60 protein-coding genes and 1 pseudogene (1 of these 61 running past the window's edge) are annotated in these 56,075 nt (G+C 52.2%); 42 read left to right on the top strand and 19 right to left on the bottom strand.

What is annotated here, in order from left to right:
* On the top strand, positions 1-42 hold the end of the coding sequence (locus tag ACJHX4_RS17035) for a DUF4153 domain-containing protein (RefSeq protein WP_000370859.1). The gene continues 1,683 nt to the left of window position 1, outside the view; the window shows 42 of its 1,725 coding nt (coding positions 1,684-1,725); its start codon lies beyond the left edge, outside the window; the stop codon is at positions 40-42.
* 97 nt (positions 43-139) lie between these two features.
* Here ACJHX4_RS17035 and ACJHX4_RS17030 read toward each other — a convergent pair.
* Positions 140-337: pseudogene (locus tag ACJHX4_RS17030) on the bottom strand (transposase); the annotation flags it as partial.
* Between the two features lie 7 nt (positions 338-344).
* On the opposite strand from ACJHX4_RS17030, the gene ACJHX4_RS17025 reads away from it, so the two are divergent.
* Positions 345-1,553 (top strand): RNA-guided endonuclease InsQ/TnpB family protein, encoded by a 1,209-nt coding sequence (locus ACJHX4_RS17025; protein WP_000826444.1) that lies wholly within the window; start codon positions 345-347, stop codon positions 1,551-1,553.
* A 122-nt stretch (positions 1,554-1,675) separates the two neighbouring features.
* Here ACJHX4_RS17025 and hslO read toward each other — a convergent pair whose 3' ends face one another.
* The 4 genes from hslO to igaA form a co-directional block, all read right to left on the bottom strand.
* Positions 1,676-2,554, bottom strand: a complete 879-nt coding sequence (gene hslO, locus ACJHX4_RS17020) for an Hsp33 family molecular chaperone HslO (protein WP_001135574.1) — start codon at positions 2,552-2,554, stop codon at positions 1,676-1,678.
* Positions 2,555-2,578: 24 nt separating this feature from the next.
* Complete coding sequence (gene hslR / locus ACJHX4_RS17015) at positions 2,579-2,980, bottom strand: ribosome-associated heat shock protein Hsp15 (RefSeq protein ID WP_000660487.1); 402 nt, start codon at positions 2,978-2,980, stop codon at positions 2,579-2,581.
* A 10-nt stretch (positions 2,981-2,990) separates the two neighbouring features.
* Entirely contained in the window at positions 2,991-3,659 is a 669-nt protein-coding gene (gene yrfG, locus ACJHX4_RS17010) for a GMP/IMP nucleotidase (protein ID WP_001295168.1), read from the bottom strand.
* Between the two features lie 64 nt (positions 3,660-3,723).
* Positions 3,724-5,859: an intracellular growth attenuator protein IgaA gene (gene igaA / locus ACJHX4_RS17005; protein WP_000104567.1), complete on the bottom strand. Its 2,136-nt coding sequence runs from the start codon at positions 5,857-5,859 to the stop codon at positions 3,724-3,726.
* A gap of 319 nt (positions 5,860-6,178) precedes the next feature.
* Here igaA and nudE point away from each other — a divergent pair, with 319 nt between their 5' ends.
* Positions 6,179-6,739: an ADP compounds hydrolase NudE gene (nudE, locus tag ACJHX4_RS17000; RefSeq protein ID WP_000045736.1), complete on the top strand. Its 561-nt coding sequence runs from the start codon at positions 6,179-6,181 to the stop codon at positions 6,737-6,739.
* Positions 6,740-6,904: 165 nt separating this feature from the next.
* Here the strand turns inward: nudE and mrcA are convergent, their stop codons facing one another.
* Positions 6,905-9,457 (bottom strand): peptidoglycan glycosyltransferase/peptidoglycan DD-transpeptidase MrcA, encoded by a 2,553-nt coding sequence (gene mrcA / locus ACJHX4_RS16995; RefSeq protein WP_001296475.1) that lies wholly within the window; start codon positions 9,455-9,457, stop codon positions 6,905-6,907.
* A gap of 119 nt (positions 9,458-9,576) precedes the next feature.
* On the opposite strand from mrcA, the gene hofM reads away from it, so the two are divergent.
* From hofM to ACJHX4_RS16895, 20 genes are all read left to right on the top strand, one after another.
* Entirely contained in the window at positions 9,577-10,356 is a 780-nt protein-coding gene (gene hofM, locus ACJHX4_RS16990) for a DNA utilization protein HofM (RefSeq protein WP_001296474.1), read from the top strand.
* On the top strand, positions 10,356-10,895 hold the full coding sequence (gene hofN, locus ACJHX4_RS16985; RefSeq protein ID WP_001069338.1) for a DNA utilization protein HofN: 540 nt from the start codon (positions 10,356-10,358) through the stop codon (positions 10,893-10,895). Before hofM ends, hofN begins: the two co-directional genes overlap by 1 nt.
* On the top strand, positions 10,879-11,319 hold the full coding sequence (hofO, locus tag ACJHX4_RS16980; RefSeq protein WP_001055748.1) for a DNA utilization protein HofO: 441 nt from the start codon (positions 10,879-10,881) through the stop codon (positions 11,317-11,319). The genes hofN and hofO overlap by 17 nt, the downstream gene beginning before the upstream one ends.
* Positions 11,309-11,713 carry a DNA utilization protein HofP gene (gene hofP, locus ACJHX4_RS16975; RefSeq protein ID WP_001264137.1) on the top strand — a complete coding sequence of 135 codons (405 nt, stop codon included), beginning with the start codon at positions 11,309-11,311 and terminating at the stop codon, positions 11,711-11,713. Before hofO ends, hofP begins: the two co-directional genes overlap by 11 nt.
* Positions 11,625-12,863 (top strand): DNA uptake porin HofQ, encoded by a 1,239-nt coding sequence (gene hofQ, locus ACJHX4_RS16970; protein ID WP_000816005.1) that lies wholly within the window; start codon positions 11,625-11,627, stop codon positions 12,861-12,863. Before hofP ends, hofQ begins: the two co-directional genes overlap by 89 nt.
* A gap of 400 nt (positions 12,864-13,263) precedes the next feature.
* Positions 13,264-13,785, top strand: coding sequence for a shikimate kinase AroK (gene aroK / locus ACJHX4_RS16965; protein ID WP_000818618.1), 522 nt, complete (start codon positions 13,264-13,266; stop codon positions 13,783-13,785).
* A 56-nt stretch (positions 13,786-13,841) separates the two neighbouring features.
* Positions 13,842-14,930, top strand: a complete 1,089-nt coding sequence (aroB, locus tag ACJHX4_RS16960; protein ID WP_000439857.1) for a 3-dehydroquinate synthase — start codon at positions 13,842-13,844, stop codon at positions 14,928-14,930.
* 91 nt (positions 14,931-15,021) lie between these two features.
* Entirely contained in the window at positions 15,022-16,308 is a 1,287-nt protein-coding gene (damX, locus tag ACJHX4_RS16955; RefSeq protein ID WP_000343172.1) for a cell division protein DamX, read from the top strand.
* A 106-nt stretch (positions 16,309-16,414) separates the two neighbouring features.
* Complete coding sequence (gene dam, locus ACJHX4_RS16950) at positions 16,415-17,251, top strand: adenine-specific DNA-methyltransferase (RefSeq protein ID WP_000742141.1); 837 nt, start codon at positions 16,415-16,417, stop codon at positions 17,249-17,251.
* Between the two features lie 17 nt (positions 17,252-17,268).
* Entirely contained in the window at positions 17,269-17,946 is a 678-nt protein-coding gene (gene rpe / locus ACJHX4_RS16945) for a ribulose-phosphate 3-epimerase (protein WP_000816280.1), read from the top strand.
* Complete coding sequence (gph, locus tag ACJHX4_RS16940) at positions 17,939-18,697, top strand: phosphoglycolate phosphatase (protein WP_001031711.1); 759 nt, start codon at positions 17,939-17,941, stop codon at positions 18,695-18,697. Before rpe ends, gph begins: the two co-directional genes overlap by 8 nt.
* Positions 18,690-19,694 carry a tryptophan--tRNA ligase gene (trpS, locus tag ACJHX4_RS16935; protein WP_000165543.1) on the top strand — a complete coding sequence of 335 codons (1,005 nt, stop codon included), beginning with the start codon at positions 18,690-18,692 and terminating at the stop codon, positions 19,692-19,694. The genes gph and trpS overlap by 8 nt, the downstream gene beginning before the upstream one ends.
* Positions 19,695-19,855: 161 nt before the next feature.
* Complete coding sequence (gene yhfZ, locus ACJHX4_RS16930) at positions 19,856-20,761, top strand: GntR family transcriptional regulator YhfZ (protein WP_001254831.1); 906 nt, start codon at positions 19,856-19,858, stop codon at positions 20,759-20,761.
* 16 nt (positions 20,762-20,777) lie between these two features.
* Complete coding sequence (locus tag ACJHX4_RS16925; RefSeq protein WP_001296472.1) at positions 20,778-21,140, top strand: hypothetical protein; 363 nt, start codon at positions 20,778-20,780, stop codon at positions 21,138-21,140.
* Between the two features lie 83 nt (positions 21,141-21,223).
* Positions 21,224-22,387 (top strand): YhfX family PLP-dependent enzyme, encoded by a 1,164-nt coding sequence (locus ACJHX4_RS16920; protein ID WP_000497357.1) that lies wholly within the window; start codon positions 21,224-21,226, stop codon positions 22,385-22,387.
* Positions 22,388-23,614 carry a phosphopentomutase gene (locus ACJHX4_RS16915; protein ID WP_000090646.1) on the top strand — a complete coding sequence of 409 codons (1,227 nt, stop codon included), beginning with the start codon at positions 22,388-22,390 and terminating at the stop codon, positions 23,612-23,614.
* On the top strand, positions 23,611-24,489 hold the full coding sequence (locus ACJHX4_RS16910) for a phosphotriesterase-related protein (protein WP_000006991.1): 879 nt from the start codon (positions 23,611-23,613) through the stop codon (positions 24,487-24,489). Before ACJHX4_RS16915 ends, ACJHX4_RS16910 begins: the two co-directional genes overlap by 4 nt.
* A gap of 10 nt (positions 24,490-24,499) precedes the next feature.
* The gene (locus ACJHX4_RS16905) at positions 24,500-24,853 is read left to right on the top strand and encodes a DUF2620 domain-containing protein (protein ID WP_000719728.1); all 354 of its coding nucleotides are present in this window, start codon (positions 24,500-24,502) and stop codon (positions 24,851-24,853) included.
* An 11-nt stretch (positions 24,854-24,864) separates the two neighbouring features.
* Positions 24,865-26,169 carry a YhfT family protein gene (locus ACJHX4_RS16900; protein WP_001532023.1) on the top strand — a complete coding sequence of 435 codons (1,305 nt, stop codon included), beginning with the start codon at positions 24,865-24,867 and terminating at the stop codon, positions 26,167-26,169.
* 11 nt (positions 26,170-26,180) lie between these two features.
* Positions 26,181-27,266 carry an aminotransferase class I/II-fold pyridoxal phosphate-dependent enzyme gene (locus ACJHX4_RS16895; protein WP_000847198.1) on the top strand — a complete coding sequence of 362 codons (1,086 nt, stop codon included), beginning with the start codon at positions 26,181-26,183 and terminating at the stop codon, positions 27,264-27,266.
* Positions 27,267-27,373: 107 nt separating this feature from the next.
* Here ACJHX4_RS16895 and ACJHX4_RS16890 read toward each other — a convergent pair whose 3' ends face one another.
* The 6 genes from ACJHX4_RS16890 to tsgA form a co-directional block, all read right to left on the bottom strand.
* Positions 27,374-27,541: a YhfL family protein gene (locus ACJHX4_RS16890; protein ID WP_001031834.1), complete on the bottom strand. Its 168-nt coding sequence runs from the start codon at positions 27,539-27,541 to the stop codon at positions 27,374-27,376.
* Between the two features lie 251 nt (positions 27,542-27,792).
* On the bottom strand, positions 27,793-29,166 hold the full coding sequence (gene cysG, locus ACJHX4_RS16885) for a siroheme synthase CysG (protein WP_000349860.1): 1,374 nt from the start codon (positions 29,164-29,166) through the stop codon (positions 27,793-27,795).
* Between the two features lie 18 nt (positions 29,167-29,184).
* The gene (gene nirC / locus ACJHX4_RS16880; RefSeq protein WP_000493588.1) at positions 29,185-29,991 is read right to left on the bottom strand and encodes a nitrite transporter NirC; all 807 of its coding nucleotides are present in this window, start codon (positions 29,989-29,991) and stop codon (positions 29,185-29,187) included.
* 126 nt (positions 29,992-30,117) lie between these two features.
* Complete coding sequence (gene nirD, locus ACJHX4_RS16875) at positions 30,118-30,444, bottom strand: nitrite reductase small subunit NirD (RefSeq protein ID WP_000084762.1); 327 nt, start codon at positions 30,442-30,444, stop codon at positions 30,118-30,120.
* Positions 30,441-32,984, bottom strand: a complete 2,544-nt coding sequence (gene nirB / locus ACJHX4_RS16870; protein ID WP_000049213.1) for an NADPH-nitrite reductase large subunit — start codon at positions 32,982-32,984, stop codon at positions 30,441-30,443. The genes nirD and nirB overlap by 4 nt, the downstream gene beginning before the upstream one ends.
* A gap of 261 nt (positions 32,985-33,245) precedes the next feature.
* Positions 33,246-34,427, bottom strand: coding sequence for an MFS transporter TsgA (gene tsgA / locus ACJHX4_RS16865; protein ID WP_000185247.1), 1,182 nt, complete (start codon positions 34,425-34,427; stop codon positions 33,246-33,248).
* Between the two features lie 270 nt (positions 34,428-34,697).
* Between tsgA and ppiA the strand changes: the two genes are divergently transcribed.
* From ppiA to argD, 5 genes are all read left to right on the top strand, one after another.
* Positions 34,698-35,270, top strand: coding sequence for a peptidylprolyl isomerase A (gene ppiA / locus ACJHX4_RS16860; protein WP_000477225.1), 573 nt, complete (start codon positions 34,698-34,700; stop codon positions 35,268-35,270).
* Positions 35,271-35,374: 104 nt separating this feature from the next.
* Positions 35,375-35,542 carry a YhfG family protein gene (locus tag ACJHX4_RS16855; RefSeq protein WP_000736858.1) on the top strand — a complete coding sequence of 56 codons (168 nt, stop codon included), beginning with the start codon at positions 35,375-35,377 and terminating at the stop codon, positions 35,540-35,542.
* A complete protein-coding gene (locus ACJHX4_RS16850) occupies positions 35,532-36,134 on the top strand; it encodes a putative adenosine monophosphate-protein transferase Fic (protein ID WP_001280613.1) in 603 nt (200 codons plus the stop codon). The genes ACJHX4_RS16855 and ACJHX4_RS16850 overlap by 11 nt, the downstream gene beginning before the upstream one ends.
* Positions 36,135-36,165: 31 nt before the next feature.
* Complete coding sequence (gene pabA / locus ACJHX4_RS16845; RefSeq protein WP_000601853.1) at positions 36,166-36,729, top strand: aminodeoxychorismate synthase component 2; 564 nt, start codon at positions 36,166-36,168, stop codon at positions 36,727-36,729.
* 85 nt (positions 36,730-36,814) lie between these two features.
* Positions 36,815-38,035, top strand: a complete 1,221-nt coding sequence (gene argD, locus ACJHX4_RS16840) for a bifunctional acetylornithine/succinyldiaminopimelate transaminase (protein WP_000963794.1) — start codon at positions 36,815-36,817, stop codon at positions 38,033-38,035.
* A gap of 66 nt (positions 38,036-38,101) precedes the next feature.
* On the opposite strand, the gene ACJHX4_RS16835 is transcribed toward argD, so the two are convergent.
* Both ACJHX4_RS16835 and crp read right to left on the bottom strand, forming a co-directional pair.
* Positions 38,102-40,192 carry a YccS/YhfK family putative transporter gene (locus tag ACJHX4_RS16835; RefSeq protein WP_001296470.1) on the bottom strand — a complete coding sequence of 697 codons (2,091 nt, stop codon included), beginning with the start codon at positions 40,190-40,192 and terminating at the stop codon, positions 38,102-38,104.
* A gap of 50 nt (positions 40,193-40,242) precedes the next feature.
* Positions 40,243-40,875: a cAMP-activated global transcriptional regulator CRP gene (crp, locus tag ACJHX4_RS16830; protein ID WP_000242755.1), complete on the bottom strand. Its 633-nt coding sequence runs from the start codon at positions 40,873-40,875 to the stop codon at positions 40,243-40,245.
* A 301-nt stretch (positions 40,876-41,176) separates the two neighbouring features.
* Here crp and ACJHX4_RS16825 point away from each other — a divergent pair, with 301 nt between their 5' ends.
* Entirely contained in the window at positions 41,177-41,581 is a 405-nt protein-coding gene (locus tag ACJHX4_RS16825) for an OsmC family protein (RefSeq protein ID WP_001148908.1), read from the top strand.
* 54 nt (positions 41,582-41,635) lie between these two features.
* Here the strand turns inward: ACJHX4_RS16825 and ACJHX4_RS16820 are convergent, their stop codons facing one another.
* Genes ACJHX4_RS16820 through ACJHX4_RS16805 form a run of 4 tightly spaced genes read right to left on the bottom strand, consistent with a single transcriptional unit; the run spans position 41,636 to position 45,706 of the window.
* Positions 41,636-42,505 (bottom strand): phosphoribulokinase, encoded by an 870-nt coding sequence (locus ACJHX4_RS16820; RefSeq protein ID WP_001274684.1) that lies wholly within the window; start codon positions 42,503-42,505, stop codon positions 41,636-41,638.
* Between the two features lie 53 nt (positions 42,506-42,558).
* On the bottom strand, positions 42,559-42,777 hold the full coding sequence (locus ACJHX4_RS16815; RefSeq protein WP_000907085.1) for a YheU family protein: 219 nt from the start codon (positions 42,775-42,777) through the stop codon (positions 42,559-42,561).
* Positions 42,771-43,793, bottom strand: coding sequence for a hydrolase (locus ACJHX4_RS16810; RefSeq protein WP_000057364.1), 1,023 nt, complete (start codon positions 43,791-43,793; stop codon positions 42,771-42,773). Before ACJHX4_RS16810 ends, ACJHX4_RS16815 begins: the two co-directional genes overlap by 7 nt.
* On the bottom strand, positions 43,793-45,706 hold the full coding sequence (locus tag ACJHX4_RS16805) for an ABC transporter ATP-binding protein (RefSeq protein ID WP_000634830.1): 1,914 nt from the start codon (positions 45,704-45,706) through the stop codon (positions 43,793-43,795). Before ACJHX4_RS16805 ends, ACJHX4_RS16810 begins: the two co-directional genes overlap by 1 nt.
* Positions 45,707-45,836: 130 nt before the next feature.
* Here ACJHX4_RS16805 and kefG point away from each other — a divergent pair, with 130 nt between their 5' ends.
* The 4 genes from kefG (at position 45,837) to slyD (ending at position 49,088) form a co-directional block, all read left to right on the top strand.
* Positions 45,837-46,388, top strand: coding sequence for a glutathione-regulated potassium-efflux system ancillary protein KefG (gene kefG / locus ACJHX4_RS16800; protein ID WP_001297514.1), 552 nt, complete (start codon positions 45,837-45,839; stop codon positions 46,386-46,388).
* Complete coding sequence (gene kefB / locus ACJHX4_RS16795; protein WP_000399112.1) at positions 46,388-48,193, top strand: glutathione-regulated potassium-efflux system protein KefB; 1,806 nt, start codon at positions 46,388-46,390, stop codon at positions 48,191-48,193. The genes kefG and kefB overlap by 1 nt, the downstream gene beginning before the upstream one ends.
* Positions 48,194-48,202: 9 nt before the next feature.
* On the top strand, positions 48,203-48,403 hold the full coding sequence (locus ACJHX4_RS16790; RefSeq protein WP_001007730.1) for a YheV family putative zinc ribbon protein: 201 nt from the start codon (positions 48,203-48,205) through the stop codon (positions 48,401-48,403).
* 94 nt (positions 48,404-48,497) lie between these two features.
* Positions 48,498-49,088: a peptidylprolyl isomerase gene (slyD, locus tag ACJHX4_RS16785; protein ID WP_000861334.1), complete on the top strand. Its 591-nt coding sequence runs from the start codon at positions 48,498-48,500 to the stop codon at positions 49,086-49,088.
* A gap of 48 nt (positions 49,089-49,136) precedes the next feature.
* Here the strand turns inward: slyD and ACJHX4_RS16780 are convergent, their stop codons facing one another.
* Positions 49,137-49,355 (bottom strand): protein SlyX, encoded by a 219-nt coding sequence (locus tag ACJHX4_RS16780; protein ID WP_001153615.1) that lies wholly within the window; start codon positions 49,353-49,355, stop codon positions 49,137-49,139.
* 220 nt (positions 49,356-49,575) lie between these two features.
* On the opposite strand from ACJHX4_RS16780, the gene fkpA reads away from it, so the two are divergent.
* The 9 genes from fkpA to ACJHX4_RS16735 all read left to right on the top strand — a co-directional run.
* Complete coding sequence (gene fkpA, locus ACJHX4_RS16775; RefSeq protein WP_000838261.1) at positions 49,576-50,388, top strand: FKBP-type peptidyl-prolyl cis-trans isomerase; 813 nt, start codon at positions 49,576-49,578, stop codon at positions 50,386-50,388.
* Between the two features lie 166 nt (positions 50,389-50,554).
* Positions 50,555-51,277, top strand: a complete 723-nt coding sequence (locus ACJHX4_RS16770) for a transcriptional regulator (RefSeq protein ID WP_000091466.1) — start codon at positions 50,555-50,557, stop codon at positions 51,275-51,277.
* The gene (gene tusD / locus ACJHX4_RS16765; RefSeq protein WP_001209693.1) at positions 51,277-51,663 is read left to right on the top strand and encodes a sulfurtransferase complex subunit TusD; all 387 of its coding nucleotides are present in this window, start codon (positions 51,277-51,279) and stop codon (positions 51,661-51,663) included. Before ACJHX4_RS16770 ends, tusD begins: the two co-directional genes overlap by 1 nt.
* Positions 51,663-52,022 (top strand): sulfurtransferase complex subunit TusC, encoded by a 360-nt coding sequence (gene tusC / locus ACJHX4_RS16760; RefSeq protein WP_000820731.1) that lies wholly within the window; start codon positions 51,663-51,665, stop codon positions 52,020-52,022. Before tusD ends, tusC begins: the two co-directional genes overlap by 1 nt.
* Before the next feature lie 6 nt (positions 52,023-52,028).
* Positions 52,029-52,316, top strand: coding sequence for a sulfurtransferase complex subunit TusB (tusB, locus tag ACJHX4_RS16755; protein WP_000903381.1), 288 nt, complete (start codon positions 52,029-52,031; stop codon positions 52,314-52,316).
* 125 nt (positions 52,317-52,441) lie between these two features.
* Positions 52,442-52,816, top strand: a complete 375-nt coding sequence (rpsL, locus tag ACJHX4_RS16750) for a 30S ribosomal protein S12 (protein ID WP_000246815.1) — start codon at positions 52,442-52,444, stop codon at positions 52,814-52,816.
* Between the two features lie 96 nt (positions 52,817-52,912).
* Positions 52,913-53,383, top strand: coding sequence for a 30S ribosomal protein S7 (gene rpsG, locus ACJHX4_RS16745; protein ID WP_001138043.1), 471 nt, complete (start codon positions 52,913-52,915; stop codon positions 53,381-53,383).
* A gap of 96 nt (positions 53,384-53,479) precedes the next feature.
* Entirely contained in the window at positions 53,480-55,594 is a 2,115-nt protein-coding gene (fusA, locus tag ACJHX4_RS16740; protein WP_000124700.1) for an elongation factor G, read from the top strand.
* Between the two features lie 70 nt (positions 55,595-55,664).
* Positions 55,665-56,075: GTP-binding protein (locus ACJHX4_RS16735; RefSeq protein WP_000031718.1), on the top strand; the 411-nt coding region annotated here is incomplete at its 3' end.

The following is a 56,075-nucleotide window of genomic DNA, read 5'->3' as shown; positions in this document are numbered from 1 at the left end:
ACGGTAGATGGTGAAACGCTGGAAATAAACTTAAGTAAGTGACAACGCTTTTAACGGATACGACGCTGTATCTGACCAAAATAACTTGCGATTTATCCGGTGCGCGGTAAAACCCCGTCCTTCAGGGCGGGGATATAAGTTCGCCATCCATTTCAACCCGTTCAGCTTCAAAATCAGCACATACATTTGAAAAGTAAGTGCGTAGTTTTTCTGTCGCGTCATGGTCAAAAATCTGGCGTTGGTATTTGGCGACAAAGACCAGGTGAACATGCATCAGGAAAACACAATGCCTTCCACGCCGGATATCGGTTTCTTTTTTCATAGACCAAAATATAATTTGACCTGTGAAACGACTACAGGCATTTAAATTCCAGTTAAGACCCGGTGGTCAACAGGAGCGTGAAATGAGGCGCTTCGCAGGCGCATGTCGTTTCGTTTTCAATCGTGCTCTGGCGCTTCAGAATGAGAATCATGAGGCCGGTAATAAATACATCCCTTACGGGAAAATGGCTTCCTGGCTGGTTGAGTGGAAAAATGCCACTGAAACGCAATGGCTTAAAGATTCTCCCTCACAGCCATTGCAACAGTCACTGAAAGACCTTGAGCGGGCTTACAAAAACTTCTTCCAGAAGCGGGCTGCTTTTCCCCGATTCAAAAAGCGGGGACAGAATGATGCATTCCGCTACCCGCAGGGCGTTAAGCTCGATCAGGAAAACAGCCGTATTTTTCTGCCGAAACTTGGTTGGATGCGCTACCGGAATAGCCGTCAGGTCACGGGAGTTGTGAAAAATGTCACTGTCAGCCAGTCCTGCGGTAAGTGGTACATCAGTATTCAGACAGAAAGTGAAGTATCAACTCCGGTTCACCCTTCAGCATCAATGGTCGGGCTGGATGCTGGCGTGGCTAAACTCGCCACGCTGTCAGATGGCACAGTCTTTGAGCCTGTAAACAGTTTTCAGAAAAACCAGAAGACGCTGGCGAGACTTCAGCGACAGTTAAGCCGCAAGGTCAAATTCAGCAACAACTGGCAGAAGCAGAAACGCAAAATACAGCGGCTGCATTCCTGTATCGCAAATATCCGCAGGGACTACCTTCACAAAGTCACAACGACCGTCAGCAAAAACCACGCAATGATAGTCATTGAGGATTTGAAGGTCAGCAACATGTCAAAGTCAGCAGCGGGTACGGTCAGCCAGCCGGGGCGCAATGTCCGGGCAAAATCAGGTTTAAACCGTTCGATACTGGATCAGGGCTGGTATGAAATGCGCCGCCAGCTTGAGCACAAGCAGCTCTGGAGTGGCGGTCAGGTGCTTGCTGTTCCGCCAGCGTACACAAGCCAGCGTTGCGCGTGCTGTGGTCATACAGCGAAAGAAAACCGCCTGTCACAAAGTAAATTCAGATGCCAGGTATGTGGATATACAGCGAACGCCGATGTAAATGGCGCTCGTAACATTTTAGCGGCGGGGCACGCCGTTCTTGCCTGTGGAGAGATGGTGCAGTCAGGCCGCCCGTTGAAGCAGGAACCCACCGAAATGATTCAGGCGACAGCCTGAACGTAGCAGGGATCCACGTCCTTCAGGGCGTGGAGGATGTCAATTCATAGGCCTGGTAAGCGCAGCGCATCAGGCCATTACGTCGTAAAATCCGGCAGAGTCCTCTCTGCCGGACATACTCATTAATGAACTTGCGGATCTGCCGGAGACGCGTTGTTGCGGATCTCGGCAATATCCATCGCATTGAACAGATAGTGGTTACCGCAGTAATCACAATGCATGTCAATTTCGCCATCTTCCGCCAGGATGCTATCGACTTCTTCATCAGGCAGCGTTTTCAGCGCATCGGCGCAACGTTCACGCGAGCAGGTGCATTTGAACTCCACATCCTGCGGATCGTAAACCGTCACCTCTTCTTCGTGATACAAACGCCACAACACTTCGTTTGCCGGTAAAGTCAGCAGTTCTTCGGTTTTGATGGTTTCGGTTAGCGTCGCCAGGTGGTCAAAGTCGTCCTGCTGGGCATTTTGCGCAGGCATTACCTGCAACAACATACCGCCTGCAGCCGGTTTGCCGTCTACGTCGCCGGTGCGAATAAACAGGCGCGTCGGCAGCTGTTCAGAACGCATAAAGTAATCTTCCAGGCAGGCCGCCAGGGTATCACCTTCCAGACCAACCACGCCCTGATAGCGTTCGCCTTCGCTCGGGGTGATGGTGATCACCACGTAACCATTGCCGACCAGCGTTTTCAGGTCGGCATTTTCTGGAATTTCGCCCTGCACGCGCGCCACACCGCGCATCTGCTGGTTGTTGTTACCGTTAATAACCGCCAGATTCATCGGACCGTCGCCTTGCAGCTGTACGGTGATATCACCATCAAACTTCAACGTAGCGGTTAACAGGCTGGTCGCAACCAGCAGTTCTGCCAGCACGTTTTTAACGGGCTGCGGATAATCGTGATTCTCAAGGATCTGTTGCAGGGTTTCCGAAACGGTTACCAGTTCGCCGCGAACGGCAAAGTTTTCAAACAGATAGCGATGTAATTGGTCATGTTGCGGCATAATCATCTCTCTTGCAGGTGACAGTTATTCACTGTCGCCGTGTTTAAATCGTAACAGGTCGCGGCGCTCTTTTTTGTCCGGGCGTCGGTCCGGATGCGGCATGGTTAAGGCATTAAGTTTACGTGCCAGCGCCATTTTTTCGCGTTTCTCTACACTTTCCGCAGTCTCTTCATACAGCAAGACTGCCTCGCTGGCGGGGCGACGCTGTTCAGTAATCGCCTTTACAATCACCGTGCGTTCGTCATTTCCCTGGCGCAGAGTGAGCGTGGCATTCAGCTCGACGATTTTGCTCGGCTTGCTGCGCTGCCCGTTGTAATGCACCTTACCACCTTCGATCATTTCGCGGGCCAGCGCGCGGGTTTTATAAAAACGGGCGGCCCATAGCCATTTATCCAGTCGAACCTCAACAGCAGGTTTTTCTTTCATGGCGTCTCCTTCACATTAGCGAGGGGATCAGGCGGCGGTAGTCATTCAGTGACGGATGGCGCTGATACTGTTTCTCGGCAATCCCGGAGTCAGGATTAGTCACACCGAGGCAGTAACGAATACCAAATTGCGCGGCAGCATCGAGAATCGCTTCGCTGTCATCAATAAACAGCGTTCTTTCAGCTTTAAGACCCGTAGCTTCGGCCACCGCATGCCATAACCGCTGATCCTCTTTCGGATAACCAAATGTGTGGGTGGAAAGTAATAAATCAAGGTGTGCGTCCAGACCGGTATGCTCAAGTTTTACCGCCAGGTTGTGCGGATGCGCATTGGTGAGCAAAATTCGCTGTTTACCGCTGGCTTTCAGTGCCTCAAGAAACGGAATGGTATCTTCACGCAGTACGGCACGCGGTCCCATCTCGGTGGTCATCGCACAGATATCCAGACCCAGTTGCTCACTCCAGTAATCAAGACAGTACCAGTTTAGCGTATGCTGTACGTCGTGATATTGCTGGCGCATATATTCCATCGCTTCCTGTGGCGTAACTCCGTTTTTCGCGCCCCATGTTTCAGGCACCAGCTTTTGCCAGAAATAGTTATCGAAGGCGAGGTCGAGCAACGTGCCGTCCATATCCAGCAGAACGGTATCTACGTCCTGCCAGGCAATGTTGATATGCATGAGGGAAATCTCCAGAGTGAAGCAATTTGCGCGACAGGGTAGCATAACCTGCCGCGCAAACGTGTTATTCGATAAGGCTTTCGGAAGGGGTGATCAGTTGCGGGTTCAGGCAGCTTTCATAATAGGCCTGAATCTTCATCATGCGAGTACGATGACGCTGGTAACGACGCCAGGCCTGTACGCCATTATAAATGGCGCTACCCAGCATCGTCAGTAGCAGCAGCGTGGTGCTGAGATAGCGCCACAGACCGGAACGATCCGGGATCGGATGAAGGCCAATATGCTGCGTACCATTGGCGTCAGTGAAGATTTTTGTGACGATACCTTCGGCGTTAAACGGCGTATGCATCAGCATTTGTGCCAGTTTCTGGAAAGCGTTCCACTGTTCTTGCGGCGGATAGTCGTAAAGTGATGCCGAAGGCCAGGGCTGATCAACAAAATCGCTGCCTTCGTCGCTGACAATCAGGAACCCGCCGGGGGCCGGACTGTTTAGTGATTGTGCCGCTCGCGCCGTTTCATGCGTGATAAACGGCGCGGTAGAGGTGGCCACCAGGTTATCCAGCGATTCCGCACTCACCGGGCGTAATAACACATTCACGCCATCGAGTTTCCCGGCGTTGGCGCGTTTTACCAGCGCGTCCCAGTCTTTACTGTTGCCGAGATTGACCAGCGCATTTTTCAGTCGCACACAGTCATCTTTGGCAGAACACAGATCCGCTGTCTTCAGTACTATGTCGCCAAAATCATCAAGCAATACCATGCCGGATTTTTGAATTGCTGAACGTAATGAGGCGCTGACGCGAGATTCATCTTCCGGTTTAGGGTGCAGCTGGCGATTAACTGCTTCGGTCAATGCCGTCGCTTTGTTGACCAATTCAGATTCTGGTAATGGCAATGAGCGGGCGTCGTTCCAGATGATCTGCGAGCAGTCAAACGGTAAAAAAGGTGAGTTGGTTTTCGCGCTCCAGGTACCGGAAGTGCGAATATTACACATTCCCGTACCGCTAATACGCAATGTATCGCCAACCCGCACGCCAGCGTCAGCCAGTTGTTTCACGCTGGTGGCTTCAATGGTCTGCGCGCCTTTCATCCACGAGAGGGTGAATTTCAGCGGCATATCCAGCGGGATCCAGAATAACAGCATAAACAGCACCAGTAGCGAGCCCGCAGCGATAATCGTACTGCGCAGCCAGTGCTGTAACGGAAAGTTTTTTACTTCATCATGGAGCGAAAGATATCGCCCCTGACGCACTACGTGGCGGTCGAGATAGATATCGATATCGGTTTGTTGGCCGAGATCCTGAGCAATGTAGGGCTGCCAGTGTGCGGGATAGACCAGGTCGATAATACCGAGTGAAATATTGTTGATCTGTTCCTGATCGTTTTCGCCAAACAATCCCCAACGACGGGGTGTACCGCGCAGACAATGAATTTCCCGCAGGGAGGATTTTGCCGGGGGCGCGAATAGCCCCCACAGACCTGCGCCCAGCAGCAGTAACGCGCCGCCTGCCAGCCACGGAACAAAGACATCCGGGGTAATCAGGCAGAAAAAGAGCATCAGGAAGGAGGCGACAATCAGCAACGCTTCGCGCAGCCCGCGCGGACGACTCAGCGCATATTCTTCATGCGTTTCTTTGCGAATATTGAGCAGCTCTATTTGCTCGCTCTCTTCCCCGCGAATCGACGCCTGCGTTGACGGAACAGGTTGCAAGGCATAGCCGCGAATTTCCTGCATGTACTCCTGCAGCGTATGACCGTTGAGTGAAATAACCAGCGGCAGCGAATCGGTATGAATCAGTTCAACGGTATTCTCATCGTTGATGTACTGTTCCCAGAAAGGGGGCAGGTGGACTTCTACCGAATCGAGGTAGTAACGCCATTTATTCGGATCGTCGGTAGAGATGCCATAACGCGTGATAGCGTGTGTCAGCATCATGACGTTGTTGCTTTCGGCATTCAGCGCCAGAGAGATCGGTGCCGCGCTGGCTCCCGTTGGGCCAGGCACCTGTAATACCTGCGTCAGGCTCTCAAGATAATTTTCAACGGCGCTACGTTCTTCAGATGTGAGTTTACGCGTTTGCGCATCCGCGAAGGCGTTGGTCCAGGGCAGCTGACGCCGTCTGGATCGCACTTTTATCAGCCATCCCGCAAGTAGTGAGCAGGCCAGCAAAGCAGCTAAAAAAATCACAATGGTGCTCATGCTTTCCCCATCTTACTTAGTCTGTCAGGCGTGGTCAGTCGCACCGGACACAATACATGATTCTGCGGTTGGCTATCGGCAAGCGTGGAGTTTAACTTGAGCATCATTAAGCACATCACAGTAACCGCTGATCATAGCAAACCCTCTGAAGGCGGAATATCAGCAAATTCCTGGAGTTATTTCAACCTATTGACTTTTAATTTGATTTGAGGACGATTATTTATTAAGTTACATAAATGTAAATAACGCGCAATTCACATTGCCGAAAGCGTGTCCGATATCGCACAATAACCGCTGATTTCACAGCATAGATCCCACGATGAGCAAATCATTACAAAAACCCACCATTCTGAATGTTGAAACTGTAGCCCGTTCCCGACTGTTTACCGTCGAAAGCGTGGATCTGGAGTTCAGCAATGGCGTGCGGCGTGTTTATGAACGAATGCGTCCAACCAACCGGGAAGCAGTGATGATTGTGCCGATTGTGGACGATCACCTGATCCTGATTCGCGAATACGCAGTGGGAACTGAATCCTACGAATTAGGTTTTTCGAAAGGATTAATTGATCCGGGTGAAAGCGTCTTTGAAGCCGCTAACCGCGAGCTAAAAGAAGAGGTTGGATTTGGTGCGAACGATCTGACTTTTTTGAAGAAGCTCAGCATGGCACCGTCTTACTTTTCCAGCAAAATGAATATCGTGGTAGCGCAAGATCTCTACCCGGAATCACTGGAAGGCGATGAGCCAGAGCCGTTACCACAGGTGCGCTGGCCGCTGGCGCATATGATGGATTTGCTGGAAGCCCCTGACTTCAACGAAGCGCGTAATGTCAGCGCGCTGTTCCTCGTGCGCGAATGGTTGAAAGGGCAGGGGCGAGTGTAAATGCGTGAAGTTTACCTGATGCATAATGCTTATCAGGCTTACGAAGTTCCTGCAATTTATTGAATTTTCAATTTTTTGTTGGCCGGATAACGCGTTCACCCGCATCCGGCATAAACAAGTGCACTTTGTCAGCAAACTGAAAAAGGCGCCGAAGCGCCTTTTTAATCAGAACAATTCCTGTGCCTCGCCATTATCGATAATGGTCGTTCCCACCTCGTGCACCGCCTGTTGTGTCGGCTGCGTACCTTCGATGAAATACTCTTCGCGGCTGTTGCCACCATTAGCTAATTGCCCGGTGCTGCGATCGATATTCACCGTCACAATACCCGGTGGCGGCGTCAGCGGCTGTTCCGGTACACCTTCAAGAACGGCTTTCATATAAGCGTCCCATGCAGGCTGGGCACTCTTGGCACCGCCTTCGTAACCTGAGATCTGATCTTTAATCGCTCCGGAAGCCGTTGTATGACCGAGATTACGACGGTGATCATCAAAGCCAATCCAGACCGAGGTCACAACGCCCGGACCGTAACCCGAGAACCACGCATCTTTCGAACTGTTAGTGGTACCCGTTTTTCCGCCTATATCATGCCGTTGTAAATCACGACCTGCTCGCCAGCCAGTACCCTGCCAGCCTGGTTCACCAAAAATATTGGTGTTCAAGGCACTCTTAATCAGGAATGCCAGCGGAGTGTTGATGACGTGCGGTGCGTACTCCTGCGCGCCGGTCTTCGCCACTAACGCCTGATTTGCCTGCTCCAGCTGCGGCATTGGTACAGAAACATTCTGCTGCTCGCGGGAGATAGCGACATCTTCAACATCGTTATTTTCCAGCACGTTCGATTTCTGCGTATCACCGTAAATCACCGGAATATCGCATTCCGGGCAGGCTACTTTCGGTTTCGCTTCGAAAATTACGCCGCCCTGATCGTTTTCAATTTTGCTGATAAACCACGGGTCCACCAGGAAGCCGCCGTTCGCCATGACCGCGTAGCCGCGCGCCACCTGCATTGGGGTGAAGGAAGCTGAACCCAGCGCCAGCGATTCGGTGTGGACAATGTTTTGTGCCGGGAAGCCGAAGCGTTGCAGATATTCTGCAGCGTAGTCGACGCCCATCGCCCGCATTGCGCGTACCATCACCACGTTTTTCGACTGACCCAGCCCCTGACGTAAGCGAATTGGACCGGCATATTGCGGTGGTGAGTTCTTCGGCTGCCAGTCAGAACCGGCACCTGCATCCCAGCGGGAAATTGGCACATCGTTCAACATACTTGCCAGCGTCAGACCTTTATCCATCGCCGCGGTGTAGAGGAACGGTTTGATGTTGGAACCCACCTGACGCAGTGCCTGAGTGGCTCGGTTAAACTTGCTCTGATTGAAATCAAAGCCACCGACCAGCGCCATAACGGCACCGTTTTGCGGATTGATCGACACCAGCGCCGAGTTCACTTCCGGCACTTGCGCCAGCCACCATGCATCGTCAACTTGACGAACCCAGATTTGCTGACCCGTTTGCAGAACATCGGTCACTTTACGCGGCGTCGGTCCCTGCTGAGTATCCGAACGGTAAGGACGCGCCCAGCGAACACCTTCCATACTCAATACGACGGTCGACCCGTCTGCCAGCATCGCCGTTGCTTCCTGAGGATTGGCGCTGGTGACTGCGGCAGGCAGCAGCGGACCATAGGTCGGCAGCGCCTTCAGCGTATCGGTAATCTTGTTGTTATCCCACGCCGATTCGCCCACTTTCCACAGCACATTTGCCGGGCCGCGATAGCCGTGGCGCATGTCGTAGTCCAGCACGTTATTACGTACCGCCTGCTGTGCGGCCTGCTGCACTTTGCGGGTGATGGTGGTGTAAATGCGATAACCGTCTTCATAGGCACTTTCGCCATAACGGTTATACATCTCCTGGCGCACCATTTCGCTCAGGTATGGCGCAGAGAAAGCAATCTCCGGCGCGTGATAGTTAGCGTTAATCGCCTCAGTGCGTGTCTGATCGAACTGTTGTTGGGTGATATACCCTTCATCCAGCATCCGCGACAGCACGACGTTACGCCGCGCGACGGCACGATCCATTGAGTAGAGCGGGTTGAAGGTGGAAGGCGCTTTCGGCAGCCCGGCTATCACCGCCATTTCGTTCAACGTCAGTTGGTCGACAGTTTTACCGAAATAGACTTGTGCCGCAGCACCGACACCATAGGCGCGGTAACCGAGGTAAATCTTGTTCAGATAAAGCTCGAGGATCTCGTCTTTCGTTAGCAACTGTTCAATGCGAATCGCGAGGAAGACTTCCTTAATCTTGCGCATCAGCGTGCGTTCTGGACTGAGGAAGAAGTTTCTCGCCAGCTGCTGGGTAATGGTACTCGCCCCTTGTGACGCGTGACCGGAGAACAGCGCCACGCTTGCCGCACGGAAGATCCCCACCGGGTCAACGCCGTGATGCTCGTAGAAGCGGCTGTCTTCCGTCGCGATAAAGGCTTTCACCATCTCCGGCGGGATTTGATCCAACGTAACCGGAATACGACGTTTCTCACCGTATTGAGCAATCAGCTCGCCATCGGCGCTGTAAATCTGCATCGGAATTTGTAGGCGAACATCTTTTAATGTCGCCACATCCGGCAGTTGTGGCTCGATGTAGCGGTATAGGCCATAAATCGAGCCTGCTCCCAGCAGAATGCAACAGACTGCAAGGATCAAAAAATACTTTACGAACTTCACTGGAAATTTCCCATTTAGTTTCATTTGGGCAGTTTATAAACAAACGCGCGGTAGTATAAAGGCAAGCCAGACGCATTGATATACCCGTCAGAGTGACGGGTGATAAGGAGATCATCACAATGGCATTTAAGAACTGGCAAATTGGTTTGCATTTACAACAGCAAGAAGCGGTAGCGGTTGCTATCGTGCGGAGCGCAAAAGAATGCTTATTGCACCGCTGGTGGCGGTTGCCACTGGAGAACGACATTATCAAAGATGGGCGGATTGTTGATGTGCAGCGGCTGGCTAACACGTTGTTACCGTGGAGTCGCGAACTGCCGCAGCGTCATCACATTATGTTGGCGTTTCCCGCCAGTCGCACATTACAGCGGTCATTTCCACGCCCGTCGATGTCCCTCGGTGAGCGGGAGCAAATGGCCTGGCTGTCCGGGACGATGGCCCGTGAACTGGATATGGATCCGGACTCCCTGCGCTTCGATTACAGCGAAGACTCACTCAGTCCCGCCTATAACGTGACTGCCGCGCAAAGCAAAGAGCTGGCAACGCTGCTTACTCTGGCAGAAAGGTTGCGTGTTCATGTTAGCGCGATCACTCCGGATGCCAGTGCATTACAGCGATTCCTGCCTTTTTTACCTTCTCATCAGCAATGTCTGGCCTGGCGTGATAACGAACAGTGGCTGTGGGCGACGCGCTATAGCTGGGGGCGCAAACTGGCGGTGGGGATGACTAGCGCGAAGGAGCTGGCGGCAGCGTTATCTGTTGATCCCGAAAGCGTCGCGCTATGTGGCGAAGGCGGATTTGACCCCTGGGAGGCGGTTTCTGTTCGTCAGCCGCCGCTACCGCCACCAGGTGGAGACTTTGCCATCGCGCTGGGGCTGGCGCTTGGGAAGGTGTACTGATGAACCCGCCAATTAATTTTTTGCCCTGGCGACAGCAACGCCGGACCGCTTTTCTTCGTTTCTGGTTGCTGATGTTCGTTGCGCCTTTGCTGCTGGCCGTCGGGATAACGCTAATACTGCGTCTGACAAGCAATGCCGAAGCACGCGTAAACGCCGTTTTGCTTCAGGCGGAACAACAACTCACCCGCAGCTTACAGATAACGAAACCACGTTTGCTGGAACGCCAGCAGTTACGCGAACAGCGTTTGCAACGTCAGCGCCAGCGACAATTTACCCGCGACTGGCAATCTGCGCTGGAAGCACTAGCGGCGCTTTTACCCGAACATGCCTGGCTGACAACGATAAGCTGGCAGCAGGGAACGCTGGAGATCAAGGGGCTTACAACAAGCATTACCGCGTTAAACGCGCTGGAAACGTCACTCCGCCAGGATGCTTCTTTTCATCTCAATCAGCGGGGGGCCACGCAGCAGGATGCGCAGGGACGCTGGCAATTTGAGTATCAGTTAACAAGGAAGGTTAGCGATGAACATGTTCTTTGACTGGTGGTTCGCCACATCACTCCGCCTCCGCCAGCTTTGCTGGGCAGTCTGGTTGCTGGTGTTAGTTACGCTCATTTTTCTGTCATCGACACACCAGGAAGAGCGCGACGCATTAATTCGACTACGGGCGAGTCATCACCAGCAGTGGGCTGCACTGTATCGCCTGGTAGACGCCACTCCCTTCAGCGAAGAAAAAACGCTGCCCTTTTCGCCACTGGATTTTCAGTTATCCGGCGCGCAACTGGTTTCCTGGCATCCATCCGCGCAGGGTGGTGAGTTGGCGTTGAAAACGCTGTGGGAAGCAGTGCCGTCGGCATTTACACGGCTGGCAGAGCGCAACGTCAGCGTGAGCCGTTTTTCGTTAAGCGTGGAAGGTGATGACCTTTTGTTCACGCTACAACTGGAGACGCCGCATGAGGGTTAAACGCTGGTTGTTGGCAGGTATTGCATTGTGCCTTTTAACCGGTATGCGTGACCCTTTTAAACCGCCGGAAGATCTATGCCGGATTAGCGAACTTAGCCAGTGGCGCTATCAGGGGATGGTAGGGCGAGGCGAGCGCATCATCGGTGTAATAAAAGATGGGCAAAAAAAATGGCGACGGGTGCAGCAAAACGATGTGCTGGAAAACGGCTGGACGATCTTACAGCTGACGCCAGACGCACTAACGCTGGGAACCGGGACAAACTGCGAACCGCCACACTGGTTGTGGCAACGGCAAGGAGATACAAATGAAGCAATGGATAGCCGCACTACTGTTGATGCTGATACCCGGCGTACAGGCGGCAAAGCCGCAAAAAGTGACGCTGATGGTGGATGACGTTCCGGTAGCTCAGGTGTTGCAGGCGCTGGCTGAACAGGAGAAGTTGAACCTGGTGGTTTCGCCAGACGTCAGCGGTACGGTGTCGTTACATTTAACTGACGTTCCCTGGAAGCAGGCACTACAAACTGTAGTGAAAAGCGCCGGATTGATAACGCGCCAGGAGGGCAACATTCTCTCGGTGCATTCCGTTGCCTGGCAGAATGACAATATCGCCCGCCAGGAGGCGGAGCAGACGCGGGCGCAGGCAAATCTGCCGCTGGAAAATCGCAATATTACTCTGCAATACGCCGACGCCGGAGAGCTGGCGAAAGCGGGGGAGAAGCTACTGAGTGCCAAAGGGAGTATGACCGTCGATAAACGCACCAATCGCCTTTTGCTGCGAGATAACAAAACGGCGTTAAGCACGCTTGAACAGTGGGTATCGCAAATGGATCTGCCGGTCGGGCAGGTTGAGCTGTCGGCGCATATTGTCACCATTAATGAAAAAAGTTTGCGTGAGTTAGGTGTGAAATGGACGCTGGCCGATGCGCAACAAGCTGGTGGCGTTGGGCAAGTCACCACGCTTGGCAGCGACCTCTCCGTAGCGACGGCGACAACGCATATCGGTTTTAACATTGGACGCATCAACGGACGTTTACTGGATCTTGAGCTTTCCGCGCTCGAACAAAAACAGCAGCTGGATATTATCGCCAGTCCGCGTCTGCTGGCCTCACATCTTCAGCCTGCCAGCATTAAACAGGGGAGCGAAATTCCATATCAGGTTTCCAGCGGGGAAAGTGGCGCGACGTCGGTGGAATTTAAAGAGGCCGTCCTGGGGATGGAAGTCACGCCCACGGTGTTACAAAAAGGTCGCATCCGGCTGAAATTACACATCAGCCAGAACGTTCCGGGGCAGGTGCTACAGCAGGCAGATGGCGAAGTGCTGGCGATTGATAAGCAGGAGATCGAAACGCAGGTCGAGGTCAAAAGCGGAGAAACGTTGGCGCTGGGCGGCATTTTTACCCGTAAAAATAAATCGGGTCAGGATAGCGTACCGTTGCTTGGCGACATTCCCTGGTTCGGGCAATTATTTCGTCATGACGGAAAAGAAGATGAACGACGCGAGTTAGTGGTGTTTATCACGCCACGACTGGTTTCCAGTGAGTAAACAGCCGTAAAAGCGGTAATGTTTTTACGCTGAACGTGTTTCATCTATTTGACGCGCGCAGGTATTTAGCATACAAGGAGTACCGATTTGAGAGTTGGTGCTCTTCGCTGCCTGCGTTCCATGATGATGATTTATCATTCAGGCGGCATTTTGCTGTCTTTTTTACGCTAATCTTACCCGGTGATTTATCGCCAGAGCGGTGGTAGCAAGGCAGCGCGCTTGCAGCGACCAGATATGCAGAGGGATGGGTGATTTATTCAGTTGCCAAACCCGCTGGAGTATTGAGATAATTTTCAGTCTGACTCTCGCAATATCTTATGAGGTTTCAGTTCATGTCCTGCGGCGCTCTCTGAGCGAAGCGGGTTTATCATTAACGAATAGTCTTAGTAGTACCGAAAAAATGGCAGAGAAACGCAATATCTTTCTGGTTGGGCCTATGGGTGCCGGAAAAAGCACTATTGGGCGCCAGTTAGCTCAACAACTCAATATGGAATTTTACGATTCCGATCAAGAGATTGAGAAACGAACCGGAGCTGATGTGGGCTGGGTTTTCGATTTAGAAGGCGAAGAAGGCTTCCGCGATCGCGAAGAAAAGGTCATCAATGAGTTGACCGAGAAACAGGGTATTGTGCTGGCTACTGGCGGCGGCTCTGTGAAATCCCGTGAAACGCGTAACCGTCTTTCCGCTCGTGGCGTTGTCGTTTATCTTGAAACGACCATCGAAAAGCAACTTGCACGCACGCAGCGTGATAAAAAACGCCCGTTGCTGCACGTTGAAACACCGCCGCGTGAAGTTCTGGAAGCGTTGGCCAATGAACGCAATCCGCTGTATGAAGAGATTGCCGACGTGACCATTCGTACTGATGATCAAAGCGCTAAAGTGGTTGCAAACCAGATTATTCACATGCTGGAAAGCAACTAATTCTGGCTTTATATACACTCGTCTGCGGGTACAGTAATTAAGGTGGATGTCGCGTTATGGAGAGGATTGTCGTTACTCTCGGGGAACGTAGTTACCCAATTACCATCGCATCTGGTTTGTTTAATGAACCAGCTTCATTCTTACCGCTGAAATCGGGCGAGCAGGTCATGTTGGTCACCAACGAAACCCTGGCTCCTCTGTATCTCGATAAGGTCCGCGGCGTACTTGAACAGGCGGGTGTTAACGTCGATAGCGTTATCCTCCCTGACGGCGAGCAGTATAAAAGCCTGGCTGTACTCGATACCGTCTTTACGGCATTGTTACAAAAGCCGCATGGTCGCGATACTACTCTGGTGGCGCTTGGCGGCGGCGTAGTGGGTGATCTGACCGGCTTCGCGGCGGCGAGTTATCAGCGCGGTGTACGTTTCATTCAAGTCCCGACGACGTTACTGTCGCAGGTCGATTCCTCCGTTGGCGGCAAAACTGCGGTCAACCATCCCCTCGGTAAAAACATGATTGGCGCGTTCTACCAGCCCGCTTCAGTGGTGGTGGATCTCGACTGTCTGAAAACGCTTCCCCCGCGTGAGTTAGCGTCGGGGCTGGCAGAAGTCATCAAATACGGCATTATTCTTGACGGTGCGTTTTTTAACTGGCTGGAAGAGAATCTGGATGCGTTGTTGCGTCTGGACGGTCCGGCAATGGCGTACTGTATTCGCCGTTGTTGTGAGCTGAAAGCAGAAGTTGTCGCCGCCGACGAGCGCGAAACCGGGTTACGTGCTTTACTGAATCTGGGACACACCTTTGGTCATTCCATTGAAGCTGAAATGGGGTATGGCAATTGGTTACATGGTGAAGCGGTCGCTGCGGGTATGGTGATGGCGGCGCGGACGTCGGAACGTCTCGGGCGGTTTAGTTCTGCCGAAACGCAGCGTATTATAACCCTGCTCACGCGGGCTGGGTTACCGGTCAATGGGCCGCGCGAAATGTCCGCGCAGGCGTATTTACCGCATATGCTGCGTGACAAGAAAGTCCTTGCGGGAGAGATGCGCTTAATTCTTCCGTTGGCAATTGGTAAGAGTGAAGTTCGCAGCGGCGTTTCGCACGAGCTTGTTCTTAACGCCATTGCCGATTGTCAATCAGCGTAACAACAAGAAAGGTCAGGCCGCTTATCAAGCGGTCTATTAGCTTCAGGTTAATTGCAACGTGGTAAGCATTAACCTTTTAGTGGGGTGTTAAATGGATGAATTCAAACCAGAAGACGAGCTGAAACCCGATCCCAGCGATCGTCGTACTGGTCGTTCTCGTCAATCTTCTGAACGTTCTGAGCGTACTGAACGTGGCGAACCGCAGATCAATTTTGATGATATTGAACTTGATGACACTGACGATCGCCGTCCGACTCGTGCGCAAAAAGCGCGTAATGAGGAACCGGAAATCGAAGAAGAAATTGACGAATCCGAAGATGAAACCGTGGATGAAGAGCGCGTAGAGCGTCGTCCGCGTAAGCGTAAAAAAGCAGCCAGTAAACCCGCTTCTCGTCAGTATATGATGATGGGTGTCGGCATTCTGGTTCTACTGCTGTTGATCATCGGTATCGGTTCTGCGCTAAAAGCCCCCTCGACCTCTTCCAGCGATCAAACTGCGTCTGGCGAGAAGAGTATTGATCTTGCAGGCAATGCGACCGATCAGGCCAATGGCGTGCAGCCAGCGCCGGGAACCACGTCTGCGGAAAATACTCAGCAGGATGTTTCTCTGCCGCCGATCTCTTCTACGCCGACTCAAGGGCAAACCCCGGCGGCAACGGATGGTCAACAACGTGTTGAAGTGCAGGGTGACCTGAACAATGCGCTGACCCAGCCACAAAATCAGCAACAGTTGAACAATGTGGCGGTCAATTCTACATTGCCGACCGAACCCGCAACGGTTGCGCCTGTTCGCAATGGCAATGCATCGCGTGACACGGCGAAAACGCAAACCGCTGAACGTCCGGCCACTACGCGCCCAGCTCGTCAGCAGGCGGTGATTGAACCGAAAAAACCGCAAGCAACCGTGAAAACGGAACCGAAGCCAGTCGCACAGACGCCGAAGCGAACTGAACCAGCTGCCCCTGTGGCGAGCACAAAGGCACCGGCTGCGACTTCTACGCCAGCACCAAAAGAGACGGCGACTACGGCTCCAGTACAGACGGCATCCCCGGCGCAAACCACGGCAACACCAGCCGCTGGAGGGAAGACCGCAGGTAATGTTGGTTCGTTGAAATCGGCACCGTCCAGCCATTACACTCTGCAGCTGAGCAGTTCCTCTAACTACGACAACCTGAACGGTTGGGCGAAGAAAGAGAATCTGAAAAACTACGTTGTCTATGAAACGACGCGTAATGGTCAGCCGTGGTATGTCCTGGTTTCTGGCGTGTATGCTTCGAAAGAAGAGGCGAAAAAAGCGGTATCTACATTGCCAGCAGATGTCCAGGCCAAAAACCCGTGGGCGAAACCGCTGCGTCAGGTACAGGCCGATCTGAAGTAATCAAGGTTATCTCCCGCAATGGTTTATCATTGCGGGAGTTGCCTGAAGCGCTGGATGCTGTCGGAGCTTTCTCCACAGCCGGAGAAGGTGTAATTAGTTAGTCAGCATGAAGAAAAATCGCGCTTTTTTGAAGTGGGCAGGGGGCAAGTATCCCCTGCTTGATGATATTAAACGGCATTTGCCCAAGGGCGAATGTCTGGTTGAGCCTTTTGTAGGTGCCGGGTCGGTGTTTCTCAACACCGACTTTTCTCGTTATATCCTTGCCGATATCAATAGCGACCTGATCAGTCTCTATAACATTGTGAAGATGCGTACTGATGAGTACGTACAGGCCGCACGCGAGCTATTTGTTCCCGAAACAAATTGCGCCGAGGTTTACTATCAGTTCCGCGAAGAGTTCAACAAAAGCCAGGATCCGTTCCGTCGGGCGGTACTGTTTTTATATTTGAACCGCTACGGTTACAACGGCCTGTGTCGTTACAATCTGCGCGGTGAGTTTAACGTGCCGTTTGGCCGCTACAAAAAACCCTATTTCCCGGAAGCAGAGTTGTATCACTTCGCTGAAAAAGCGCAGAATGCCTTTTTCTATTGTGAGTCTTACGCCGATAGCATGGCGCGCGCAGATGATGCATCTGTCGTCTATTGCGATCCGCCTTATGCGCCGCTGTCTGCGACTGCCAACTTTACGGCGTATCACACAAACAGTTTTACGCTTGAACAACAAGCGCATCTGGCGGAGATCGCTGAAGGTCTGGTTGATCGCCATATTCCAGTGCTGATCTCCAATCACGATACGATGTTAACGCGTGAGTGGTATCAGCGCGCAAAATTGCATGTCGTCAAAGTTCGACGCAGTATAAGCAGCAACGGCGGCACACGTAAAAAGGTGGACGAACTGCTGGCTTTGTACAAACCAGGAGTCGTTTCACCCGCGAAAAAATAATTCTCAAGGAGAAGCGGATGAAACAGTATTTGATTGCCCCCTCAATTCTGTCGGCTGATTTTGCCCGCCTGGGTGAAGATACCGCAAAAGCCCTGGCAGCGGGTGCAGATGTCGTGCATTTTGACGTCATGGATAACCACTATGTTCCCAATCTGACGATTGGGCCAATGGTGCTGAAATCCTTGCGTAACTACGGCATTACCGCCCCTATCGACGTACATCTGATGGTGAAACCCGTCGATCGCATTGTGCCTGATTTCGCTGCCGCTGGTGCCAGCATCATTACCTTTCATCCAGAAGCCTCCGAGCATGTTGACCGCACGCTGCAACTGATTAAAGAAAATGGCTGTAAAGCGGGTCTGGTATTTAACCCGGCGACACCATTGAGCTATCTGGATTATGTAATGGACAAGCTGGATGTGATCCTGCTGATGTCTGTTAACCCTGGTTTCGGCGGTCAGTCTTTCATTCCTCAAACACTGGATAAACTGCGCGAAGTACGTCGTCGTATCGACGAGTCTGGCTTTGACATTCGACTGGAAGTGGACGGTGGCGTGAAGGTGAACAACATTGGCGAAATCGCTGCGGCGGGCGCGGATATGTTTGTTGCTGGTTCGGCAATCTTCGACCAGCCAGACTACAAAAAAGTCATTGATGAAATGCGCAGTGAACTGGCAAAGGTAAGTCATGAATAAGTTTGAAGATATTCGCGGCGTCGCTTTTGATCTCGACGGTACGCTGGTTGACAGTGCACCCGGTCTTGCTGCTGCGGTAGATATGGCGCTGTATGCGCTGGAGTTGCCTGTCGCAGGTGAAGAACGCGTTATTACCTGGATTGGTAACGGCGCAGATATTCTGATGGAGCGCGCATTGACCTGGGCGCGTCAGGAACGTGCGACTCTGCGTAAAACAATGGGTAAACCGCCCGTTGATGACGACATTCCGGCAGAAGAACAGGTACGTATTCTGCGTAAACTGTTCGATCGCTACTATGGCGAGGTTGCCGAAGAGGGGACGTTTTTGTTCCCGCATGTTGCCGATACGTTGGGCGCGTTGCAGGCTAAAGGCCTGCCGCTAGGCCTGGTCACCAACAAACCGACGCCGTTCGTCGCGCCGCTGCTCGAAGCCTTAGATATCGCCAAATACTTCAGCGTGGTGATTGGTGGTGATGATGTGCAAAACAAAAAACCGCATCCGGACCCGCTGTTACTGGTGGCTGAACGGATGGGCATTGCTCCACAACAGATGCTGTTTGTTGGCGACTCACGCAATGATATTCAGGCAGCAAAAGCGGCAGGTTGCCCATCAGTTGGCTTAACCTACGGATATAACTACGGCGAGGCTATCGATCTCAGCCAGCCTGATGTAATTTATCAGTCTATAAATGACCTTCTGCCCGCATTAGGGCTTCCGCATAGCGAAAATCAGGAATCGAAAAATGACTAAGCCCATCGTTTTTAGTGGCGCACAGCCCTCAGGTGAATTGACCATTGGTAACTACATGGGTGCGCTGCGTCAGTGGGTAAACATGCAGGATGACTACCATTGCATTTACTGTATCGTTGACCAACATGCGATCACCGTGCGCCAGGATGCACAGAAGCTGCGTAAAGCGACGCTGGATACGCTGGCGTTGTATCTGGCTTGTGGTATCGATCCTGAGAAAAGCACCATTTTTGTTCAGTCCCACGTGCCGGAACATGCGCAGTTAGGCTGGGCATTGAACTGCTATACCTACTTCGGCGAACTGAGCCGCATGACGCAGTTTAAAGATAAATCTGCGCGTTATGCCGAGAACATCAACGCTGGTCTGTTTGACTATCCGGTGCTGATGGCAGCGGACATCCTGCTGTATCAAACAAATCTGGTACCGGTGGGTGAAGACCAGAAACAGCACCTGGAACTGAGCCGCGATATCGCCCAGCGTTTCAACGCGCTGTACGGCGATATCTTTAAGGTGCCAGAGCCGTTTATTCCGAAATCTGGCGCGCGCGTAATGTCGCTGCTGGAGCCGACCAAGAAAATGTCCAAGTCTGACGATAACCGCAATAACGTTATCGGCCTGCTGGAAGATCCGAAATCGGTAGTGAAGAAAATCAAACGCGCGGTCACTGACTCCGACGAGCCGCCAGTAGTTCGCTACGATGTGCAGAACAAAGCGGGCGTTTCCAACCTGCTGGATATCCTTTCTGCGGTAACGGGCCAGAGCATCCCGGAACTGGAAAAACAGTTCGAAGGCAAGATGTATGGTCATCTGAAAGGTGAAGTGGCTGATGCCGTTTCCGGTATGCTGACTGAATTGCAGGAACGTTACCACCGTTTCCGCAACGATGAAGCCTTCCTGCAACAGGTGATGAAAGACGGCGCAGAAAAAGCCAGCGCACACGCTTCCCGTACGCTAAAAGCGGTGTACGAAGCGATTGGTTTTGTGGCGAAGCCGTAATTTAACATTAATGCCAAAAAAACCGGGGAAACCCGGTTTTTTTATCCTCATTTGCAATAATCCGAAAAAATGTGAAGCGCCTCGCCGTTTCCACATCTCGCTGTTGCGCCTTATCTTCAAATTCCTGAAGATATAAACATTCATTTTATTGAAAATATATTATGCGTCGAACGTTTATCAAAAAAGAAGGCGTCGTTATCACGACACTGGCCCGTTATTTGTTGGGTGAAAAGTGCGGTAATCGACTGAAAACCATAGATGAGCTGGCAACTGAATGCCGTTCATCGGTTGGCCTGACGCAGGCCGCGTTGAAAACGCTGGAATCAAGCGGAGCGATACGGATTGAACGCCGTGGGCGCAATGGCAGTTATCTGGTTGAGATGGATAACAAAGCATTGCTGACTCATGTGGATATCAACAACGTGGTATGTGCGATGCCCTTGCCCTATACCCGTTTGTACGAAGGCCTGGCGAGCGGATTGAAAGCCCAGTTTGATGGCATTCCTTTTTACTATGCGCATATGCGCGGCGCGGATATTCGCGTGGAGTGTTTACTTAACGGCGTGTATGACATGGCGGTGGTTTCGCGACTGGCGGCGGAAAGTTATCTCACGCAAAAAGGATTATGCCTCGCGCTGGAGTTGGGACCGCATACCTACGTTGGCGAGCACCAGTTGATTTGCCGTAAAGGCGAGTCCGCAAACGTGAAGCGCGTGGGGCTGGATAACCGTTCGGCGGATCAGAAAATCATGACCGATGTCTTTTTTGGCGATAGTGATGTGGAACGAGTCGATCTCTCTTATCACGAGAGTTTACAACGCATTGTTAAAGGCGATGTTGACGCGGTTATCTGGAACGTAGTGGCGGAAAACGAACTGACCATGCTGGGATTAGAAGCGACGCCGCTCACAGACGATCCGCGATTTTTACAGGCCACCGAAGCCGTGGTCCTGACGCGAGTCGATGATTACCCAATGCAACAACTGCTGCGTGCAGTTGTTGATAAACATGCCCTGCTTGCTCATCAACAGCGAGTAGTCAGTGGGGAACAGGAACCCAGTTATTAAACGAAAGGCATCTGATATGGAAACCAGACTCAACCTGCTTTGCGATGCAGGCGTTATTGATAAGGACATCTGCAAAGGCATGATGCAGGTCGTCAATGTACTGGAAACAGAGTGCCATCTACCGGTGCGCAGTGAGCAAGGAACGATGGCGATGACACATATGGCGAGTGCACTGATGCGCAGTCGCCGTGGTGAAGAAATAGAGCCGCTGGATGACGAATTGCTGGCGGAACTGGCGCAATCCAGCCACTGGCAAGCCGTTGTGCAATTGCATCAGGTATTGTTGAAGGAATTTGCACTGGAAGTTAACCCGTGTGAAGAAGGCTATTTGCTGGCCAACCTTTATGGATTATGGATGGCTGCTAACGAAGAGGTTTGAAGCTCCCGATAAATCCACGTCGTACAACCTAAATATTCAAAAAAATGAATATTTAATTCAAGGAACAGAAACGAGGCAACAAGATGTTTGTAGAAGCATTGAAACGCCAGAACCCGGCGCTGATTTCCGCCGCACTAAGTTTGTGGCAGCAGGGCAAGATCGCCCCGGACAGTTGGGTGATCGACGTGGATCAAGTTCTGGAAAACGGCAAGCGGCTGATTGAGACGGCGCGGCTTTACGGCATTGAACTGTATCTGATGACCAAACAATTCGGTCGTAATCCGTGGCTGGCAGAAAAACTGCTGGCTCTGGGCTACAGCGGCATTGTGGCGGTGGATTACAAAGAGGCGCGAGTCATGCGCCGCGCCGGTTTGCCGGTAGCGCATCAGGGGCATCTGGTACAAATCCCTTGTCATCAGGTTTCTGACGCCGTTGAACAGGGAACCGACGTCATCACTGTGTTTACCCTCGACAAAGCGCGGGAAATTTCTGCGGCAGCGGTGAAGGCCGGACGTGTGCAGTCTGTGCTGCTCAAAGTTTATAGCGACGATGATTTTCTTTATCCGGGGCAGGAGAGCGGTTTTGTACAGCATTCGCTGCACGAGGTGGTTGCTGAAATCCAGAATCTGCCGGGGCTACATTTGGCGGGACTTACCCATTTCCCTTGCCTGCTTTGGGATGAGGCTGCCGGGAAAGTTTTGCCGACACCGAATCTTCACACGCTGGTACAAGCACGGGATCAACTGGCGAAATCTGGTATTGCGATTGAGCAACTGAACGCGCCTTCAGCGACCAGCTGCACGTCGCTGCCATTGCTGGTGGAATACGGTGTGACTCATACCGAACCCGGTCATGCGCTGACGGGCACTATTCCGGCAAACCAGCGGGGCGATCAGCCTGAACGTATCGCGATGCTCTGGTTAAGTGAAATCTCCCATCATTTCCGTGGCGACAGCTACTGCTACGGCGGCGGTTACTACCGTCGTGGTCACGCGCAACATGCGCTGGTGTTTACGCCAGAAAATCAAAGAATTACTGAAACATATCTCAACGCCGTGGATGACAGCAGTATCGACTACACCCTGCCGCTGGCAGGCGAGCATCCGGTAAGCAGTGCAGTGGTGCTCTGTTTTCGCACGCAGATTTTTATCACCCGTAGCGATGTGGTGTTGGTGTCCGGTATTCACCATGGCGAACCAGAAATAGTTGGTCGTTATGACAGCCTCGGCAACCCTCTGGAGGCGTAAATGGCGCGATTTGTGGTGTTAGTGATTGATAGCTTTGGCGTAGGGGCAATGAAAGATGTCACGTTGGTGCGTCCGCAGGATGCCGGGGCGAATACCTGTGGTCACATCCTGAGCCAGTTGCCGCATTTGCAGCTACCAACGCTGGAGACGCTGGGGCTAATCAACGCATTGGGTTATGCGCCTGGCGATATGCAGCCGTCAGACTCCGCAACCTGGGGCGTGGCAGAGCTGCAACATGAAGGTGGCGATACCTTTATGGGGCATCAGGAAATTTTAGGTACGCGCCCATTACCGCCGCTGCGGATGCCCTTTCGTGATGTGATTGACCGTGTTGAGCAGGCATTAGTTTCCGCTGGCTGGCAGGTTGAGCGTCGTGGCGATGATCTGCAATTTCTGTGGGTCAATCAGGCGGTTGCGATTGGCGATAATCTCGAGGCGGATTTAGGTCAGGTCTATAACATCACCGCCAATCTCTCTGTGATCTCTTTTGACGACGCAATCAAAATGGGTCGTATCGTGCGTGAGCAGGTACAGGTCGGTCGGGTCATTACATTTGGTGGCCTGTTAACCGACAGCCAGTGCATCCTCGATGCCGCAGAAAGCAAAGAAGGGCGCTTTATTGGCATCAATGCGCCGCGTTCTGGCGCCTATGACAACGGTTTCCAGGTCGTACATATGGGCTACGGTGTCGATGAAAAAGTGCAGGTGCCGCAAAAACTGTATGAAGCGGGCGTGCCAACCGTGCTGGTGGGTAAGGTGGCAGATATCGTCAGCAATCCTTATGGCGTGAGCTGGCAAAACCTGGTGGATAGCCAGCGGATTATGGATATCACCCTCAACGAATTTAACACCTATCCGACGGCGTTTATTTGTACCAATATCCAGGAAACCGACCTCGCTGGTCATGCAGAAGACGTCGCACGTTATGCCGAACGTTTGCAGGTCGTTGACCGTAACCTTGCCCGGCTTGTTGAGGCGATGCAGCCAGATGATTGCCTGGTCGTGATGGCGGATCACGGTAACGATCCGACCATCGGTCACAGCCACCATACCCGCGAAGTGGTGCCAGTGCTGGTTTATCAGCAAGGACTGGTCGCTACGCAGCTCGGTGTGCGCACCACGCTTTCTGATGTGGGGGCTACCGTGTGTGAATTTTTCCGTGCGCCACCGCCACAAAATGGTCGCTCTTTTCTTTCCTCCTTCCGGTTTGCAGGAGACACCCTATGAGTTTTGATCCGACGGGCTACACCCTCGCCCATGAGCATCTGCATATTGATCTTTCCGGCTTTAAAAACAACGTGGACTGCCGCCTTGATCAGTATGCGTTCATTTGCCAGGAGATGAACGACCTGATGGCCCGGGGCGTGCGTAATGTGATTGAGATGACCAACCGTTACATGGGGCGCAATGCGCAATTTATGCTCGATGTAATGCGCGAAACCGGGATCAACGTGGTGGGCTGTACCGGTTATTACCAGGACGCGTTTTTCCCGGAACATGTGGCGACCCGCAGCGTGCAGGAACTGGCGCAGGAGATGGTCGATGAAATTGAGCAGGGTATCGATGGCACTGACCTGAAAGCCGGAATTATCGCGGAGATCGGCTCCAGCGAAGGGAAGATTACGTCGCTGGAAGAGAAGGTGTTTATTGCCGCCGCGCTGGCGCATAACCAGACCGGACGCCCGATCTCCACGCATACGTCGTTCAGCACGATGGGGCTGGAGCAACTGGCTCTGTTGCAAGCCCACGGAGTTGATCTTTCGCGCGTCACCGTCGGCCACTGCGATCTGAAAGACAATCTCGACAACATTTTGAAGATGATCGATCTCGGCGCGTATGTGCAGTTCGACACCATCGGCAAGAACAGTTACTACCCGGACGAAAAGCGCATTGCGATGCTCCATGCGCTACGTGACCGTGGGTTGCTGAACCGCGTCATGCTGTCGATGGATATTACGCGGCGCTCTCATTTAAAAGCCAACGGTGGTTATGGCTATGACTTTTTATTGACCACCTTTATTCCGCAATTGCGCCAGTCAGGATTCAGTCAGGCCGATGTGGATGTGATGTTACGTGAAAATCCCTCTCAATTTTTCCAATAAGGACAGACTCATGAAAAAGATTGGCGTTGCAGGCTTACAGCGTGAGCAGATTAAAAAAACCATTGAAGCGACGGCTCCTGGCTGTTTTGAAGTTTTCATTCACAACGACATGGAAGCGGCAATGAAAGTGAAATCCGGACAACTGGATTACTACATCGGCGCGTGTAATACCGGTGCGGGCGCAGCCTTGTCGATTGCTATCGCGGTGATTGGCTATAACAAAAGTTGCACCATTGCCAAGCCGGGCATTAAAGCGAAAGACGAACATATCGCCAAAATGATCGCTGAAGGAAAAGTGGCGTTTGGCCTTTCCGTTGAGCACGTTGAACACGCGATTCCGATGCTGATTAACCATCTAAAATAAAAGGCACGACTATGGATCTGTATATTCAGATTATCGTGGTGGCGTGCCTGACGGGTATGACATCGCTTCTGGCGCATCGCTCGGCGGCCGTTTTTCATGACGGTATCCGCCCGATCCTGCCACAACTGATTGAAGGCTATATGAACCGTCGCGAGGCGGGGAGCATCGCTTTTGGTCTGAGCATTGGTTTTGTGGCCTCGGTGGGGATCTCTTTTACCCTGAAAACCGGGCTGCTCAACGCATGGTTACTCTTTCTTCCTACCGATATCCTCGGCGTACTGGCGATAAACAGCCTGATGGCGTTTGGTCTTGGTGCTATCTGGGGAATATTGATCCTCACCTGTCTGTTGCTAGTAAACCAGCTGCTGACCGCGCTACCGGTGGATGTATTAGGTAGCCTGGGGGAATTAAGCTCGCCGGTGGTTTCAGCTTTTGCACTGTTCCCGTTGGTGGCGATTTTCTACCAGTTTGGCTGGAAGCAAAGTCTGATCGCCGCCGTGGTGGTACTGATGACTCGTGTGGTGGTAGTACGCTATTTCCCACATCTTAACCCTGAATCCATCGAAATCTTTATTGGCATGGTGATGCTGCTGGGGATCGCAATAACTCATGACCTGCGTCATCGTGATGAAAATGATATCGATGCCAGCGGTATGTCGGTGTTTGAAGAGCGTACATCACGGATTATCAAAAACTTACCGTATATCGCCATCGTGGGTGCATTGATTGCTGCCGTTGCCAGCATGAAGATTTTCGCCGGTAGTGAAGTGTCGATCTTCACACTGGAGAAAGCGTACTCCGCAGGCGTAACGCCGGAACAATCGCAAACACTAATCAACCAGGCGGCACTGGCAGAATTTATGCGCGGGCTGGGTTTTGTGCCGTTGATTGCCACCACGGCGTTAGCCACCGGCGTGTATGCAGTTGCGGGCTTTACCTTTGTTTATGCGGTGGGCTATCTCTCGCCGAATCCGATGGTTGCAGCGGTATTAGGCGCAGTGGTTATTTCGGCGGAAGTCTTGCTGCTTCGTTCTATCGGCAAATGGTTGGGGCGCTACCCGTCGGTACGTAATGCGTCGGATAACATCCGTAACGCCATGAATATGCTGATGGAAGTGGCGTTGCTGGTCGGTTCGATCTTTGCAGCAATCAAAATGGCGGGCTATACCGGATTCTCTATCGCGGTTGCCATTTACTTCCTCAACGAATCCCTGGGCCGTCCGGTACAGAAAATGGCGGCACCGGTCGTGGCAGTAATGATCACCGGCATCCTGCTGAATGTTCTTTACTGGCTTGGCCTGTTCGTTCCGGCTTAAGGAAGGCACCTATGAAGACGTTTCCTCTGCAAAGCCTGACGCTTATTGAGGCGCAGCAAAAGCAGTTTGCGCTGGTGGACACGATTTGCCGTCATTTTCCTGGCAGCGAGTTTCTTACCTGCGGTGATTTGGGCTTAACGCCGGGGCTAAATCAGCCCCGCATTACCCAGCGTGTGGAACAGGTGCTGGCTGACGCGTTTCACGCACAGGCCGCGGCGCTGGTACAGGGCGCGGGTACTGGCGCGATCCGTGCGGCGCTGGCAGCTTTGCTCAAATCGGGGCAGCGTCTTCTGGTGCATGACGCGCCGGTTTATCCAACGACGCGCGTCATTATTGAGCAGATGGGGCTAACGCTCATTACGGCTGATTTCAATGATCTGTCGGCACTGAAGCAGGTTGTTGACGAGCAACAACCTGATGCCGCGCTGGTGCAGCATACGCGCCAGCAGCCGCAGGACCGCTATGTGCTGGCAGACGTGCTGGCAACGTTGCGCGCGGCAGGTGTTCCAGCGTTAACCGATGACAACTATGCGGTGATGAAGGTAGCGCGAATCGGCTGCGAATGCGGGGCGAATGTGTCGACATTTTCCTGCTTCAAGCTATTTGGGCCAGAGGGCGTTGGTGCGGTGGTAGGCGATGCCGATGTTATTAGCCGGATTCGCGCCACGCTCTATTCCGGCGGCAGTCAGATTCAGGGGGCGCAGGCATTAGAGGTGTTGCGTGGTCTGGTGCTCGCGCCAGTGATGCACGCGGTGCAGGCGGGGGTATCTGAACGGTTGCTGGCTTTGCTTAACGGCGGCGCGGTGGCGGAAGTGAAAAGCGCCGTCATTGCCAATGCACAGTCGAAGGTATTGATTGTGGAGTTTCATCAGCCGATTGCCGCCAGAGTGCTGGAAGAGGCGCAGAAACTCGGTGCCTTGCCTTACCCGGTTGGTGCAGAGTCGAAATATGAAATCCCGCCGCTCTTTTATCGACTTTCCGGAACGTTTCGCCAGGCGAATCCGCAGTTAGAACATTGCGCGATTCGCATTAACCCAAATCGCGGCGGTGAAGAGACGATATTGCGGATCTTGCGTGAAAGTATTGCCAGCATTTAATCGTTGTAAACGATATTTTCGAAAAGAATGCAGAAACAAATACGCCCTCGGATAACTCCGAGGGCGTCAGGCAATTAAACCGGCGTTAGCCGATTTCTGTCAGAGACTTACTGTGCAGTCGGACCGCAACCGCCAATGATTTTAGAAATAGAAATTGCCGGGTGCAGCAGGTAGTCGTAAGAGCAGTTCTTATCACGGTTTTCAATATGACCAGTACATGCAGTTAACGTAGCCAGTACTGCGCCTACCAGTGCAACTTTAATAAATTTGTTCATTTACATTCCCTATGTATTATATATTAATTAATATTCATTGATTATATGAATATAAGCAGACTGCTCATTAAGAACGATACAGGAATATTCAATTAGCGTCAGTGAGCGATTGGCTTAATTTTGTAAGTTGCTGTAACGGTGAATATAACCCATTAGCAGACAATATTTATTAAGGGGTTATATTTTTATCTGCTGAATATATAAAGAGAGTTGTAAACGAAAAAGGCCAGACTTCTCTGGCCCTGGTTAAATTAATGGTTAGAGAACCAGTTCAATTTATCGCGCAGGCCAACAACCCGACCAATAATAATTAGCGATGGACTGTTCATTTGCTGCGCCAGTTCGCCCAGCTGCGTGAGCGTACCGTCAATCACGCGCTGCGTGACTGCCGTTCCGTTTTCGACAATTGCTACCGGCATTTCACCAGGCATACCGTATTCAATCAGCTTTTGCTGAATAGTTGCAGCCTGATTCAGCCCCATATAAAACACCAGCGTCTGTTTTTCTGCCGCCAGGTTTTCCCAGTCCAGCTCGCCACCGGTTTTTAAGTGTCCAGTAATTAAGCGTACGCTCTGGGCATAATCGCGATGCGTGAGCGGAATACCCGAATAGGCAGAGCAACCAGAGGCTGCGGTAATACCCGGAACCACCGAGAATGGAATACCCGCGTTGCACAGTGTTTCCAGCTCTTCGCCACCACGGCCAAAAATAAACGGATCGCCGCCTTTCAGCCGCACCACGCGTTTGCCTTTTTGCGCTTCCCGCAGCAGGATCTGGTTAATCTCTTCCTGCGGTACGCAGTGGTATCCCGCGCGTTTGCCGACGAAAACGCGATCAGCATCGCGGCGTACCAGATTCATAATATCGTCAGAAACCAGACGGTCGTAGACCACCACATCTGCCTGCTGAATTTGTTGCAGACCTTTCAGTGTCAGCAGCCCGGCATCGCCCGGACCTGCACCAACCAGCACCACTTCACCGCGATGATCGAGCGGTTCATTGATTAACTGTTCGGTGGTTTCAGTAATGGCTTTCTGATCGTTGTTGGCCAGCGACTGCGCCAGGCGGTCATTAACGAACAATTTCTCCCAGAAACGGCGACGCTCACCCATCGTGGCGAACTGTTGTTTCACTCGCCCGCGTAATTGCCCGGCGTATTTCGCTACCTGGCCCAGATGTAACGGCAGCAGTGATTCGAGTTTTTCGCGCAACAGGCGCGCCAGAACCGGAGAGGTGCCGCCAGAGGAGACCGCTACCATGAGCGGCGAGCGGTCAATAATCGACGGCATAATAAAGCTGGCGGCTTTCGGCGCATCGACCACGTTACAGAAGATGCGACGAGCTTCAGCGGCTTCGCTGACGCGCTGGTTAAGCGCGTCATCATCCGTCGCTGCAATCGCCAGCCAGCAGGTGTCGAGAAGGCTTTCATCAAATGGCCCTTCGACGAGGGTTAACATGCCTGCATCTGCCCATGCGGTGAACTGTGGAATAAACGCTAATGCATTCACCGTTAAGCGAGCGCCTGCGTCTAACAGCAACCTTGCTTTGCGTTCCGCGACATCACCACCGCCGACAATCAGACAGTCGCGATCGCGTAATTGGCAAAATATAGGCAAATGATCCACGTAAAAACCCCTTAATAATTAACCGGCAGCCGTTTCAGTTTGATTAAATTTGTCCGCAACCGGACGATTCGCTTTCGGCGTAGCATACCAATAACCCAATCCCATGAATACGGCACCCGATAAAGTATTACCCAGCGTCACCCACAGCAGGTTATGACCAATACCCGCCAGCGTGTAGGCTTCGCTGTGGTTGCCGAACCAGGAGAGGGCGAACAGCGTCATGTTAGCGATGGAGTGCTCGTAGCCGGACGCGATAAATGCCAGCAAACACCACCAGATAGCGATAAATTTCGCCGCCCCTTCAGTGCGCAGCGCCATCCAGATTGCCAGGCAAACCAGCCAGTTACACAATGCACCTTTGAAGAACAGTACCATTGCCGGTGCAGTGGTTTTAGCCAGCGCGACGGAGTGAACGATGCTGGTATCGACCGGCAGCAGGCTACCGCCACCCCAGCTATAGAGCATGGCAACAAAGACGGAACCGACCAGGTTACCCAGCCAGGTTTGCGGCAGGATTGCCCACATTTGCCCGTGGCTGATAGTGCCCGCTTTCACTCCAAAGGTGAGGAACATGGTGTGTCCGGTGAACAGTTCAGAACCGGCGATAATCACCAGCGTTAAGGCGATACCAAAGGTCGCACCCATCACCAGAGGACGTACGGACGGGTCGAGCAAATTACCGAGCGTGAAAATCAGGATGATCCCAAGACCCACATACGCGCCCGCCATGGCGGAGCTGACCCAAAAGCCGAGCGGGTTATTTGCCGACAGGCGTGCAATGCGCGCAGCGTTAGCCGCACACTTAGTAATAGTGTCTGTAAACATTTGATTATCCTTTAAAAAATAAAAACAAAAAATAAAACAAAAAGTTTAAAAAATGTCCTGCAATATACCGAAGGTTATTACAGGACCATGCAAAAAGGGGGAGGCATTGCGCCTCCCGTTAAAATATTAACCGCGCAGCTGCACCACGCCGTCTTTCACTCGCGCGTCGTAATGCTTGACGGAAAACTGTTCGTCTTCCATGCACAAGCCGTCGCTTAAGCGAAAACGCTGCTTTTTCAGCGGGCTGGCGACCCACAGCTCGCCCTGGTGTTCCGCAATCAGCCCGCGTGACAGCACGCTGGACTCGAAGAACGGATCGATGTTGCTGATCGCAAACACCTGGTCGCTGTGATACGGGCGGAAAATTGCTACTTGTTCGTCACCTAACAGCGCGCAGACGCCGGTTTCAGGCAGGATGTCATCGATTTTGCAGATGTCTTTCCACTGGCTCATGCGTTGTCCTCCACCAGAGTTACCGGGATACGTTCATACGGCGTTGCCGGACGGTGCTGTTCGCGCTCTGGCACCATCTGCACGTTCGGGTCACGCTTGTCGCTGTTGATGAAGTGTTTGAAGCGAGTCTGCGCAGACGGGGTATTGACCGTTTCAGTCCACTCACACACTACCGCTTCACGCAGGCGCGCCATCTCTTCTTCCAGATGTGCGTTCAGCCCCAGTTTGTCGTCAATGATCACCGCTTTCAGGTAATCGATGCCACCTTCGAGGTTTTCTAACCACGGCGCGGTACGCGTCAGTTTGTCGGCAGTACGGATGTAGAACATCATGAAGCGGTCAAGATATTTAATCAGCGTTTCGCGATCGATATCCGCTGCCAGCAGATCCGCATGACGCGGTTTCATGCCGCCGTTACCGCAAACATACAGGTTCCAGCCTTTTTCAGTGGCGATAATACCCACGTCTTTACCCTGAGCTTCTGAACATTCACGGGTACAGCCGGAGACACCGAACTTCATTTTGTGCGGCGTACGGATGCCTTTGTAGCGATTTTCCAGTTCCACGCCGAGGCCGACGCTGTCGCCAACGCCATAGCGGCACCAGGTGCTACCCACGCAGGTTTTCGCCATACGCAGTGCTTTCGCATAGGCATGACCGGTTTCGAAACCTGCTTCAATCAGCTGACGCCAGATCTCCGGCAGATCGTCTTTCTGTGCGCCAAACATCGCCAGGCGCTGGGAGCCGGTGATTTTGGTGTAGAGATTAAATTCACGCGCGATACGACCCACTGCCATCAGCCCTTCCGGGGTGATTTCACCACCCGGAGAACGCGGGATCACCGAGTAGGTGCCGTCTTTTTGGATGTTAGCGAGGAAGTTGTCGTTAGAATCCTGCAGCGGAGTATGTTCCGGCTTCAGAATGTATTCGTTCCAGCAGGAGGCCAGCAGCGAACCGACGGTCGGTTTACAAACTTCACAACCGTAACCTTTGCCGTGTTTCGCCAGCAGTTCTTCGAAGGTTTTAATGCCTTCAACGCGGATCAAATGGAACAGTTCCTGACGCGAATAAGCAAAGTGTTCACACAGGTTGTTGTTAACTTCGATACCCTGTTTCGCCAGTTCCGCGTTCAGTACCTGAGTGACCAGCGGAATACAACCGCCGCAGCCCGTACCGGCTTTGGTTTCGGCTTTCAGCGCCGCAACGGTGTGGCAGCCTTTGTTGATAGCAGCAATCAGGTCGCCTTTGGTGACGTCGAAGCAGGAGCAGATTTGCGCGCTGTCCGGCAGTTTATCAACACCGATAGACGGCTTACCGCTACCCGAGTGCGCCGGCAGAATCAGAGAATCCGGGTTTTCCGGCAGTTCGATAGCGTTCAGCACCAGTTGCAGCAGGTTGCCGTAGTCGCTGGTATCGCCCACCAGTACCGCACCGAGCAGGGTTTTGTTGTCTTCGCTGACAATCAGGCGTTTGTAGATCTCTTTGCTTTCGTCGAGGTAAACGTAGCTACGTGCGCCAGGCGTGCGACCGTGCGCATCACCAATACCGCCTACGTCTACGCCCAGCAGTTTCAGCTTGGCGCTAAGGTCTGCACCTTCAAAGGCGTTTTCGCTACCAAGAATATGGTCAACGGCGACCTGCGCCATTTTGTAGCCTGGTGCTACCAGACCAAATACACGGTTGTTCCAGCTTGCGCATTCACCGATGGCGTAGATATCCGGATCGGAAGTCTGGCAGGAATCATTTATGACGATACCCCCACGCGGAGCAACGTCCAGACCACACTGGGTTGCCAGCTTATCGCGCGGACGGATACCGGTAGAGAAGACGATAAAGTCGACTTCCAGTTCGCTGCCGTCGGCAAAACGCATGGTTTTACGCGCTTCAACACCTTCCTGCACAATCTCAAGAGTGTTTTTGCTGGTGTGAACGCGCACGCCCATACTTTCGATTTTGCGACGCAGCTGCTCGCCGCCCATCTGATCAAGCTGTTCCGCCATCAGCATAGGGGCAAATTCGATAACGTGGGTTTCAATGCCTAAGTTTTTCAGCGCGCCAGCGGCTTCCAGACCTAACAGGCCGCCACCAACAACGGCACCGCGTTTGCTGCGACGGGCGCAGGATTCAATGGCGTTGAGGTCTTCAATAGTGCGATAGACAAAGCAGTCCTGAGTATCAGAACCTTTGATTGGCGGGATCCACGGGTAGGAACCGGTCGCCATGATCAGCTTGTCATAAAAAACGGTACGTCCGGCGCTGGAGTGAATCACCTTCTCCTGACGGTTGATGGTGATAGCGCGTTCGCCGACCAGAACTTTGATGCCGTGTTTCTCGTAGAAGCCTTCGCGCACCAGCGACAGCTCTTCGGCGGTGTGGTGAGAGAAGTAAGACGAGAGGTGTACGCGGTCATAAGCGATGCGCGGTTCTTCACAGAAAACGGTAATATCAAAGTTGGCCGCATCAGATTTATCAAGAAGATCTTCGATAAAGCGATGGCCGACCATACCGTTACCGATAATTGCGAGTCTGACTTTGCTCATTTTTGCCTCGATTTCTTTTCTATTACCGCCTACCTTAACGATTCAGCAACCCCGCTTATTGATGTAAATCAAATTCACCTTTATATACTCCTTAAGGGGTATATTGCTGATTTGTATAAATTTTCTTAAGTCACGGAATTGTCTGATATTTCATGTTTGTGCAAAAAACAGACAAATTGAACGGGTTTATAGAAATAGATGCACGTAGCAGGGTAAGAGAGGAAAAGGCCGGACGACGATAGTGCCGCCCGGCATGAACAATTAATGAGAGGTCAGGGTGTTATGCTGACGGTGACGGCTGACGAAACCTAACAGGAAGCACATCACAAAGACGACAGCGTACAGACCGTTTGCCGTCAGCAGCGCCGCCTGCGGACCACTATGTTCAACAATCGGGCCGGTAACCACAAAGGTCAACATAGTACCGATGGTCCCGCAGGTCAGGACAAAGTTAACCAGTTTTGGCGACGGTACTTTGGTCTGCTGTGAACCCAGGGTGATGATGGTGGTATAGATCGCGCTGGAGAAGAAGCCCAGGGCGAGAATTGACCACGCCATATGTGCCGGTGTTCCGGTGTTAAAGACGTACATCAGAATCGCAGCCAGACCAGCCAGTACGGTCAGGATACGTTGCAAATCAAAGAAGCGAAGAATAAAGCTGAATGCCCACATGCCGACCATGTACGACATCCAGAAGTTACTTACCAGCGTGCCTGCGTCGTTCAGGCTCATGCCCAGGCCTTTGGCATATTCCGGCACCCAGGAGATAAAACCTAACTGACCGAGGATGTAGCACAGCGCCGCAACAGAGAGAAACAGTACGCCGATCCCCCACTTTTCTTTCTCTACCGGAGCATCCGTTTTGGGCGCATGTTTGCCCAGCGCCGGGAACTCACAGCCGAAGGTCAGAATAAAAATAGCGACATACACCAGCCCGATGCAGGCATAAACCCAGTACCACTCAATGCTACGCGCCAGCAGAAATGCGGCGATCATTGGGAAAATCATCCCGGCCATACTGAAGAAGGAGTCGGTAAATAACAGGCGTGAACCGCGCTGACGTCCTTCATACATTTGTGTTACCAGGAATGTACCAATCGACATGGTGATGCCGCTGACCACCCCGAGAATGAACATCGCCGCCGAGAACAGCGCCAGGCTGTGGCTGAACATCAAACCGGCAACCGCCAGCACCATCAGGAGAAAGCCAAAACGTAACTGCGTTTTCAACGGGACGATTTCCATCAGCCAGGCGTTGAGGAAGATAGAGATTAAAATGCCGGCATTGAGGAAGGTGAAGGTGTTACTCATGCTGGAAACAGGCAGATTGAAATAATCGGCGATATTTCCCATCACCATCCCGGTGACAATAACCAACGCACCGGTCAGTGCGTAGGAAAGAAAGCTAATCCATGTGAGCTTGATGCGATTGCTGTTAGTCATGATTGGCCTGCGTTCAAAAATAAAATGGCATAGCGGGCTATGCCGCGAGCGGGCGATTTTAGGCGATTTTGTGATCTGATTAAATGTTTTATTGCAATCGGTTGCTAAATTGCATTTTAAGAGGTGATTTTGATCACGGAATAAAAAGTTATCCTCAGGTTACATATATTTCAGATACGTAAAATTAGGTAAAGGGATGGCCTTGTTCTTGAAGGCTATTTAGAATCTCTTCACTTGCTTTTTTTCTGCTCTGTTTGTTAAGGAAATCTCATGTTCAAATCGACCCTGGCGGCGATGGCTGCTGTTTTCGCTCTTTCTGCTCTTTCTCCCGCAGCAATGGCAGCGAAAGGGGACCCGCACGTATTGTTGACAACCTCAGCTGGTAACATCGAACTGGAGCTGGATAAACAAAAAGCGCCAGTGTCTGTGCAAAACTTTGTCGATTATGTGAACAGTGGTTTTTATAACAACACGACCTTTCACCGCGTCATTCCTGGCTTTATGATTCAGGGCGGCGGTTTCACCGAGCAGATGCAGCAGAAAAAACCAAACCCGCCAATCAAAAATGAAGCTGATAACGGCCTGCGCAACACGCGTGGCACCATCGCGATGGCGCGTACCGCTGACAAAGACAGCGCCACCAGCCAGTTCTTTATCAACGTTGCCGATAACGCCTTCCTTGACCACGGTCAGCGTGATTTCGGTTACGCGGTATTTGGTAAAGTGGTGAAAGGCATGGACGTTGCCGATAAGATTTCCCAGGTGCCGACTCATGACGTTGGTCCGTACCAGAATGTGCCGTCAAAACCGGTAGTTATCCTTTCCGCTAAAGTCCTGCCGTAATGATTTCTCGCGCGGGCAATCTTGCCCGCGCTTCTGCTCTCCCGGCGTAACCCGGATTTGCCGCTTATACTTGTGGCAAATGGACACGTTCAGGGAGGCATCAAGTGAAGAAACTCACCGATAAGCAAAAGTCCCGTCTCTGGGAGCTTCAGCGTAATCGTAATTTCCAGGCCAGTCGCCGTCTTGAAGGCGTCGAGATGCCTTTAGTCACTCTTACTGCCGCAGAGGCTTTAGCGCGCCTTGAAGCGCTGAGGAGGCACTATGAGCGATAAATTCGGCGAAGGGCGCGATCCATATCTCTACCCGGGTCTCGATATCATGCGTAACAAGCTCAACATCCGCCAGCAGCAGCGGCTGGAACAGGCCGCTTACGAAATGACGGCGCTGCGTGCTGCGACCATTGAGCTTGGTCCGCTGGTGCGCGGTTTACCGCATTTGCGCACTATCCATCGCCAGCTGTATCAGGATATTTTCGACTGGGCAGGGCAACTGCGTGAAGTTGATATTTATCAGGGAGATACGCCGTTCTGCCACTTTGCCTATCTCGAAAAAGAGGGCAATGCCCTGATGCAGGATTTGGAGGAAGAGAAGTATCTGACTAGCCTTGAGAAAGATAAATTCGTCGAGCGGTTGGCGCATTACTATTGTGAAATCAACGTGCTGCATCCCTTCCGGGTGGGAAGTGGTTTGGCACAGCGGATCTTCTTCGAGCAACTGGCGATTCATGCCGGATATCAACTGAGCTGGCAGGGTATCGAAAAAGAGGCCTGGAATCAGGCAAATCAGAATGGGGCAATGGGGGATCTCACCGCGCTGCAGATGATATTTAGCAAAGTGGTAAGCGAAGTCGGGGAATCTGAGTAAAATAGCGCGGTTCTTTCGTACCGGAGCCGCCATGATCCTGCTTATTGATAACTACGATTCTTTTACCTGGAACCTCTACCAGTACTTTTGTGAACTGGGGGCGGATGTGTTGGTTAAGCGCAACGATGCGTTGACGTTGGCGGATATCGACGCCCTTAAACCACAAAAAATTGTCATCTCACCCGGCCCCTGTACGCCAGATGAAGCCGGGATCTCCCTTGACGTTATTCGTCACTATGCCGGGCGTTTGCCGATTCTTGGCGTCTGCCTCGGTCACCAGGCAATGGCACAGGCATTTGGCGGCAAAGTTGTGCGCGCCGCAAAGGTCATGCACGGCAAAACCTCGCCGATTACACATAATGGTGTGGGCGTATTTAAGGGGCTGGCAAATCCACTCACCGTGACACGCTACCATTCGCTGGTGGTGGAACCTGACTCATTACCGGAGTGCTTTGAAGTGACGGCCTGGAGCGAAACCCGCGAGATTATGGGGATTCGCCATCGCCAGTGGGATCTGGAAGGTGTGCAATTCCATCCAGAAAGTATTCTTAGCGAACAAGGACATCAACTGCTGGCTAATTTCCTGCATCGCTGATTTCTGATTGCTATTAAGTGATTTTTTATGCATATTTTGTGGTTATAATTTCACATTGGTTTATGCGTAACAGGGTGATCATGAGATGGCAATTGAACAAACAGCAATTACACGCGCGACTTTCGATGAAGTGATCCTGCCGATTTATGCTCCGGCAGAGTTTATTCCGGTAAAAGGTCAGGGCAGCCGAATCTGGGATCAGCAAGGCAAGGAGTATGTCGATTTCGCGGGTGGCATTGCAGTTACGGCGTTGGGCCATTGCCATCCTGCGCTGGTGAACGCGTTAAAAACCCAGGGCGAAACTCTGTGGCATATCAGTAACGTTTTCACCAATGAACCGGCGCTGCGTCTTGGTCGTAAACTGATTGAGGCAACGTTTGCCGAACGCGTGGTGTTTATGAACTCCGGCACGGAAGCTAACGAAACCGCCTTTAAACTGGCACGCCATTACGCCTGTGTGCGTCATAGCCCGTTCAAAACCAAAATTATCGCCTTCCATAACGCTTTTCATGGTCGCTCGCTGTTTACCGTCTCGGTGGGCGGGCAACCAAAATATTCCGATGGCTTTGGGCCAAAACCGGCAGACATCATCCACGTTCCCTTTAACGATCTCCACGCAGTGAAAGCGGTGATGGATGATCACACCTGTGCGGTGGTGGTTGAGCCGATCCAGGGTGAGGGCGGTGTGACGGCAGCGACGCCAGAGTTTTTGCAGGGCTTGCGCGAGCTGTGCGATCAACATCAGGCATTATTGGTGTTTGATGAAGTACAGTGCGGGATGGGGCGGACCGGCGATTTGTTTGCTTACATGCACTACGGCGTGACGCCGGATATTCTGACCTCTGCGAAAGCGTTAGGCGGCGGCTTCCCGATTAGCGCCATGCTGACCACGGCGGAAATTGCTTCCGCGTTTCATCCTGGTTCTCACGGTTCCACCTACGGCGGTAATCCTCTGGCCTGTGCAGTAGCGGGCGCGGCGTTTGATATCATCAATACCCCTGAAGTGCTGGAAGGTATTCAGGCGAAACGCCAGCGTTTTGTTGACCATTTGCAGAAGATCGATCAGCAGTACGATGTGTTTAGCGATATTCGCGGTATGGGGCTGTTGATTGGCGCAGAGCTGAAACCACAGTACAAAGGTCGGGCGCGTGATTTCCTGTATGCGGGTGCAGAGGAAGGCGTAATGGTGCTGAATGCCGGGCCTGATGTGATGCGTTTTGCGCCGTCGCTGGTGGTGGAAGATGCGGATATCGATGAAGGGATGCATCGTTTCGCCCACGCGGTGGCGAAGGTGGTTGGGGCGTAAATAAGACGCATCAGGCAAAAGATGTCGGATGCGGCGTGAACACCTCATCCGATGGTTTAGCCTGTATTACGCCTTCGAATCCCGCAACTTGCGACTCAGCCAAATCCCGTGATGCGGTCGCTGCCGCCATGCCATCGACGAAATGGTGTGCATGGTGTTCAGATGGCCAATAACCCGTTGTAAATGCTGCTCCAGCGTACCTGCCGCGCCTTCGTGCGGCTGCATCTCCGGCGCATCCATGATATTGGCATCGCCAGAACTACCCGGTTCGTCATACTCCAGTCGCTGCTGACAACGCTGAATGGCGATTTCACAAGACTGTAAATACTCTTGTGCCAGTTCCGGTGGCAATGCCCGGTGTTCCCGCGCCAGCGTGGTCATGGCATTAATATGCTCAACAATAAACTGGCTGTGCGTTACCCACAGTTTCATATCTGCCAGATAATGGCTGTTAAACGCCGGTTCCTGCATCGCCTGATTCAATGAGTTATACAGAGTATTATGCGCCTGATTTACCCGCATTCGCTGCCAGGCCAGTGGAGTAGGTTGCGGGTCCTCGCTCAGAATCAAGCGAATCGCGTCCTGATAGGCTTCTAAAGCGTCATGGGCGTTCTTACGCAATAACCCGCTCTGCCACTGCGGCCACAGCCAGACAGTACCGCCGAAAGCAATTAAACAACCAATAATGGTATCGATAAGACGCGGAAGGATGTACTGCTCACCGTTCAGCCACAACAGTTGCAGGGTATACACTGCGGTAATAGTAAAACCGACCGTCGCCCAGCCGTAGTTTTTGCGCAATATCAGGTAGCTGGCGAGGGTGGTAATCAGCATCAAGGTCAGGGTGTAACCTTCGGGAATTTTAAAGTGTAGCGCCACGCCTGCAATGATTAACCCGACCACGGTTCCTACGGAGCGATTTACAATCCTCAGACGGGTTGCGCCATAGCCATTTTGCGTCACCAGCAATACTGTCATCAGGATCCAGTACGACTTCGGCAGATGCAGCGCGGTGCCCATCAGGCTGGCAACGCTTAACATCACACTGAGTCGTCCGGCATTGCGTAGCGCTGGAGACTTTAGTGACAGATAACTTTTCAGCGCCGGAAGTAATGGCATTCGCCGCTGTTTATCGGCCAGTAAGTCACGGGCATAGAGCGGTTTTTGGGTGCGCAGCACACGAGCAATGCGGCTGAAATGCCAGTAGCAGAATTGCCCAACCGGATTATCCGGGTGTTGGCGGGCGATTTTTTCCAGTGCGCCAATTTGCTTTTCCATCGTAAAACGCGTTGGCAGGCGATGGTAAAGAATGTCATCAGCCAGCACGCGCAGGCGAGCGGCGACGGTTTGCGCATTCCAGCGGATAACTTCTTCCGCATGGCTACGCTCGACCAGCTTTTGCACCTCTTCCGGCTGATGCAAACTGACCGAAATATGTTCCTGCAAATCCAGCGCCTCCTGGAAAATACGCAGCATCCGCTTGTAATCGGTATTATTTTGCGCGGAAAGCATATGCATTTGCTGATAGCACTGGGTAATTAGATCGACCGCTTTTTGCTGGCGCACCAGCAGCGGCGGCAGCGCTTTTTCAGGGTCGGTGTGCTGGGTAAGCAGGCTGTATTTGGCTTCACAGTAATCTGCCAGTTCACGGTACAGCAGACTTAGTGACTCGCGTAGCGGTTGTTCGCGCCAGATCCAGAACCAAAACCAGTTAAACAATCCGTACCACAAAGTGCCCAGCGCATAGATGAGCAACGGTTCCCAGACCGGCATGTATCCCGCCAGACTGAGGGTAAAAATGGCGGCGAGCAGCGATGCGGGAAGCAATTTTGCGTGCAATGGCCCCAGCTCAGCAGTGACGCCAAGTACCAGCGTTAATCCGGTCAGCAAAAAGGGCAGGGGAACATCTTTTGCCAGTAGCACCTGTGTCAGCAAGCTACAGGTGGCAAACAGCGACGCACCAATGATTAAGCGTTTGAAAAAACGTTTATGAGGCGTATCAAGGCCCGCAATATTGCAACAGGCAGGAACGAGGGAGAAGAGCAGGCCGAATCGTAATTCGCCAAGCATTAACCCAACGGCCACGGGCAAACATAGCACCAGCGTTTGTCGAAGTGCATAGTTGATATCGGGGTGATAAATCAGTCTGCGCCACATCGGGGGAAACAAAATGGCGCGCTACCAGGTAACGCGCCACTCTGACGGGATTAACGAGTGCCGTAAACGACGATGGTTTTACCGTGTGCGGAGATCAGGTTCTGATCTTCCAGCATCTTCAGAATGCGTCCCACGGTTTCACGAGAACAGCCGACAATCTGACCGATTTCCTGACGGGTAATTTTGATTTGCATACCGTCCGGGTGAGTCATAGCATCCGGTTGTTTTGCCAGATTCAGCAGAGTCTGTGCAATGCGGCCCGTCACGTCGAGGAACGCCAGGTTGCCCACTTTCTCTGAAGTGACTTGCAGACGACGCGCCATCTGTGCAGACAGACGCATCAGAATGTCCGGGTTTACCTGAATCAATTGGCGAAATTTTTTGTACGAAATTTCAGCCACTTCACAGGCGGTTTTCGCACGTACCCATGCGCTACGTTCCTGGCCCTCTTCAAACAGGCCCAGTTCGCCAATAAAATCACCCTGATTCAGATAGGAGAGGATCATTTCTTTACCCTCTTCGTCTTTGATCAGCACTGCCACAGAGCCTTTAACGATGTAGTACAGCGTTTCCGCTTTTTCACCCTGGTGAATAAGCGTGCTCTTGGATGGGTACTTATGAATGTGGCAATGAGACAAGAACCATTCGAGAGTCGGGTCTGTTTGCGGTTTGCCAAGCACCATGCGCGGTTATCCTCTGTTATAAGCTTTCTCCAGAGCCAGATAACGCCGCTGTCTCTGGATTGCCGAAATATGCTTCCCGCTACCTGGGAAGGGGCTATCAACTGTACTGCACGGTAATGTGGCGTCCTTTGCATACATGCAGTACATCAATATATTACTGTAGCATCCTGACTGTTTTAGCATAGCTTTCGCTTTGTGTCTCCTGGTGTCTCGCTTCAGCATGACCCAGGTCGCCTTCCGTTGCGCGATTTGGTTAGTACGCGTACTCTGTCAGGAAAATTGACGCAGTGGAGTAGCAAAAATGCAAGCGCGAGTGAAGTGGGTCGAAGGGTTAACTTTTCTGGGCGAATCCGCCTCTGGTCACCAGATTTTAATGGACGGCAACTCAGGCGATAAAGCACCAAGCCCGATGGAAATGGTGTTGATGGCGGCGGGTGGTTGCAGTGCCATCGATGTGGTTTCTATCCTGCAAAAAGGGCGTCAGGATGTGGTCGATTGTGAAGTAAAATTGACCTCTGAGCGCCGCGAAGAGGCACCACGCCTGTTTACGCACATTAATCTACATTTTATCGTCACCGGTCGCGATCTGAAAGACGCAGCGGTTGCGCGTGCGGTTGATCTTTCTGCCGAGAAATATTGCTCAGTGGCGCTGATGCTGGAAAAAGCGGTGAATATTACTCACTCGTATGAAGTGGTTGCCGCGTGATTTAACTATCCCGTTGTGAAGCCGGATAGTATTTTATCCGGCGTAATAGCAGCGTTACTCGATTTTCTTTCCTTCCATCAATCGTTGCACCAGCGGCAGCATAATTAATTCCATTGCCAGACCCATTTTGCCGCCAGGCACCACTAACGTATTGATGTGGGAAATGAATGAGCCTTGCAACATCGCCAGCAGCCAGGGGAAATCGATCCCTTCCAGATTACGAAAATGGATCACCACAAAGCTTTCATCCAGTGACGGGATACCTTTTGCCGCGAACGGGTTTGAGGTGTCGACGGTGGGAACGCGCTGGAAGTTAAGATGGGTGCGGGAAAACTGCGGTGTGATGTAGTTGATATAGTCTTCCATTGAACGCACTACCGAGTCCATCACTGCTTCTCGTGAGTGCCCGCGCTCGCTGGTGTCGCGGATCAGTTTTTGAATCCACTCAAGGTTAACGATAGGCACCACGCCGACCAGTAAGTCCACATGCTGCGCAACGTTATGCTGTGGCGTGACTACGCCGCCGTGTAAACCTTCATAAAACAGTACATCAGTGGGTTCCGGTAAAGATTGCCAGGGGGTGAATGTCCCCGGTACCTGATTCCACGGTACGGCTTCATCGTAGGTATGCAGATATTTGCGAGATTTCCCTTTGCCACTCTGACCGTATTCAATGAAGGTTTGTTCCAGAAGGCCGAAGTCGTTCGCTTCGGGGCCGAAGTAGCTGATATGCCGCCCGGCGTCGCGCGCTTTGCGGATCGCCATGTCCATTTCCGGGCGGGTATAACGGTGAAAACTGTCGCCTTCCACCTCGGCTGCATGCAGATTTAACTGCGCGAATATTTTACGAAACGCGAGGCTGGTGGTGGTGGTCCCCGCGCCGCTGGATCCTGTTACCGCAATGACCGGATGTTTGGCAGACATAGTAACTCCATGACTTAGCTATCATTATTATCTCGTCCGCCGACGGTTGCAGGTTATTCGCGAAACTGACTGCGCGGCATGATATTGACCGTTTCGTGCAGCTCCGACCATACCAGCACCGCTTCTCCGCACTGTAGCTGGCGTTTGACGTCGGCGACTTTCTGTTCAAGTGTACGCTCATGTTCACCATAATCGGTGCCTTCACGTAACACAAAGCTTTCAATTAAATTTTCCAGCGTTTCGGGGGAGAGGTCTTGCCACGGAATCAACATGATTTCGCCTCCAGATACGTTGTTAACCAGTCAGGAATGCGTGACTCCAGCCACATTTGCGGATGAAGTAATGTACCGCCAATAAAGCCAACATGACCGCCATGTTCAGTCAGCTGATACTCCACCTGCGGGGGGAGACTTTCCGGTTTCGGGATCACCTGATGATCCATAAACGGATCGTCTTTGGCGTGAATAATCAGTGTCGGTTTGGCTATCCGATTGAGCATCGGCATGGCGCTACACTGACGATAATAGTCGATAGCGTCAGCGTAGCCGTGAATTCTGGCGGTGATGAGATCGTCAAATTCACGGATGCGACGTACCGATTTTAACTGCGCGAGATTAATCGGCAGTGTTCCGGGGTAGGCTGCCAGCTTGCGCGCGGCATTGGCTTTTAACAGGTTCAGCAAGTAACGCTGATAAATGCGGGAAAAGCCCTTTTCCATATGGTAACTACAGGCCTCCAGCATAAACGGCGCAGAGACAATCACCGCCGCATCAATCGGGAGATCATTACCTTCTTTTGCCAGCAAACAGGCCAGCATATTACCGCCGAGCGAATAGCCGACGGCAGCCGTTGGCGCATGACCAAACTCGCGTTGCAGCCAGCGTAAAAACCAACTGGCGTCTTCGGTTTCGCCCGAATGGTAAATGCGGTGCATACGGTTTGGTTCACCGCTGCATCCGCGAAAATGCATCACCACGCCCAGCCAGCCGCGCTTTTGCGCCGCCTCAACCAGACCGTGAGCGTAAGGGCTATTGAGACTGCCTTCCAGCCCGTGAAATACCACTAAACGCGGTTTATGCCGCGCCTGTGCAGGATCTTCACTCCATGCGAGATCGACAAAATCGCCGTCGGGCAACTCCAGTCGATGCCAGTGCGGGGTGAATTTCACCTTGCGACGAAACAGACGCGGCAGCATGGTTTGCAGATGACAATTGCTAAAGCCGCGCATAGGGGTGAATTCAGCACTGCTGCTAAATTCATTGGCATCGGTCGTCGTTATCTGCGCCATCAGTTGCTTTGGCCTTCCAGCAGCATCTGCTCAAGCTGCTCCTGGGCTTCCAGCCACGCCATTTCGCACTCTTCCAGGCCGGATTTGGCGCTGGCTTGCTGTTGCAGGCAGGCGGTCAACTCCGCTTTACGGCTCTGGTCATACAGTTCGCTGTCGCCGAGTTTCTCTTCCGCCTGCGCCAGTTGCGCGTTCAGCTTCTCCATCTCTTTTTCCAGACGGGCAATCTCTTTACGCAGTGGCTGGGTTTGCGCACGCAGCTCCGCTTCCCGACGCTTCTGATCTTTACGTGCCTGGGCGCTGTTCGCGTTCTCTTTTGGCGCTTCGTCGGCCTGGTTTTCCTGCTTTTGTACGTCGCTCAACCACTGTTGATAATCTTCCAGATCGCCGTCGAACGGTTCGACTTTACGATCGTGAACCAGGTAGAGATCGTCAGTGGTGGAACGCAGCAAATGACGGTCGTGCGAGACGACAACCAGCGCGCCTTCGAACTCGATTAATGCTTCAGTGAGTGCCTGACGCATGTCGAGGTCAAGGTGGTTAGTCGGTTCGTCGAGCAGCAGCAGATTCGGACGCTGCCAGACAATTAATGCCAGCACCAGGCGGGCTTTTTCCCCACCGGAAAAGCGGCGCGTTTCTTCGGTTACTTTATCGCCCTGGAAACCAAAGCCGCCGAGGTAATCACGCAGTTTTTGTTCCAGCTCCTGCGGCGCTAAACGTGCCAGATGTTGAATAGGCGATTCGTCGGCGCGCAGGTATTCAAGTTGATGCTGGGCGAAGTAGCCGAGCTTGATCCCTTTCGCCAGACCAATTTCACCGCTGACTGGCGCAAGTTCACCGGCTAACAGTTTGATTAATGTCGATTTACCCGCGCCGTTGCGGCCTAGCAGACCAATGCGCGAGCCGGGGACCAGATTCAGTTTAATCGAGTCGAGAATAATGCGATCACCATAGCCTGCGCTGACTTTTTCCATCTTTAATAACGGATTAGGCAGGCTTTCCGGCGCGCGGAAGCTAAAGCGGAACGGGTTGTCGACGTGCGCCGGGGCAATCAGCTCCATACGCTCCAGCATCTTAATACGGCTCTGGGCCTGCTTCGCTTTGGTGGCTTTGGCACGGAAACGGTCGATATAACTTTGCAGATGCGCTACGCGTTCCTGCTGGCTTTCGTACATCGCTTGTTGCTGCGCCAGACGGGTGGCGCGCTGTACTTCAAACGAACTGTAGTTGCCGGTGTACTCGAACATGCTTTGTTGTTCGATATGAATAATTTTATCAACGATCGGATCGAGGAAGTCGCGGTCGTGAGAGATCAGGATCAGCGTGCCCTGATAGCTCTTCAGCCATTTTTCCAGCCAGATAACGGCATCGAGATCGAGGTGGTTAGTCGGTTCGTCGAGCAGCAGCAAGTCTGAACGGCAAATCAGCGCCTGGGCAAGGTTAAGACGCATACGCCAGCCACCGGAGAAATCACTTACCGGGCGCTCCAGTTGTTCATTGCTGAAACCGAGGCCGTGCAGCAGGCTGGCGGCACGGGAGCGAATACTCCATGCGTCAATAGCATCCAGCTTGCCATGAATGGTTGCAATGGCTTGCCCGTCGTTACGTTCGTTGGCGTCGTGTAGCTGCGCTTCCAGTTGACGATATTCACGGTCGCCGTCAATGACATATTCCAGCGCCGCTTGCGGTAACGCCGGTGTTTCCTGATTCACCCACGCCAGTTGCCAGCTTCCCGGAAAGGTGTAGCTGCCGCCGTCGGCGCTGATTTCATTTTTCAGCAATGCCAGCAGGGTAGATTTACCACAGCCGTTTTTACCCACCAGGCCGACTTTCTGCCCAGGGTTGATGGTGGCGGTGGCATTATCCAGCAGGACGCGCACGCCGCGACGAATTTGTAACGAGGAAAAAACAATCATAAGGCGCCGTATGTTCAGACTATGTTAACTTATCATTATGATAATGTAATGTATGGGCGAGCTGCCGCACCGGGCGCAATGGTAGCCCAAAACAGCGACTATACACAAAAACCATACCGGGAGGGGGATGATGTCTCAGCCAGCGAAAGTTTTGCTGCTGTATGCCCATCCGGAATCTCAGGACTCGGTGGCAAACCGGGTTCTGCTTAAACCGGCCACGCAGCTCAGCAATGTTACCGTGCACGACCTTTACGCGCACTATCCCGACTTTTTTATTGATATCCCTCGTGAGCAGGCATTACTGCGCGAGCACGAGGTGATTGTCTTTCAGCATCCTCTTTATACCTATAGCTGCCCGGCGCTACTGAAAGAGTGGCTGGACCGGGTATTAAGCCGTGGTTTTGCCAGCGGACCGGGGGGAAACCAACTGGCGGGAAAGTACTGGCGTAGCGTGATTACCACCGGGGAGCCGGAAAGTGCTTACCGTTATGACGCGTTGAATCGCTATCCGATGAGCGATGTTCTGCGCCCCTTTGAACTGGCGGCGGGCATGTGCCGGATGCATTGGTTAAGCCCCATCATTATTTACTGGGCGAGACGGCAAAGCGCACAGGAGCTGGCGAGCCACGCCAGAGCCTACGGTGACTGGCTGGCAAATCCGTTGTCTCCAGGAGGCCGCTGATGGAAGGTTCTGATTTTTTACTCGCAGGAGTGCTGTTTCTCTTCGCGGCGGTGGCTGCGGTGCCGCTGGCATCGCGGCTGGGTATTGGTGCAGTGTTGGGATATTTGCTGGCGGGGATTGCGATTGGCCCGTGGGGGCTGGGGTTTATTAGCGACGTCGATGAGATCCTCCACTTTTCGGAACTCGGCGTGGTATTCCTGATGTTTATCATCGGCCTTGAGTTGAATCCCTCCAAGCTTTGGCAACTGCGGCGTTCGATTTTTGGCGTAGGCGCGGCACAGGTGCTGTTAAGCGCGGCGTTGCTGGCGGGATTATTGATGCTGACGGATTTCGCCTGGCAGGCGGCGGTGGTCGGTGGCATTGGCCTTGCGATGTCTTCAACCGCAATGGCATTGCAGTTGATGCGTGAAAAAGGGATGAATCGCAGCGAATCCGGCCAGTTAGGTTTCTCGGTACTGCTGTTTCAGGATCTGGCGGTGATCCCGGCACTGGCGTTAGTGCCGTTGTTGGCGGGTTCGGCAGACGAACATTTCGACTGGATGAAGATCGGCATGAAGGTGCTGGCGTTTGTCGGCATGCTGATTGGCGGGCGCTATTTACTGCGTCCGGTATTCCGTTTTATTGCAGCTTCTGGTGTGCGGGAAGTGTTCACCGCCGCGACGCTGCTGCTGGTGTTGGGTTCCGCATTGTTTATGGATGCGCTGGGGTTGTCGATGGCGCTCGGTACGTTTATTGCGGGTGTGCTACTGGCGGAAAGTGAATATCGCCATGAACTGGAAACGGCTATCGATCCCTTCAAAGGCTTGCTGCTCGGTTTGTTCTTTATCTCTGTCGGCATGTCACTCAACCTCGGGGTGCTTTATACCCATCTGTTGTGGGTAGTGATAAGTGTGGTTGTGCTGGTGGCGGTGAAAATTCTCGTGCTGTATCTGCTGGCGCGATTGTATGGCGTGCGTAGCTCAGAGCGGATGCAGTTTGCTGGCGTGTTGAGTCAGGGCGGTGAGTTTGCCTTTGTCCTCTTTTCTTCCGCTTCTTCACAACGCTTATTCCAGGGCGACCAGATGGCGCTGTTGCTGGTGACGGTGACGCTTTCCATGATGACCACGCCGCTGCTGATGAAGCTGGTAGATAAATGGCTATCCCGCCAGTTTAACGGACCGGAAGAAGAAGACGAAAAACCATGGGTCAACGATGATAAACCGCAGGTTATTGTCGTGGGCTTTGGGCGTTTTGGTCAGGTGATTGGTCGTTTGCTGATGGCAAATAAAATGCGCATTACTGTACTGGAGCGGGATATCAGTGCCGTTAACCTGATGCGCAAATATGGCTACAAAGTTTATTACGGCGACGCCACGCAGGTAGATCTTTTACGTTCTGCGGGTGCAGAGGCCGCTGAGTCTATCGTCATTACCTGTAACGAGCCGGAAGACACTATGAAGCTGGTGGAAATATGCCAGCAGCACTTTCCGCATTTGCATATTCTTGCGCGAGCGCGCGGACGTGTGGAAGCGCATGAGTTATTACAGGCAGGGGTGACGCAGTTTTCCCGTGAAACATTCTCCAGTGCGTTAGAGCTGGGGCGCAAGACGCTGGTCACGCTTGGCATGCATCCGCATCAGGCGCAGCGCGCGCAACTGCATTTTCGCCGCCTGGATATGCGAATGCTGCGGGAGTTAATCCCGATGCATGCTGATACCGTACAAATTTCTCGCGCCAGGGAAGCCCGACGCGAACTGGAAGAGATTTTCCAGCGTGAAATGCAACAAGAACGACGCCAGCTGGACGGCTGGGATGAATTTGAGTAGAGGGTAAAGATGGCAATCCGAAAACGTTTTATTGCGGGCGCAAAATGCCCGGCCTGTCAGGCTCAGGATTCAATGGCGATGTGGCGCGAAAATAATATTGATATCGTTGAATGTGTTAAGTGTGGACATCAGATGCGAGAAGCAGACAAAGAAGCCCGCGATCACGTTCGCAAAGATGAGCAAGTGATCGGGATTTTTCATCCGGACTAGCGATATGCGCCGAGTTTTTTTAAGCTAGTGAGTACACGGCTGCAGAATTCCGCTACAATCTGCGCCACTATTCTTCCCATGCTCAGGAGATATCATGAAAGTAGCAAAAGACCTGGTGGTCAGCCTGGCCTATCAGGTACGTACAGAAGACGGTGTGTTGGTTGATGAGTCTCCGGTGAGTGCGCCGCTGGACTACCTGCATGGTCACGGTTCCCTGATCTCTGGCCTGGAAACGGCGCTGGAAGGTCATGAAGTTGGCGACAAATTTGATGTCGCTGTTGGCGCGAATGACGCTTACGGTCAGTACGACGAAAACCTGGTGCAGCGCGTTCCTAAAGACGTATTTATGGGCGTTGATGAACTGCAGGTAGGTATGCGTTTCCTGGCTGAAACCGACCAGGGTCCGGTACCGGTTGAAATCACTGCGGTTGAAGACGATCACGTAGTGGTTGATGGTAACCACATGCTGGCTGGTCAGAACCTGAAATTCAACGTTGAAGTTGTGGCGATTCGCGAAGCGACCGAAGAAGAACTGGCTCATGGTCACGTTCACGGCGCGCACGATCACCACCACGATCACGACCACGACGGTTGCTGCGGTGGTCATGGCCACGATCACGGTCATGAACACGGTGGCGAAGGCTGCTGTGGCGGTAAAGGCAACGGCGGTTGCGGTTGCCACTAATACCGAAAAGGTGACAAAAAAGCGGGGAATTCCCGCTTTTTTTACGCCTCAATAATGTGGCGGAGGCGTTTCTTCAGCCTGCGACGCGATGTTCGACGGCTGGCTGGCTTTTAACTTCTCGGTCAGCAGACGCAGATGATCGCGCAGTTTCGCCATCTCCATTTCATGAGCGGTCACCGTGACGTTCAGTTCTTCAATGGTGATTTCCTGAAAAGCCAGTCGGCTCTCCAGCTCTGCCAGGCGTGCTTCCAATGATAAATCCTGCATGATTCACCTCTTTTGTCGAATGGTCGCCGCGGATTCTACTTAACTTTGCTGCCCGAGACAGCACTCATTTCGCGGTCATCGAAACTAATTTAAACAAAAAGAGTCTGAAAATAGATGATAATAGGGCGTGTCTGTATGTAGATTTGTTCGACAACGCTTTATAGTACCCTTCTGATAATAGTTAACCCTGGGGTGAGATGCCCCGATCCTGGAGATATGGATGAAATCACTGTTTAAAGTAACGCTGCTGGCGACCACAATGGCCGTTGCCCTGCATGCACCAATCACTTTTGCTGCTGAAGCTGCAAAACCTGCTACAACTGCTGACAGCAAAGCAGCGTTCAAAAATGACGATCAGAAATCAGCTTATGCACTGGGTGCTTCGCTGGGTCGTTACATGGAAAACTCTCTTAAAGAACAAGAAAAACTGGGCATCAAACTGGATAAAGATCAGCTGATCGCTGGTGTTCAGGATGCATTTGCTGATAAGAGCAAACTTTCCGACCAAGAGATCGAACAGACTCTGCAAGCATTCGAAGCTCGCGTGAAGTCTTCTGCTCAGGCGAAGATGGAAAAAGACGCGGCTGATAACGAAGCAAAAGGTAAAGAGTACCGCGAGAAATTTGCCAAAGAGAAAGGTGTGAAAACCTCTTCCACTGGTCTGGTTTATCAGGTAGTAGAAGCCGGTAAAGGCGAAGCACCGAAAGACAGCGATACTGTTGTAGTGAACTACAAAGGTACGCTGATCGACGGTAAAGAGTTCGACAACTCTTACACCCGTGGTGAACCGCTCTCTTTCCGTCTGGACGGTGTTATTCCGGGTTGGACAGAAGGTCTGAAGAACATCAAGAAAGGCGGTAAGATCAAACTGGTTATTCCACCAGAACTGGCTTACGGCAAAGCGGGTGTTCCGGGGATCCCACCGAATTCTACCCTGGTGTTTGACGTAGAGCTGCTGGATGTGAAACCAGCGCCGAAGGCTGATGCAAAGCCGGAAGCTGATGCGAAAGCCGCAGACTCTGCTAAAAAATAAGCATTAAGAACCGCCGCCTGACCAGGCGGCGGTTTTTTTATTACAGGCCGGATATAATTAGTGCTGGAAAGCGGAACCTCCGCTGTATTAATTTAGTTACCCGCATCATTAATGAGCCTGCCCTGAAAAGTTAACGACAGGCTCCTGAAAAGGAGTGTTTTTTTTCATGTCCAGGTCGCTTTTAACCAACGAAACCAGTGAGTTGGATTTACTGGATCAACGTCCTTTTGACCAGACCGATTTTGATATTCTGAAATCCTACGAAGCGGTGGTGGACGGGTTAGCGATGCTTATTGGCTCCCACTGTGAAATCGTTTTGCACTCTTTGCAGGATCTAAAATGTTCAGCCATTCGCATTGCTAACGGTGAACATACAGGCCGGAAGATTGGTTCGCCAATTACTGACCTGGCGCTACGTATGCTGCACGATATGACGGGAGCGGATAGCAGCGTTTCTAAATGCTACTTTACTCGCGCCAAAAGCGGCGTATTAATGAAGTCCCTGACTATCGCGATTCGTAACCGCGAACAGCGTGTAATTGGTCTGCTGTGCATCAATATGAATCTTGATGTTCCCTTCTCGCAGATTATGAGCACTTTTGTGCCGCCGGAAACTCCGGATGTCGGTTCAAGCGTCAACTTTGCCTCTTCTGTTGAAGATCTGGTTACCCAAACGCTGGAGTTCACCATCGAAGAAGTGAATGCCGATCGCAATGTTTCTAATAACGCCAAAAATCGTCAGATCGTGCTAAATCTCTACGAGAAAGGGATCTTCGATATTAAAGACGCGATCAACCAGGTTGCTGACCGCCTGAACATCTCCAAACACACTGTCTATCTCTACATCCGCCAGTTCAAGAGCGGTGATTTCCAGGGGCAAGATAAGTAATGCGTTTTGCCATCGTGGTGACCGGGCCAGCATACGGTACGCAACAGGCGAGTAGTGCTTTTCAGTTTGCGCAGGCGCTGATAGCAGAAGGCCATGAGTTAAGCAGCGTTTTTTTCTATCGGGAAGGGGTCTATAACGCTAACCAATTGACCTCACCGGCAAGCGACGAATTTGACCTTGTGCGCGGCTGGCAACAGTTGAATGCGCAACATGGTGTGGCGCTGAATATCTGCGTAGCGGCAGCATTACGCCGTGGCGTTGTTGATGAAACGGAGGCCGGAAGACTGGGGCTTGCTTCGTCAAACCTTCAGCCGGGATTTACCTTAAGCGGACTTGGCGCGCTGGCGGAAGCCTCGCTGACCTGTGACAGGGTGGTACAGTTCTGATGAAACGAATTGCGTTTGTTTTTTCTACTGCGCCTCATGGTACAACTGCAGGCCGGGAAGGTTTAGATGCTTTACTGGCAACTTCCGCATTAACTGACGATCTGGCCGTCTTCTTTATTGCTGATGGCGTTTTTCAGCTGCTGCCAGGACAAAAGCCCGATGCAGTGCTGGCGCGTGATTACATTGCCACTTTTAAATTGTTGGGTCTGTACGATATTGAACAGTGCTGGATTTGCGCGGCTTCACTGCGCGAACGTGGGTTAGATCCGCAGACACCCTTTGTGGTCGAAGCCACGCCGCTCGAAGCAGATGCCTTACGCCGCGAACTCGCCAACTACGATGTTATTTTGAGGTTTTGAGGCGTTATGCTGCACACATTACATCGTTCACCCTGGCTGACGGACTTTGCTGCGCTGCTGCGTCTGCTCAGTGAAGGTGACGAACTGCTATTATTGCAAGATGGCGTAACTGCCGCAGTTGACGGCAACCGCTACCTTGAAAGTCTGCGTAATGCCCCCATTAAGGTCTATGCTCTGAACGAAGACCTTATTGCCCGCGGTTTGACTGGTCGAATTTCGAACGACATCATTCCCATTGACTATACTGATTTCGTCAGACTTACGGTTAAGCACTCCAGCCAGATGGCCTGGTGATGGCGGGATCGTTGTATATTTCTTGACACCTTTTCGGCATCGCCCTAAAATTCGGCGTCCTCATATTGTGTGAGGACGTTTTATTACGTGTTTACGAAGCAAAAGCTAAAACCAGGAGCTATTTAATGGCAACAGTTAACCAGCTGGTACGCAAACCACGTGCTCGCAAAGTTGCGAAAAGCAACGTGCCTGCGCTGGAAGCATGCCCGCAAAAACGTGGCGTATGTACTCGTGTATATACTACCACTCCTAAAAAACCGAACTCCGCGCTGCGTAAAGTATGCCGTGTTCGTCTGACTAACGGTTTCGAAGTGACTTCCTACATCGGTGGTGAAGGTCACAACTTGCAGGAGCACTCCGTGATCCTGATCCGTGGCGGTCGTGTTAAAGACCTCCCGGGTGTTCGTTACCACACCGTACGTGGTGCGCTTGACTGCTCCGGTGTTAAAGACCGTAAGCAGGCTCGTTCCAAGTATGGCGTGAAGCGTCCTAAGGCTTAATGGTTCTCCGTTAAGTAAGGCCAAACGTTTTAACTTAAATGTCAAACTAAACTCGTAGAGTTTTGGACAATCCTGAATTAACAACGGAGTATTTCCATGCCACGTCGTCGCGTCATTGGTCAGCGTAAAATTCTGCCGGATCCGAAGTTCGGATCAGAACTGCTGGCTAAATTTGTAAATATCCTGATGGTAGATGGTAAAAAATCTACTGCTGAATCTATCGTATACAGCGCGCTGGAGACCCTGGCTCAGCGCTCTGGTAAATCTGAACTGGAAGCATTCGAAGTAGCTCTCGAAAACGTGCGCCCGACTGTAGAAGTTAAGTCTCGCCGCGTTGGTGGTTCTACTTATCAGGTACCAGTTGAAGTCCGTCCGGTTCGTCGTAATGCTCTGGCAATGCGTTGGATCGTTGAAGCTGCTCGTAAACGCGGTGATAAATCCATGGCTCTGCGCCTGGCGAACGAACTTTCTGATGCTGCAGAAAACAAAGGTACTGCAGTTAAGAAACGTGAAGACGTTCACCGTATGGCCGAAGCCAACAAGGCGTTCGCACACTACCGTTGGTAATCCCTTCGGAGTTTTAGTCACCAGGCGGGCGCTTCCAGTAAGCAGCCCGCTTTGGGCTACTTAAATTGAACGCCTAAAAGATAAACGAGGAAACAAATGGCTCGTACAACACCCATCGCACGCTACCGTAACATCGGTATCAGTGCGCACATCGACGCCGGTAAAACCACTACTACCGAACGTATTCTGTTCTACACCGGTGTAAACCATAAAATCGGTGAAGTTCATGACGGCGCTGCAACCATGGACTGGATGGAGCAGGAGCAGGAACGTGGTATTACCATCACTTCCGCTGCGACTACTGCATTCTGGTCTGGTATGGCTAAGCAGTATGAGCCGCATCGCATCAACATCATCGACACCCCGGGGCACGTTGACTTCACAATCGAAGTAGAACGTTCCATGCGTGTTCTCGATGGTGCGGTAATGGTTTACTGCGCAGTTGGTGGTGTTCAGCCGCAGTCTGAAACCGTATGGCGTCAGGCAAACAAATATAAAGTTCCGCGTATTGCGTTCGTTAACAAAATGGACCGCATGGGTGCGAACTTCCTGAAAGTTGTTAACCAGATCAAAACCCGTCTGGGCGCGAACCCGGTTCCGCTGCAGCTGGCGATTGGTGCTGAAGAACATTTCACCGGTGTTGTTGACCTGGTGAAAATGAAAGCTATCAACTGGAACGACGCTGACCAGGGCGTAACCTTCGAATACGAAGATATCCCGGCAGACATGGTTGAACTGGCTAACGAATGGCACCAGAACCTGATCGAATCCGCAGCTGAAGCTTCTGAAGAGCTGATGGAAAAATATCTGGGTGGTGAAGAACTGACTGAAGCAGAAATCAAAGGTGCTCTGCGTCAGCGCGTTCTGAACAACGAAATCATCCTGGTAACCTGTGGTTCTGCGTTCAAGAACAAAGGTGTTCAGGCGATGCTGGATGCGGTAATTGATTACCTGCCATCCCCGGTTGACGTACCTGCGATCAACGGTATCCTGGACGACGGTAAAGACACTCCGGCTGAGCGTCACGCAAGTGATGACGAGCCGTTCTCTGCACTGGCGTTCAAAATCGCTACCGACCCGTTTGTTGGTAACCTGACCTTCTTCCGTGTGTACTCCGGTGTGGTTAACTCTGGTGATACCGTACTGAACTCCGTGAAAGCTGCACGTGAGCGTTTCGGTCGTATCGTTCAGATGCACGCTAACAAACGTGAAGAGATCAAAGAAGTTCGCGCGGGCGACATCGCAGCTGCAATCGGTCTGAAAGACGTAACCACTGGTGACACCCTGTGTGACCCGGATGCGCCGATCATTCTGGAACGTATGGAATTCCCTGAGCCGGTAATCTCCATCGCAGTTGAACCGAAAACCAAAGCTGACCAGGAAAAAATGGGTCTGGCTCTGGGCCGTCTGGCTAAAGAAGACCCGTCTTTCCGTGTATGGACTGACGAAGAATCTAACCAGACCATCATCGCGGGTATGGGCGAACTGCACCTCGACATCATCGTTGACCGTATGAAGCGTGAATTCAACGTTGAAGCGAACGTAGGTAAACCGCAGGTTGCTTACCGTGAAACTATCCGCCAGAAAGTTACCGATGTTGAAGGTAAACACGCGAAACAGTCTGGTGGTCGTGGTCAGTATGGTCATGTTGTTATCGACATGTACCCGCTGGAGCCGGGTTCAAACCCGAAAGGCTACGAGTTCATCAACGACATTAAAGGTGGTGTAATCCCTGGCGAATACATCCCGGCCGTTGATAAAGGTATCCAGGAACAGCTGAAAGCAGGTCCGCTGGCAGGCTACCCGGTAGTAGACATGGGTATTCGTCTGCACTTCGGTTCTTACCATGACGTTGACTCCTCTGAACTGGCGTTTAAACTGGCTGCTTCTATCGCCTTTAAAGAAGGCTTTAAGAAAGCGAAACCAGTTCTGCTTGAGCCGATCATGAAGGTTGAAGTAGAAACTCCTGAAGAGAACACCGGTGACGTTATCGGTGACTTGAGCCGTCGTCGTGGTATGCTCAAAGGTCAGGAATCTGAAGTTACTGGCGTTAAGATCCACGCTGAAGTACCGCTGTCTGAAATGTTCGGATATGCAACTCAGCTGCGTTCTCTGACCAAAGGTCGCGCATCATACACTATGGAATTCCTGAAGTATGATGAAGCGCCGAGTAACGTTGCTCAGGCCGTAATTGAAGCCCGTGGTAAATAAGCCTAAGGGTTAATACCAAAGTCCCGTGCTCTCTCCTGAAGGGGAGAGCACTATAGTAAGGAATATAGCCGTGTCTAAAGAAAAATTTGAACGTACAAAACCGCACGTTAACGTTGGTACTATCGGCCACGTTGACCACGGTAAAACTACTCTGACCGCTGCAATCACCACCGTACTGGCTAAAACCTACGGCGGTGCTGCTCGTGCATTCGACCAGATCGATAACGCGCCGGAAGAAAAGGCTCGTGGTATCACCATCAACACTTCTCACGTTGAATACGACACCCCGACCCGTCACTACGCACACGTAGACTGCCCGGGGCACGCCGACTATGTTAAAAACATGATCACCGGTGCTGCTCAGATGGATGGCGCGATCCTGGTAGTTGCTGCGACTGACGGCCCGATGCCGCAGACTCGTGAGCACATCCTGCTGGGTCGTCAGGTAGGCGTTCCGTACATCATCGTGTTCCTGAACAAA

It is taken from the genome of Escherichia sp. WS2035, from assembly GCF_046487065.1.
Classification (GTDB): Bacteria; Pseudomonadota; Gammaproteobacteria; order Enterobacterales; family Enterobacteriaceae; genus Escherichia; species Escherichia coli.
This window is presented reverse-complemented; position numbering and strand designations above follow the sequence as displayed.

What these genes read in the sequence shown, in the direction of transcription:
- slyD (WP_000861334.1), top strand. Translation starts at nt 48,498, where the DNA reads ATGAAAGTAGCAAAAGACCTGGTGGTCAGCCTGGCCTATCAGGTACGT.
- kefG (WP_001297514.1), top strand. Translation starts at nt 45,837, where the DNA reads ATGTCTCAGCCAGCGAAAGTTTTGCTGCTGTATGCCCATCCGGAATCT.
- ACJHX4_RS16895 (WP_000847198.1), top strand. Translation starts at nt 26,181, where the DNA reads ATGAAGACGTTTCCTCTGCAAAGCCTGACGCTTATTGAGGCGCAGCAA.
- rpsL (WP_000246815.1), top strand. Translation starts at nt 52,442, where the DNA reads ATGGCAACAGTTAACCAGCTGGTACGCAAACCACGTGCTCGCAAAGTT.
- ACJHX4_RS16770 (WP_000091466.1), top strand. Translation starts at nt 50,555, where the DNA reads ATGTCCAGGTCGCTTTTAACCAACGAAACCAGTGAGTTGGATTTACTG.
- hofP (WP_001264137.1), top strand. Translation starts at nt 11,309, where the DNA reads ATGAGGGTTAAACGCTGGTTGTTGGCAGGTATTGCATTGTGCCTTTTA.
- crp (WP_000242755.1), bottom strand. Translation starts at nt 40,875, where the DNA reads ATGGTGCTTGGCAAACCGCAAACAGACCCGACTCTCGAATGGTTCTTG.
- ACJHX4_RS16900 (WP_001532023.1), top strand. Translation starts at nt 24,865, where the DNA reads ATGGATCTGTATATTCAGATTATCGTGGTGGCGTGCCTGACGGGTATG.
- ACJHX4_RS16780 (WP_001153615.1), bottom strand. Translation starts at nt 49,355, where the DNA reads ATGCAGGATTTATCATTGGAAGCACGCCTGGCAGAGCTGGAGAGCCGA.
- tsgA (WP_000185247.1), bottom strand. Translation starts at nt 34,427, where the DNA reads ATGACTAACAGCAATCGCATCAAGCTCACATGGATTAGCTTTCTTTCC.
- ACJHX4_RS16820 (WP_001274684.1), bottom strand. Translation starts at nt 42,505, where the DNA reads ATGTCTGCCAAACATCCGGTCATTGCGGTAACAGGATCCAGCGGCGCG.
- aroB (WP_000439857.1), top strand. Translation starts at nt 13,842, where the DNA reads ATGGAGAGGATTGTCGTTACTCTCGGGGAACGTAGTTACCCAATTACC.
- kefB (WP_000399112.1), top strand. Translation starts at nt 46,388, where the DNA reads ATGGAAGGTTCTGATTTTTTACTCGCAGGAGTGCTGTTTCTCTTCGCG.
- gph (WP_001031711.1), top strand. Translation starts at nt 17,939, where the DNA reads ATGAATAAGTTTGAAGATATTCGCGGCGTCGCTTTTGATCTCGACGGT.
- igaA (WP_000104567.1), bottom strand. Translation starts at nt 5,859, where the DNA reads ATGAGCACCATTGTGATTTTTTTAGCTGCTTTGCTGGCCTGCTCACTA.
- ACJHX4_RS16915 (WP_000090646.1), top strand. Translation starts at nt 22,388, where the DNA reads ATGGCGCGATTTGTGGTGTTAGTGATTGATAGCTTTGGCGTAGGGGCA.
- pabA (WP_000601853.1), top strand. Translation starts at nt 36,166, where the DNA reads ATGATCCTGCTTATTGATAACTACGATTCTTTTACCTGGAACCTCTAC.
- ACJHX4_RS16905 (WP_000719728.1), top strand. Translation starts at nt 24,500, where the DNA reads ATGAAAAAGATTGGCGTTGCAGGCTTACAGCGTGAGCAGATTAAAAAA.
- hofN (WP_001069338.1), top strand. Translation starts at nt 10,356, where the DNA reads ATGAACCCGCCAATTAATTTTTTGCCCTGGCGACAGCAACGCCGGACC.
- ACJHX4_RS16890 (WP_001031834.1), bottom strand. Translation starts at nt 27,541, where the DNA reads ATGAACAAATTTATTAAAGTTGCACTGGTAGGCGCAGTACTGGCTACG.
- nirC (WP_000493588.1), bottom strand. Translation starts at nt 29,991, where the DNA reads ATGTTTACAGACACTATTACTAAGTGTGCGGCTAACGCTGCGCGCATT.
- nudE (WP_000045736.1), top strand. Translation starts at nt 6,179, where the DNA reads ATGAGCAAATCATTACAAAAACCCACCATTCTGAATGTTGAAACTGTA.
- ACJHX4_RS16920 (WP_000497357.1), top strand. Translation starts at nt 21,224, where the DNA reads ATGTTTGTAGAAGCATTGAAACGCCAGAACCCGGCGCTGATTTCCGCC.
- aroK (WP_000818618.1), top strand. Translation starts at nt 13,264, where the DNA reads ATGGCAGAGAAACGCAATATCTTTCTGGTTGGGCCTATGGGTGCCGGA.
- hofO (WP_001055748.1), top strand. Translation starts at nt 10,879, where the DNA reads ATGAACATGTTCTTTGACTGGTGGTTCGCCACATCACTCCGCCTCCGC.
- hslR (WP_000660487.1), bottom strand. Translation starts at nt 2,980, where the DNA reads ATGAAAGAAAAACCTGCTGTTGAGGTTCGACTGGATAAATGGCTATGG.
- yhfZ (WP_001254831.1), top strand. Translation starts at nt 19,856, where the DNA reads ATGCGTCGAACGTTTATCAAAAAAGAAGGCGTCGTTATCACGACACTG.
- ACJHX4_RS16815 (WP_000907085.1), bottom strand. Translation starts at nt 42,777, where the DNA reads ATGTTGATTCCGTGGCAAGACCTCTCCCCCGAAACGCTGGAAAATTTA.
- damX (WP_000343172.1), top strand. Translation starts at nt 15,022, where the DNA reads ATGGATGAATTCAAACCAGAAGACGAGCTGAAACCCGATCCCAGCGAT.
- ACJHX4_RS16925 (WP_001296472.1), top strand. Translation starts at nt 20,778, where the DNA reads ATGGAAACCAGACTCAACCTGCTTTGCGATGCAGGCGTTATTGATAAG.
- hofM (WP_001296474.1), top strand. Translation starts at nt 9,577, where the DNA reads ATGGCATTTAAGAACTGGCAAATTGGTTTGCATTTACAACAGCAAGAA.
- ACJHX4_RS16910 (WP_000006991.1), top strand. Translation starts at nt 23,611, where the DNA reads ATGAGTTTTGATCCGACGGGCTACACCCTCGCCCATGAGCATCTGCAT.
- tusC (WP_000820731.1), top strand. Translation starts at nt 51,663, where the DNA reads ATGAAACGAATTGCGTTTGTTTTTTCTACTGCGCCTCATGGTACAACT.
- ppiA (WP_000477225.1), top strand. Translation starts at nt 34,698, where the DNA reads ATGTTCAAATCGACCCTGGCGGCGATGGCTGCTGTTTTCGCTCTTTCT.
- ACJHX4_RS16810 (WP_000057364.1), bottom strand. Translation starts at nt 43,793, where the DNA reads ATGGCGCAGATAACGACGACCGATGCCAATGAATTTAGCAGCAGTGCT.
- rpsG (WP_001138043.1), top strand. Translation starts at nt 52,913, where the DNA reads ATGCCACGTCGTCGCGTCATTGGTCAGCGTAAAATTCTGCCGGATCCG.
- yrfG (WP_001295168.1), bottom strand. Translation starts at nt 3,659, where the DNA reads ATGCATATCAACATTGCCTGGCAGGACGTAGATACCGTTCTGCTGGAT.
- hslO (WP_001135574.1), bottom strand. Translation starts at nt 2,554, where the DNA reads ATGCCGCAACATGACCAATTACATCGCTATCTGTTTGAAAACTTTGCC.
- ACJHX4_RS16825 (WP_001148908.1), top strand. Translation starts at nt 41,177, where the DNA reads ATGCAAGCGCGAGTGAAGTGGGTCGAAGGGTTAACTTTTCTGGGCGAA.
- trpS (WP_000165543.1), top strand. Translation starts at nt 18,690, where the DNA reads ATGACTAAGCCCATCGTTTTTAGTGGCGCACAGCCCTCAGGTGAATTG.
- ACJHX4_RS16835 (WP_001296470.1), bottom strand. Translation starts at nt 40,192, where the DNA reads ATGTGGCGCAGACTGATTTATCACCCCGATATCAACTATGCACTTCGA.
- ACJHX4_RS16805 (WP_000634830.1), bottom strand. Translation starts at nt 45,706, where the DNA reads ATGATTGTTTTTTCCTCGTTACAAATTCGTCGCGGCGTGCGCGTCCTG.
- tusD (WP_001209693.1), top strand. Translation starts at nt 51,277, where the DNA reads ATGCGTTTTGCCATCGTGGTGACCGGGCCAGCATACGGTACGCAACAG.
- nirB (WP_000049213.1), bottom strand. Translation starts at nt 32,984, where the DNA reads ATGAGCAAAGTCAGACTCGCAATTATCGGTAACGGTATGGTCGGCCAT.
- argD (WP_000963794.1), top strand. Translation starts at nt 36,815, where the DNA reads ATGGCAATTGAACAAACAGCAATTACACGCGCGACTTTCGATGAAGTG.
- ACJHX4_RS16850 (WP_001280613.1), top strand. Translation starts at nt 35,532, where the DNA reads ATGAGCGATAAATTCGGCGAAGGGCGCGATCCATATCTCTACCCGGGT.
- ACJHX4_RS16790 (WP_001007730.1), top strand. Translation starts at nt 48,203, where the DNA reads ATGGCAATCCGAAAACGTTTTATTGCGGGCGCAAAATGCCCGGCCTGT.
- hofQ (WP_000816005.1), top strand. Translation starts at nt 11,625, where the DNA reads ATGAAGCAATGGATAGCCGCACTACTGTTGATGCTGATACCCGGCGTA.
- fusA (WP_000124700.1), top strand. Translation starts at nt 53,480, where the DNA reads ATGGCTCGTACAACACCCATCGCACGCTACCGTAACATCGGTATCAGT.
- nirD (WP_000084762.1), bottom strand. Translation starts at nt 30,444, where the DNA reads ATGAGCCAGTGGAAAGACATCTGCAAAATCGATGACATCCTGCCTGAA.
- fkpA (WP_000838261.1), top strand. Translation starts at nt 49,576, where the DNA reads ATGAAATCACTGTTTAAAGTAACGCTGCTGGCGACCACAATGGCCGTT.
- tusB (WP_000903381.1), top strand. Translation starts at nt 52,029, where the DNA reads ATGCTGCACACATTACATCGTTCACCCTGGCTGACGGACTTTGCTGCG.
- rpe (WP_000816280.1), top strand. Translation starts at nt 17,269, where the DNA reads ATGAAACAGTATTTGATTGCCCCCTCAATTCTGTCGGCTGATTTTGCC.
- dam (WP_000742141.1), top strand. Translation starts at nt 16,415, where the DNA reads ATGAAGAAAAATCGCGCTTTTTTGAAGTGGGCAGGGGGCAAGTATCCC.